The following is a 56,915-nucleotide window of genomic DNA, read 5'->3' on the forward strand; positions in this document are numbered from 1 at the left end:
AGTGATGTCGGCGTCGAGCGCGCTCCGAGTCTATCGCGAACGTCACCGCTCCGGAATGATGAGCGAGGCGTCCGACGCCTTCGCACTGATAACGCGCGGCCAGTACACAGGCTTGACGACCCAGCCGGTAAAGGGCGGCGAGGTGCTCATTGCCACGCAGCGGGATGGCCAATCGAAGGTCGCAGACGCTTTGTCGAAAGGCGCGCGATTCCAGCTCTACCTGGCTCTGCGCCTCGCCGGATATTATGAGTTTGCCAAGCTCAGGCCGGCAGTTCCGTTCATCGCCGACGACATCATGGAGACCTTCGACCATCTCCGGTCGGAAGAAGTTTTTCGGTTGTTCGGCGAGATGGCCAGTGTAGGTCAGGTGATTTACCTCACGCATCATCAACACCTGTGCGAGATTGCGAAGTCGGTTGTCCCTAACGTCGCCATCCACGAGCTCGGGTAATTCAAACGGCATGTTGCTGGCGCGTTCTCGAGATAAGTGGCATCGCCAATGACCGCTCCGCGCCCTATCTCGGTCATTAAAGGTAGCGGTGCCACTGTGCCTTAAAGCGGACACCACCGGGCGCCCGCGCTGGAGGTCGCAGATGCGCACGGAGCGGTCGACCGAACTATGCGCAAGACAGGCATATCGTTCTCAGCTAATGTTCCGGCGCTGCAGGGAGACACCGGCCGATGAAGAGCCAAGAAATACTGGCCAACACCGCCCGTCTCGGCCCGGTTCATCTTCGCGTCGTTGACATTCCAGCCGCCTTACCGGTCTGGCGTGAGGTGGTCGGCCTCTCAACCTTGACCCGAGAGGGCGGCATCGCCGAACTCGGCGTCGACGGCAAGACTCTTATTGTGCTGCACTCAGGGGCAACAACCGTCCTGCCGTCAAAGTCCCGCGATCTTTTTCACATCGCCATCCATGTCACGACACGTAAGGAGTTGGCCCGGGTCGCCGCCCGGCTGCGGGTCTCCGGCCTGAGGCACATGCACACGTGCCCTCGCTGCAAACGGACGGGGTGCTGGACCTCTTCGATCCCGAGGGGAACCGCCTGCGGGTGGTGCTCGCAAGCGACTGATGTGACGGCTGTGGGCCTGAACCAGGGGGGACAATGGCAATAAAAGTAATCGGAACGGGATTTGGCCGAACAGGATCGGATTCGATGCGCGAGGCGCTGACGATCCTTGGCTTCGGTCCCTGTCACCACATGTTCGAAGTCATGGCCAATGACGATCAGAAGCGGCTTTGGCGTTCGCTGGCGAAGGGCGCGGCACCAGACTGGAACCAGCTGTTTGCGGGCTACGCTTCCTGCGTCGACTGGCCCTCGTCACACTATTGGCGTGACCTGATTGAGTTCTATCCCGACGCCCGGGTCATCCTGACATACCGATCGCCGGAAAGCTGGTGGAAAAGCTTCGAGAAAACGATTCTAGCAGGCATCAGCCAGAGCACGGATCAGGAGTCGCTGGGTCTTGCCTTGATCTCCAGGCAGGTCTTCGGCGGCCGGCCGCACGATCGCGCCAATGCCATCGCCGTCTACGCAGCCAATGTAAGGGCGGTCATTGCGACAGTGCCGTCGAGTCGGCTGCTGGTCCACAATCTGGGCGACGGATGGGAGCCGCTCTGCCTGCATCTTGGCGTGTCAGTACCGAACCAGTCCTATCCCAATCGTAACAATACCAAGGACTTTCAGTCGGCTCTTGCACAGAACTAGTCTGACCGTCTGCAATGGGTCAGGTCACGACAAAGTTCGCTACGACGGTCAGAACCGGACTTGGGGTAGCGTCGACTTTTTGACTCACAGGCGACCGTCGTCCCATCAATTTTCAACGACGGCTTTGCGCCTGATGTCGGTCGCGCAGACCGCGTTTGCGGCTTCTTGAAAGCAGACGCCGCAGAATCCGCCGCTGGAGCCGTGCTCGCGTCAAAATCAGCTTCGGCGGCGTGACGCGGCAATCTACCCGAGTCTCATAAGGCCCGCACGCTCGCGTCGCGGGCCACTGGACTTATGGCCGACTGGTAGCTCCGCGACAGTATGGAGCTATTGCTTTTGACAGGGCATCTCACACGTTTTCCGGCGTCACGATTTCAAAGGCGATCGTGCGCTGGATGGTGCTGCCCAGTGCCCCTTGAGTGATCGTCTCGATCATCGTCTGCACCAGAACGGCCGAAGTCTGTTCCAACGGATGACAGAGAGCCGCGGTGATCATCCCTTCTGACAGACCTTTTCGCGTCTCCGGACCGATATCCCGGCAAACGAGACGGATACTTCTGCGTCGTTCTGGAGGAACTTCTCTCAGCGCTCGTAAGACCCCGGAAATGCCACCACCTACGATCAGGATGCCGGTGAGGTCATCCGTTGTCGCCAGCAGCTCCTTGACCATCCGATAGGCCTGGTTCGGCTCCTCGTGAGTGGGGCGGCTGTCCTCAATGGTCAGGTGCGGCGCATGCTCGCGCATGTAGGAGCGGAAGCTTGCATCGGAGACGTCCTGACACTGATAGCGGTGGTTCCCAATGAAGACGGCGATGCGTCCGGGCCCGTGGGTCATGTGCGCGATAAGCCATGCTGCCGTTCGCCCCATTTTCCAGTTATCGGCCCCAACGTAAGCGGCCCGTTCTCGAGCGGATTGGTCGGTGATATAGGCGATGACCGGCTTGCCCTTCTCGTGCAACTCGCGAATGGCCTGGGCAACAACAGGGTGATCTGCGGCGACCACGGCGACAGCATCACAGTTCGCGCCCAGGGCTTTGAGCCGACCGGCGATGTTCTCCGGCGTCAACAAATCCACGAAGTCGATCACAGGATCGACGACATCATCGCGCCTCGCGTGGCACGCCTCGGTGATTTTCTTTCCGAAGAGCTGATAGAGCTCACGGCTGGATTGCTGCAGCAGAAAGCCAAGCCGGTATTTTGGGACGGATTTGCGCAGCCGATCCTCGATTGCGCCGACCCCGTAAAATCCAATGCGCTCGGCGGCGGCCTGGACCTGCTGCACTGTGGTGCCTTTGACCGAGGCGGTACCGCTCAGAATCCTATTGACCGTCGATGTGGAGACGCCCGCCTCTTTGGCAAGGTCGGCAATGGTAGGGCGACGCATGGTGTTCCCTCGTCGTGACGATCTGTGTCATCGTGAATGACACTGAATGACACTTTATGTATTTTCAGTATTATTTGGTGTTTCTCAAATTTCAAGCTCCCGATATGAATCCGCTCGCTGAATGGTCGCGCCAGGGGGCGGACCAAGGGAGGAAATCGAGATGACTAAATTTCGCCGTTTCGCGGCTACCGTGTCGACTGCCGCCATCGTCGCGTGCACAGCAACGGCCGTCATGGCTGCCAACATCTTTGTCGTGGGCGGCAAGCCGGACGACCCCTTCTGGTCGATCGTAAAGCGCGGCGCCGAGGATGCCGGCAAGGTCGCGGAGGCCCAGGGCGGCAAGGTGACCTGGCTCGGACCGCAGAACTACGACAACCTCGGGGTTGATGCGGCGGAGCTGATCCGTCAGGCCATCGACCAGGGCGCCGATGCGATCGTCGGCCCGGACTGGGTGCCGGAGGCCATGGACCCCGCCTTCAAGGCGGTCGTCGACAAGAAGATTCCGCTGGTCATCTACAATGCCGGCGGCATCCAGGCCGCCGATCGCCTCGGCGCGATGAACTATGTCGGCTCCAATGACTACCTGTCCGGCAAGGCCGCTGGCACGTTCTTCGCCAAGCACGACCTCAAGAAGGCGGTCTGCCTCAACACGCTGCCTGGCGCGGCAAACATCGAGGCTTTCTGCAAAGGCATGATCGATGGCGTCACTGAGGGCGGCGGCTCGGGCTCGGCTCTGCCGTTGCCCGCAACCTCATTCGGTTCGGCGACAGCTGTGGCGCAGGCCCTGAAGGCACACCTGCTGCAGAACCCGGACATCAAGGCCGTGTTCGCCATCGGCAATGTCGACACAAACTCGGCAGTCAACGGCGTGGCGCAGGCGGGAAAGCAGGGTCAGGTGCAGGTCTGCGGCATGAACATGGACGAAACCGTCCTGAACAATATCAAAAGCGGCACCCAGCTTTGCGCGATCGATCAGCAGGGCTACCTGCAAGGCTATCTGGCCGTCTCGATCCTGAACGGCAATGTCAATTACGGCCTCACCGTTCCGACCCGGGAAATCCTGACGGGCCCTGGCGTGATCGACGCGTCGAACGTCGACGCCACGTTGAAGGGTGTCAAGGCAGGCGCGCGGTGAACTTCCGCTAACGTCGCGAAGCCACTTGCCGCAGCGGCAGGTGGCTTCCACTCCTCCAACGGTGCCGACCGTTACGACTGGTCCGGCCGCTTGTGGTGGTCTTAGATGAGCACGTCAAATCGTATTGAAGCGTCCCCGGCGCCGTCAGGCGGCCAAAGCATCAAAGCGACTATCGGTCAGCTTTTGCGCCGCCCTGAAGCGGGGTCATTGCTGGGCTTGATAGCGGTGTTCGCTTTCTTTGCCATACTGGGCGGAAAAGTCTTCCTGGCGTCCGCGGGCTACGCGAGCTGGCTCAATGTCGCCGCCGAGATCGGCATCGTGGCACTTCCGATCGGGCTCCTGATGATCGCAGGGGAAATGGATATCTCGATCGGCGCGGTCATTCCGGCGGCATCTTTGACCGTGGCCATTGTTTCCGGCCACTACGGGCTCCCTGAACCCGTGGGGATCCTCGCCGGCCTGGCCGTCGGGCTCATCGTCGGATCTTTCAATGGCTACATCGTCAATCGTACGGCCGTTCCCTCGTTGATTGTCACCATCGGCTCCATGTTCGGCGTTATGGGCTTGACCTTGGGCTTCACCGTGCTCATCGCCGGCAGCACGGGCGTGTCCCTCGTGCCAAGTGCCGCCGGCAAGGCGATCCTCGGCCAGTTTATCGGCGGCATGTTTGAGGTGACGATCGTCTGGTGGCTCCTGTTCGTCGCCGCCTTCTTCTATCTGCTGCACATCTCGCCCAAGGGTAACTGGATTCTCGCTTTGGGCGGGGACAAGGTTTCGGCCCGCAACGCCGGTATACCGACAGCCAGACTCACGGTCGCGCTTTACATGCTTTCGGGTTTCTCCGCCGCTTTCGTCGGGGTCAGCCAAGTGTTCGTCTATCAAAGTGCTCAGGTGCTGGCGGGCCAGTCGTTCATCTTCAATTCGATCATGTGCGTCGTCATTGGCGGTGTGGTTCTGACTGGCGGCGCCGGGTCGGTGGTGGGCATCGTATTTGGCACGCTCACGTTCGCGATCGTCAATCAGGGCATCTATTTCACGGGGATCGACCCGAACCTGGGCAGCATCATCATCGGCGCTCTGCTTTTGCTTGCCGTGATGACGAACGACAAGTTCCGTCAGATGGCGGTGTCCTTCGCAACGAAAAAGAAGAAGTGAGGGTCGGGAGATGAGCGGTCTGTTCGGACAATTCATACGGCGCCCGGAATTTGGGGCGATGCTGAGCTTCGTCGCGGTGATTGCCTTCTACGTCGCTTTTGGCGGAGTGAGCCTCAGTTCGCTCTTTGGCGCTGCAAGCTGGATCAACTTCGCGGCCAATCTTGGTATCGTCGCCTTGCCCGTCGGCCTCCTGATGATCGCGGGCGAGCTTGACATCTCAATCGGGGCCATGATCCCGGCGGGCTCGATGTCGATCGCTATACTGTCGGGCTACTACGACCTGCCGATCGTCGTCGGCATCTTGGGTGCGCTCGCCTTCGGCGTCCTGGTAGGTCTGGCCAACGGCTTCCTGGCAGTACGCACGAGCGTGCCCTCGCTGATCATCACGTTAGGCACGCTGGTCGCAGTGCAGGGTCTTGTCCTCGCAGGATCCGTCATGCTCACCGGGGCAGCATCGGTTCCGCTCAATGCCCCGGCCTGGGCCAAGTTGGTTTTTGGCCAGCTCATCTTCGGCAAATTCCAGGTCATTATCCTGTGGTGGTTTGCGCTGACGGTGATCTTCGGCTTCGTGCTTCACGCGATGCGCTATGGCAACTGGATCTTTGCAATGGGCGGAGACGAGGTCAGCGCACGCAACGCCGGCATTCCGACCAATCGGCTCAAAATCGCGCTCTTCGTTCTGTCGAGCACGGCCGCCTCCTTCGTCGGAATGTGCGGTGCCATCCAGTTTAACTCCGCGCAGGTCTCTGGCGGCATGAACTACATCTTCAACACCATCGTCTCGATCGTGGTGGGCGGCGTGCTGTTGACCGGCGGCTTCGGCTCGGTCGCCGGCATCTTCCTCGGCGCGCTAACCTTCGCCGTCGTCAGCCAGGGTATCTATTTCACCGACATCGACCGCAACTGGTCCAACCTCATCATCGGCGTGATGCTCCTGGCAGCCGTTCTGATGAACAACACCTTCCGGGAGATCGCCATGCGCTACGTGCCCAAGAAGAGCAAGTGAGGATTAGTGCCATGTCCGACAAAGTTCCGATTCTAGAACTTCAAAAAGTCGATAAGAGCTTCGGTCCGATCGACGTGCTCTTCGACATTTCCCTCAAAGTCCGGGCCGGCGAGGTACTCTGCCTCCTTGGCGACAATGGCGCTGGCAAGTCGACGCTCATCAAGACGCTTGCCGGGGTGCACAAGCCGACCCGTGGCACCATCCTGCTTGACGGCAAGCCGGTCGAATTCAGCGGACCGCGCAATGCGCAGGAAATGGGTATTTCCACGGTGCATCAATTCGGCGGCACCTTTCCGCTGATGTCGATCGGCCGCTCCTTCTTCGTCGGGGTCGAACCGACCAAGGGGTGGGGCCCCTTCAAGGTCTATGACCGCAAGAAGGCCAACGAGATTGCCGTCAAGGCCGTGCAGGACTTCGGCATCACCCGGATCGACGATGGCGATCGCCTCGTCGGCGGGCTTTCAGGGGGTGAACGCCAGTCGCTTGCGATTGCCCGTGCCGTGCATTTCGGGGCCCGTGTGCTGATCCTCGACGAACCCACTGCCGCGCTTGGCGTGAAACAGGCAGCGCATGTGCTGCGGATCGTGAACGAGGCGAAGCGGCGGGGCCTGGCGGTGATCTTCATCACGCATCAGGTCATGCATGCCATGACGGTGGGGGATCATTTCGCGGTGCTCATCCGCGGGGCAATCGCCGCTGACTTCCGCAGGGGCGAAAAAACCCGCGAGGAGATCACCGACCTGATGGCGGGCGGGGAAACCATGGCGGACCTCGAGGCTCAAGTCGAAAGCTACATGGCAAGCCACGAGGGGCATCCGCCGCCGCCAGCCCAGTAATCGCTGACGGCGTCACAAACGAAACTGCGCGCTGCGCTCGGCTTCGACAGCGGCTCGAAAGGCCGCCGTCGAAGAAGGGAGAGTTGCGTCCGGAATCTGGAGGTCAAAATGAAGATTGCACTCGACCCGTTCATGCATAGGCATCTGTCGCTGGAGGCGTTGCCGGCAAAGGTCAAGGAGCTCGGTTACGACTGGATCGAGCTTTCGCCGCGCGGCGACTTCCTCGAATGGTTCAAGGCGCCGCGTGTCTTTCCCGATCGGATCAGAAGCTTCAAGAAAGCTCTGAAAGAGAGCGGTGTCGGCATCGCCTCGCTTTTGCCCATGTACCGCTGGGCCTCCAACGACGAGACCGAGCGCCAGGCCGCGGTGAAGCACTGGAAGCGGGCGATCGCGATCGCTGTCGAAATGGAAGTCGACACGATGAATTCCGAGTTCGGCCGCGGTCCGCATCCCGACAGGGGCTCCTGCTACTGCTGCCACACCGGATCGATGATCGAGGCCTGCGAGGACGCCTGGTGGCGCTCGATGGACGAACTGGTGCCGATCTTCGAGAAGGAAGGCATCAACCTGCATGTCGAGCCGCATCCGGAAGACTGGTGCGAGACGCTGCAGCCGGCGCTCGACATCATCCGGACGGTCAACTCGAAGAACGTCAAATTCCTCTACTGCGCGCCGCATACCTTCTACTTTGGCGACGACACCAAGGCGATGCTGCGCGAAGCCAAGGACGTGCTGGCGCATGTTCACGTCGGCGACACGTTCAACCACAAGGCCTCGTCCGGCCTGCGCTATATCCTCAATCCGCCGGGCACGCAGGCCCGCGTGCACCAGCACTTGAACATCGGCCAGGGCGAGGTGCCCTGGGACGATTTCTTCTCGACGCTCGCCGAAATCGGCTTCGATGGCATCATGACCGCCTGCGTCTTTGCGTGGGAGGACAAGGCCGACCATTCCGGCAAATTCATGCGCGCCGAAATGCAGCGCTATATCGACAAGTACCGGGGGACAAAATGACCCTCCAGGTCGGCGTCATCGGCACGGGCATGATCGGCCAGGATCACATCCGCCGCCTTACTAAAGTCCTTTCCGGCGCGGAGATCGTCGGTGTCACCGATATCGACCAGGCTCGAGCCGCCGCGGCCGCCCCCAGCGGCGCGGAAGTGTTCACCAGCCCATCGGCTCTGATCTCTTCGGAAAAGGTGCAGGCAGTGATCATCTGCTCCTGGGGACCGGCGCATGAGGAGCAGCTGCTCGCCTGCATCGCCGCCGGCAAGCCGGTGTTCTGCGAAAAGCCCCTGGTGACGTCCGCCGCGGCCGCGCTCCGCGTGATGGAGGCCGAGGTGGCCTTCGGCCGGCGTCTCGTGCAGGTGGGGTTCATGCGCCGTTTCGATGCTGATTATCGCCGCCTCAAAGCAGTGATCGACGCGAGGAAACTTGGCGCGCCGCTGATGTTCCATTCCGTGCATCGCAATGCCTCGGTGCCCGAGGGACTCTACACGTCGGAGATGCCGCTGAACGACACGCTGGTGCATGACGCGGATATCTCCCGCTGGCTGCTGTCGGACGAGGTCACTGGGGTCGAGGTGCGGGTGCCGCGCCGGTCCTCCCGTGGTGGTGAGTTACGCGATCCGGTTTTCGTGCTCTTGCACATGGCCTCGGGCGCGCTGGTCGACGTCGAGATCTCGGTAAACGTCTCCTACGGCTATGACATCCGCGGCGAGGTCAGCTGCGAGAGGGGCGTAGCCGCGCTGCCGAACCGACCGGCGACCGTGATCTCGGATGTGAACGGCATCCGTCAGGCGATCCCCGAGGATTGGCGCGAGCGCTTCATCGAAGCTTACGACCAGGAATTCCGGGAATGGATCGTGGCCGCATCGCAGGGCACCGCAACCGGTCCGTCGACCTGGGATGGATACGCGGCCACGCTCGTGGCCGATGCCGCTCTGCGTGCCGTGGGCAGCGGCGGCTTTGAAGCGATCAACTTGATAGCGAAACCCGAGCTTTACGGCACTCCGACCGCCTTGGCGGCGGAATGAACCGGAAGCTCGTCTCAGGAAAGATGGACAAATGATCAACGGAGAACGAACGATTTCCCGGCCCCTGCGCTGGGGGATGGTCGGTGGCGGGCGCACAGGCCAGGTGGGCTACAAGCACAGAACCGGCGCCCAGCGTGACGGCACCTACCGGCTCGTCTGCGGCGCCTTCGACCTCGACGCCGAGCGCGGCCGCGATTTCGGGACCAGGCTCGGCGTGGCGGCAGATCGTTGCTACGCCACCTATCAGGACCTCATCGTCGGAGAGACCGCCCGCGAAGACGGCGTCGAGGTCGTCTCGATCGCGACGCCCAACTTCACCCACTACGAGATCACCAAGGCCTGCTTGCAAGCGGGGCTGCATGTGATCTGTGAAAAGCCGCTCTTCTTCACCGTGGCCGAATGCGTGGAGATCGAGAAGCTGGCCGCACAGAAGGGTCTGATTGTCGGCGTCACCTATGGCTTCACAGGTCATCCGCTGGTTCATCAGATGGCCGCCATGGTCAAGAAAGGCATGCTCGGCGATATCCGTATCGTCGACATGCAATATACCCATGGCTTCAACTCGGGCGACGATGTGGGCGCTGGCGAAGCCGTGAAATGGCGCACGAACCCGAAGACCGCCGGCTCCACATTTGTCTTGGGCGATATCGGCACGCATCTTTACTACCTGTCCGAGATCGTGCTGCCGCATCTGAGGATCGAGAAGCTGCTTTGCGACCGCAAAGCGTTTATTCCGACCCGTGCGCCGCTGGAGGACCATGCAACGGTGCTCATGCACTATGGCAACGGGGCGCGGGGTCGTCTCTGGGTTTCGTCAGTGGACGCCGGGAACATGGGCAGCCAGCGCTATCGTTTCGTTGGTTCCAAGGCCTCCGTCGAATGGTCCGACAGCCGTCCCGATCAGTTGATCTACGAAGTCCAGGGCGAGCCGAACCGTACCCTGCATCACGGCATGCCGTATCTCGAAGAAGAGAGCCTTGCCGTTGACCGCATGGGCGCGCTGCATACCGAAGGTCTCGGCGACAGCTGGTCGAACATCTACCTGTGGATCGCGCAAGCAATCGACGCCAAGAACCGCGGCGACGAAGCCTTCCTGAAAACGCACCACTACCCGGGCATCAAGGCCGGCACGGAAGGTGTCCGCTGGCTGGAGAACTGCGTCCGCTCGGCCGACATGGGCGCCGTCTGGGTCGATTTCAAATAGTTCCTCCCACCTGGGGGCGCACTTGAGGTGCGCCCCCCTTTTTTTGGACAGAGACAAGATGAGACTTTCCATTTGCACCGACGTCATGGGCAATCTCTCCTTCACGGAGATGCTCGACAAATGCGTGAAACTCGGCGTCGAAGGCATCGAGATGACCGGCGGCGGCTGGTCGCGCGCACCGCATTTCCGCGCCGATGAGCTCTTGGCCGACAAAGCGCTCCTGAGGACGAAGCTCAAGGAGATCGAGGCTCGTGGGCTTCAAATCGCGGCGCTCAACTGCTCGGCCAACCCGCTCGATCCCGGTGCCATGGGCAAGCGTCACCGCAAGGAGATGGAGGATACCATCCGCCTCGCCGGCGAGATCGGCGTCAAGACAATAGTGACGATGTCCGGTTTACCCGAAGCGGCGCCCGGCGACACGGTTCCCAACTGGCTCGTCTACACCAAGAGCTGGCCTGACGAGATGCCTGAGCGCGACCGCTACCAGTGGGAGGATCGCGCTTTCCCGCTCTGGCATGACCTTGTGAAGCACGGCAAGGAAGCGGGCATCGAGAAATACGCGCTCGAAAACTTCTCGGCCATGCTCGTGTGGAACCCCGAGACGCTGTTCCGCCTGCGCAACGAGGTTGGTCCGACCGTCGGCATGAACCTCGACCCGTCGCACCTGATGTGGATGGGTGCTGATCCGATCGCCTCGGCAAGGGCGCTCGGTTCGGCCATCCACCATTGCCACGGCAAGGACACGCGCATCGAACGCGGCCTGGCCGACATCAATGGGCTGCTGGAACTGAAGGACGTCACCGACGTCGCCAACCGGACCTGGAACTATGTCGCGGTGGGTGCCGGCCATGACCTGCAATGGTGGAAGGAGTTCTTCTCCGTTGTCCGGATGGTCGGCTACAACGGCTGGGTCAGCCTCGAGATGGAAGATTTCACCATGTCCACCGAGGCGGGCATCCAGTCCTCCATCGATGCCTTGCAGGCCACGATCAGCCGCTGATTTGGCTCGGGCCGCCTGCGCGGCCCGGCCATCGCGCGCGAGGAAGAGATGCGCAACCCGATCATCATTGCCACCGCCCCCTGCTGCTGGGGTGTCGACGACGTGAAGAACCCCCACTTGCCGCACTGGGAAAAGGTGCTGGACGAGGCGAGGGCGGCCGGCTTCGGTGGTTTGGAGCTCGGGCCTTACGGTTACCTGCCGCTGGATATGGGGCTTGTTTCCGAAGCACTGAACAAGCGCGGGGTCAAGATCGTCGCGGGAACGATCTTCGACGATCTCGTTTCGCTCGCGAACCGCGAGAGCCTTCTTCGCCAGACCGACGAAATCTGCGCGCTGATCACCAACTTGCCCAAACCCGAAACGCTTCCCGGTCAGCGTTTCGAGGCGCCTTACCTGACGGTGATGGACTGGGGCCATGACGAGCGCGACTATGCCGCCGGCCACTCGGACCGCGCTCTCCGTCTCGATGCCGAGGCCTGGGCCGGGATGATCGACAATATCCGGGCGATTGCCCAACTGGCCCGCGACAAATATGGCGTGCGCGCCGCCATCCATCCCCATGCCGGCGGCTATATCGAATTCGCCGACGAGCTTGCCCGCATCGTCGAGGATATCCCCGCTGACCTGGCGGGCCTGTGCCTCGATACCGGCCATATGGACTATTCCGGCATGGACCCGGTGGCGACCCTGCGCCGCTACTGGGATCGCGTCGATTACATCCACTTCAAGGACATCGACGACGCGGTTTACGGCCAAGTCATGCGCGAGCGCATCCGGTTCTTCGATGCCTGCGCCAAGGGCGTCATGTGCCCGATCGGACGCGGCCGCATCGACTATCCCGCCATCCGCGCGCTTCTCACCGAGCTTGGCTATGGCGGCTACATCACCATCGAACAGGAACGCGATCCGCGCAACACCAGCAGCATCCTCGAGGATCTGGCGGCCAGCCGATCTTTCCTGGCCCGCGCCGGTTTCTGATGCGCAAGGAGATTTGAAAGTGAAGACACTCGACGTGATTACCATTGGCCGGTCCTCGGTCGATCTCTATGGCGCGCAGGTTGGCGGACGCCTCGAGGACATGGGATCCTTCAACAAATATATCGGTGGCTCGCCGACCAACATCGCCTGCGGCGCGGCCCGGCTTGGCCTGAAGTCAGGACTCATCACGCGGGTTGGCGACGAGCATATGGGGCGTTTCATCCGGGAGCAGCTTGTCCGTGAGGGCGTCGATGTGGGCGGGGTGGCGATCGATCCGGAGCGGCTGACGGCTCTGGTGCTGCTTGGCATTCGCGACCAGGAACAATTCCCGCTGATCTTTTATCGCGAAAACTGCGCCGATATGGCGCTAAGCGAGAACGACATCGACGAGAGCTACATCTCATCGGCCCGGGCGGTCGTCGTGACCGGCACGCATCTTTCGCATCCGCGCACCGAAGCTGCGGTTCTGAAGGCGCTGGATCTTGCCCGCAGGCACGGGGTTCGCACGGCGCTCGACATCGACTATCGCCCGAATCTGTGGGGCGTCGCCGGCCATGGCGAGGGCGAAAGCCGCTTTGTGGAAAGCGTCAAGGTGACGGCGAAGCTGCAGTCGAGCCTGCATCTGTTTGACCTTATCGTCGGTACCGAAGAAGAATTCCATATCGCCGGCGGCTCGACCGATACGCTCGAAGCCTTGCGCGCCGTGCGCGGCGTTTCTGGCGCAACGCTGATCTGCAAGCGCGGCGCGGCGGGAGCCGCGGCTTTCGAGGGAGCCATTCCGGCCTGCCTGGACAAGGGGCAGACAGGACCAGGTTTCCCGATCGAGGTTTTCAATGTGCTCGGCGCTGGCGACGGCTTCTTCGCCGGGCTGCTGAAGGGCTGGCTCGAGAATGCGGACTGGCCGACGGCCCTCAAATATGCGAACGCCTGCGGCGCCTTTGCTGTGTCCCGTCATGGTTGCACGCCGGCCTATCCGTCGCAGGAGGAACTGGAGTTCTTCCTCGATCGCGGGATCAACCGGCCCGATCTGCGAAACGACAGACAGCTGGAACAAGTCCACTGGTCGACCAACCGCCGACGCAATCACGGCGGTGACTGGTCCGAATACCGTGTCTTCGCTTTCGACCACCGCCTGCAGCTTGAGGAGATGGTCGGCTATACGCCCGAAAAGGGCGGGGCTTTCAAGGAACTCTGCCTTCAGGCAGCCTTGCGGGTTCAGGATGGGCAGCCGGGTTATGGCATCCTGTGCGATAGCCGCATTGGCCGCAAGGCGCTCCATGCCGCGTCGGGGACTGGCCTGTGGATCGGCCGCCCATGCGAATGGCCGGGCTCGCGTCCGCTGACGCTCGAACCGGAACTGGGCAGTGACTACGGCGGCCTTTCGGAATGGGCGCGGGAGAACGTCGTAAAGGTCTTGTGCTTCTGCCACCCGAGCGACGACCCCGAAACACGCGCCGATCAGGAAGCGACGGTCAAGCGGCTGTTCGAGGCATCAAGGCGCAATCAGCTCGAATTCCTGCTGGAGATCATTCCCTCCAAGGTGGGCGGCGTCGACGACGAGACGACCGCCACGCTGATCCGCCAATTCTACGATGCGGGCATTTATCCCGACTGGTGGAAGCTGGAACCGCTGAAGACGCGTAACGCCTGGGCCAATGCCATCGAAGCGATCGAGGAGAACGATCCTCGTACGCGCGGCGTCGTTGTCTTGGGACTCGACGCCCCCGAGGCCGATCTTGCGGCCAGTTTCGAGGTCGCGGCCGGCTTCGGTCTGGTCAGGGGCTTTGCCGTGGGACGCACGATCTTCGGCGATGCGGCACGGGCCTGGCTGAAGGGTGACATTTCTGATGCCGAGGCGGTGACACAAATGGCAGAACGTTACAGACGGCTGTGCGACATCTGGGACAAAGCGCGCAAGGCCGCCCGGAGGAATGCGCAATGATCAAGACGATTAGACTGACTACGGCACAGGCGATGGTTCGCTGGCTCTCGGTGCAGATGACCGAAGAGAGCGAACGCTTCATCGAGGGCGTTTGGGCGATTTTCGGGCACGGCAACGTGGCCGGACTTGGTGAGGCGCTGCATCGCATCGGCGACAAGCTGCCGACCTGGCGCGGCCAGAACGAGCAGACTATGGCGCACGCCGCGATTGCCTATGCCAAAACCAAGAGGCGCAGGCGTGCCCATGCTGTTACCTCCTCCATCGGCCCGGGCGCGACGAACATGCTGACGGCGGCGGCGTTGGCGCACGTCAACCGCCTGCCGGTCCTGTTCATCCCCGGAGACGTGTTCGCCAACCGGCGGCCGGATCCTGTGCTGCAGCAGATCGAGGACTTCGACGACGGCACCGTTTCGGCCAACGACGCCTTCCGCCCCTTGGTGCGCTATTTCGACCGGATCACGCGGCCTGAGCATCTTTTGACCGCGCTGCCGCGTGCGTTATCGGTGATGACCGATCCGGCCAATTGCGGCCCCGTCTGCCTCGCCTTCAGCCAGGATGTTCAGTCGGAAGCCCATGACTATCCGGAGAGCTTCTTTGAGCCCAAAGTGTGGCGTATCCGCCGCCCCGAGCCCGACCCGCGCGAGGTCGACGACATAGCGGCGTTGATCCGGCAGGCCAAAGCGCCAGTGATCGTCTCGGGCGGTGGGGTGCTCTATTCGGGGGCTGAAGATGAATTGGCCGCCTTTGCGCAGAAGCACAACATACCCTTTGTCGAGACCCAGGCCGGCAAGGGAGCCAACTCTTGGGAGGATGCATTCAATTTCGGCTCGCCCGGTGTGACCGGTTCCGAATGCGCCAACCGCCAGTGTGAACAAGCGGACCTGGTCATTGGCGTCGGCACGCGTTTCCAGGATTTCACCACCGGCTCCTGGGCCTTGTTCAAGAACGCCAGCCGCAAACTCGTCTCGATCAACCTGCATGGCTATGATGCCGCCAAGCATGGCGCTGTTCCGTGTGTAGGCGACGCGCGCGTGACCCTTGAGAAGCTCTCAGCACTGCTCGGCGGCCACAAGGCCCCCGCATTCGCCGCGAAGTCGCGGCTTGACTGGCACGAGACGGTGAAACGTGTCACCGCCGCGCCGGAGGGCGCGCCGGGTAATGCCTTGCCCACCGACGCACAGGTGATCGGCGCGGTCCAACGAGTGGCGACCGAGAAGACGGTGGTCATGTGCGCTGCAGGAACGATGCCGGGCGCGCTGCAGGTGCTCTGGCAGTCGGCAAAAGGTGGCTACCATATGGAATACGGCTATTCCTGCATGGGGTACGAGGTAGCAGGTGCCATGGGCATCAAGCTCGCAGCGCCGGACAAGGAAGTCATCTGCTTTGTCGGCGACGGCTCTTACATGATGGCCAATTCCGAGCTCGCCACCGCCGTCATGCGCCGCGTGCCCTTCACCGTGGTGCTCACCGACAACCGCGGTTACGGCTGCATCAACCGCCTCCAGATCGAATGTGGCGGGGCGGAGTTCAACAACATGTACAAGGACTCCAACATCGAGGCGCAGCCGGAGATCGATTTCGTTGCGCATGCCCGGTCGATGGGCGCTCGCGCGGAGAAAGCCGGCAGCATTGCCGAGCTTGAAGCCAAGATCGTCGAAGCGCGCGGTCGCAAGATACCAAGCGTCATCCTGATCGATACCGACGCCGTCCCAGGTACCGGCGCCGGTGGCCACTGGTGGGATGTCGCCGTGCCGCAGGCAGGCGGCCCGGAACGCCTGGAACGGGCGCGTGAGCGCTATAATCAGAATGCTGCAAATCAGCGTGCCTTCGACTAATCCGTGTTGGGCAATTCGGAGGACATGGAATGACCGACCTGCTGCGCAAGCCATTTGGTGCTCATGGAAAGGTTCATGAGATCACCCCAACCAATGTGGGATGGCGCTACGTTGGTTTTTCGCTCTATCGGCTGCGCGCGGGCGAACGTGCGGCCGAAGCGACCGGGGACCGCGAGGCCATTCTCGTGGTCGTCGAGGGAAAAGCCTCGATTACCGCCGCCGGCAAGGATTGGGGTGTGCTGGGCGAGCGGATGAACGTCTTCGAGAGAACCCCGCCGCATTGCCTTTATGTGCCCAACGGCGAGGCGTGGGAAGCTGTGGCACAGACCGATTGCACGATTGCCGTTTGCTCAGCGCCCGGCAAAAGCGGCCATCAGGCACGGAGGATCGGTCCTGAAGGCATCACGCTTACGGAGCGCGGCAAGGGCACGAACACGCGCTACATCAACAACATTGCCATGGAGAACGAGGATTATTGTGACAGCCTTTTGGTGACCGAAGTCTTCACTCCCGCGGGGCACTGGTCGAGCTATCCCAGCCATCGGCATGATGAGGACGATTACCCTCGCATCACCTATCTCGAGGAGACCTACTATCATCGGCTGAATCCCGCCTCCGGCTTTGGCATCCAGCGCGTCTATACCGACGACGGGGTCCTCGACGAAACCATGTCGGTAAAGGATCACGACGTTGTCCTCGTGCCGCGCGGAAACCACCCTTGTGGCGCGCCCCATGGCTTCGAGATGTACTATCTCAACGTCATGGCCGGGCCGCTTCGCAAATGGCGCTTCGTACCTGCGCCGGAGGTGGAATGGATCATGGAGCGCAATGCGAAATGATCAAAAGGGCACTCAATTGATGCCTTGATCGACGGCCTCGCCTCTAACGGAGCAGCTATTCATGCCGATCTTGAAATTTCATCTTTACCAAGGCCGCTCTCCCAATGAGATCGACCAGCTTCTCGATGCCGTCCATGATGTTGTGGTCCAGACATTCGATGTGCCCGCCGCAGATCGCTACCAGATTGTCAACGAACATAGCCCCCTGCATATGAGAGCTCTGGATACGGGGCTTGGCTTTTCTCGAACCGACAAGTTCGTTCTGCTAGAAGTGGTATCGCGCCCGAGAGGGAAAGCCGCAAAAGTCGCATTCTATGAGAACGTGTGTACCGCTCTCCAACAGAAATGCAGTATCGCGGCATCAGACGTGATGGTCTCGTTCACCGAAAATTCCGACGAAGACTGGTCTTTCGGGCATGGTCGGGCACAATTTCTCACGGGCGAACTTTGAGCCTCCTTTGAACTTATTTGTGACAAGACGATGATCTTGATCACGGGGCGAGACCACCGGTTCGACAGCCTCGGGTTGATCGGCTTCAATCACTCCGGCGGGTGTTCGGGCAGATTTTGGGGACTGTAGAGCACGATCGGTACGGTCGATATATAGGGCCGTACAACATGGGTCGCCTCATCAAAACCGAAATGGTTCATCAGAACGTCGAGGGTGAACTATGCCTGCAATTCCGGGCTTTGGTCGATCGTCAGCAACTGCGCGTCGACTAGACGGCGGGCTTCGATATCGAAATGAAGTTCAGGTCGACCTCCTGGCTCCCGAGCCATTCGGCCGCGGTCATTTCCTCCACGGTCATTAGCGTGAACGGCGGGTCCTCTGGCTGGAAACCTTCCGGCCAGTCGATTCCTGCCAGAAGCTTGCCAAGCACGCCGCTCATCACCGCGCGATCTTCCTTCCTGCGGAATTCGGGCGCCAGGACGAACCGGAACCCTACCCGGATGTCTCGGCTATCCCACGACGGGGCTGCGACTACACGGATGAAGTCGATGGACGCGTAGGTCCTGCCCTGCTCGGAATCCTTCCCGTGCGACTTGTGCAGTTTTGTGCGGAGAGCGCGGAGGACGTTGTCTGCGAAAGGATCCGGGAAGGCGAACCTGCTGTACTTGCGCCCGATGGCGTCCGCGAACCTGCTTCTGGCGGCGTCCGTTTCGAATCCTGCAACGCGCGTCAGGCTGGCAAGCAGGGATTTGTGCAAGGTCATAGCTTGGTTCAGGTCCACCACCACCTCGGGCGAAGGCGGGCGCTCCAGCGGCGCGAACGCCGGCGTCGTGCCGCGCCGGACGTTATCGATCAGCCGCTCGCTGGCTTCGACGAGCGGGGCCACAACAACCCACTCCTTGGCAGGTCCCCAGTTCACGATATCGCAGGTTTGGGTGATGACCGCGAAACCCAACGCGTCGCCCGCAGCCGGAAGCAGGTCGCCGTTCTCGATCCCGTCGACCACGACTACCTGCCTCACGTCCAGGCAGTAATCTCCCTGCTGCCACGAACGCAGACGTTCAGCCCATTCGGGAGCCGCGGCTTCTGCGTCCGGGATCATGCGTGGGGGTCACCCTTTCCTCAGTTGAAGACGCTTGAAGGTCTGCGGCTTGGCGCGAACGCTCCCAGTGTCATCGGCGCCGCCGGAACGTGCAAGGCGGGCGAACCAGTGGTCCTCCGGATTCGGCGCGGCCACCTCTGCCTTGCCCCAGTTCGCGTCCGGCCGTCCGGCGCCCCGTCCGGCGTAGGCTCTGACTTCGTCGAAACGCTCCTGCGAAAGGAGCTCGGCGACAGTCGTCCCGTCGCAGGCCATGTCCATCACCGCTCGGTTCTCTTCCGAGTTTCCGCGGTCGACAAACCGGAGGGTCGCATGAAGGCGGGCCAGCCGCTCCCGGTTGCCGTCGGCGATCGCCTCGCCGTTCATCCAGCGGTGGAGAGCTTGGCGGGTGCAGCCGAGCAGCCCGGCCAGCTGTTCCCATCCGCAGCCCGTTAGCCGCTTGATCTCGGCAAGCTGTCCCGGAACATCGAGCTGCTGCCCTTGTTCATTTTCGACCGGGGCCACTTCAAGCGTGCGGTCGATCGCGCTCGCCGAGGTACGGATGCGCCATGGCGACGCGATCGATCCTGCCGAACGCATCGTGCGGGTGGGGACATTGGTCGTGCCGCCGCGGCCGGCGGTGTAATCCGCGTCCGCTCGGGCGAAATGGAAGAAGGCCACGGCCAGATCGTAAGGATCGGACCCCATTTGCCGCTCTTCTCGCGTCACCGGATAAAACATCGGCGGCAGGTCGGGCGCTACAACGATCATCCTGTCACTCCTCCAAACGTTTCGAGGAACTTCCTGGTCACCGCCCACCGGAAGAACGCGTAGGATCGTGCAGCCAGCCCGAAGGCGGCGTCACGAATCAAGTCCGCTTCGAACCGGACAGGCGATGATTGATGGTCGGCAAACGTATCCAGGTCAAGGAACCAGGAAGCCTCCTTGATCGGCGGCATCACGTCAGGGTCATGTGAGCCACGCGCCGGCAGCATCCCCCACCTTGCCAGCATCTGCCCCTCTTGCACGCTGCACAGGATCTCGGAAACCGAATGGACCATGCTGTTGCCGATCGCCGTGCCCGAGACGGCCATCATTTCCGTTCTGAGCATGCCGTCGAACACGAACCCCTCCGTCAGCGGGACGCGGTCCACATAGCGCATCCCCATGCGCGTGACGTGCGTAGGTTTCAGGCTCCTGTGCAAGGCGGTCACAACCTTGCCGAGTCGTTCGATGAAGTCGGCCCGAGACACGTACTTTCTGGTTTCCAGGGTCAGGAAAGTCGATGTCAGGGTGACGCGCCAGGTGGCCGTTTCGTCGATGAAACGCCAGATGACCTCGTCAGCTGCAGCGACGGTGCCGACGTGCTGGTCGAACGCAACGGTTTTCAGCCGTTCGTCGGCCAGCAGGGGGTAGTCCTCCCTTACCAGTTCCTGGAAACCGGCGATGAAGGGCTTCTGCTGGATAGACACTATTTCCGGGAACCGCACTTGGTACATCACCGTGACCAACGGGGCGGCGGGAAGCGGAATCTCCTCAGGGCCCGCTCCGAAGAGCGGATTGAAATCACGGTCTGTCATTGCGGCTGCTCCTGTCCCCTGTGGGAACCATATACCAATGTAAAATAGAGCGTAAAGCAGAAAGTTCCAAACTCGCTTGCTCAATCGCGGCGTGAAGGCGGCGCTCCATACGGAAGCCCACTCGTTTCTCTCGACCGGGCGCGACGTCGACCTGTTCATGCTGCTCACCGATCCGGTCTTTGTCGGCCTCTGCCCGGATGCGGCGCACCTGGTCGTTGCTGGATGCGAGCCGGTGTCGTTGATGCAGCGCCACATCGAGCGGGTGGCGATCGCCCACTGGAAGAACGCCACCGGCCCGATGCCGGTCGACACGAAGATCGATGCGACGATCCATCAGCGCCACAAGCCCTATTTTTGCCGATTGGGCGCCGGCAGAGTCGACTGGCAGGCGTGGGCACGTGTTTATCGCGACAATCCGTTGGAGCGCTGGGCTCTGCTTGAATTGGACGATATCAAAGCCGTCGAAGTGACGCTCGACGCCATCGATGAAGACACGGCGGGTGACCCTCTGGTCTCAGCGCAGGCCCGCGACGTCGCCGCGGCGGTTGCCGAGCCAAAGCGCCAAACCATAGCAAGTGTGCGCTGGGGTGCCGAGCGGCCAACGGTCTTCGAATTGCGCCATCGCTTCGGGCGGCCAGGCCTTCCAGCCGGCATAGGCGGGTCGCCACTCGACCGCTGGTGTTGGGTCGATTTCGATCCAGTCTTGCCGCGGTGCGACAAGCTTGCGTATGCCCACTAACAGATGCTTGGCCTTGTGGGGCGTGGCGATGAAGCGGCCAAGAAGCTCTTCAACGTGGATGCGCCTAAGATTCTTAACTGGTACGTCGCGCCAGACGAGCGGGTGATCAGCGGCCACCCGCAGTTCTAAAAATTCTTCGATCAGCCGGGAGCCTTGGGGACTTTCCGGCCCTCGACAGCTGCTTGGTACGCGTCCTCCGGGTTGATTAGGCGCTGGCAGACAAACAACACGCTCCTTCGTCCGATAGCGCCAGCGAAGTCTTCCATGGCGATCGGTATAAGAGGAGAGGGAGTGGGCATCTTTCGATTTCACACCTACAGTGCCGAAAACATTGGTCTTTCGCGGCGCTCGTTGCGCAGTTTGTTACACAACACCTTATAGGGCGGCGAGAACCGCTTGTTCTGGCCCCCGGCAACCCATCGCCCCCCGATCTTCACCAGTTTAGGGGGGTGATTCACAAAACCGCCGTTCTGAGAAGAGGCGCGGAGACCAAATCACCCACGGGCATCAGAACGGTCTACGTCTCGCGCCCGTTTCTCCGGCGACCGACCCCATGTTGATCTGTCTAATGCTGCGAACGGAATCAGCAAGCCGGGCGCCGAATTCAGGTGTCTAAAACGACGACATCGCTGGCTTGCCAGTTAAGCGAAACCCGTTGGCCGATCTGTGGAAGCGAATGATGCCGCGGCTGTACCTTGGCCACGATCTCATGCCCCGCCACGTCGACGATGAAACGGGTCGTTTCACCGAGATACACTGTCTCGCGAACGATGCCCGAAATGTCCCCCTCGACGGGATCGACGGACATCTCCACGTGCTCGGGCCTTATCATGATCAAGCAGGGTCCATCCGGCGTCGACCTATTGGCTGCCGCGATGCGCAAGCCATGATACTTGACGGTGCCGTTTTCGGACAGGCATTCAAGCATGTTCGATTCGCCGACAAAGCTCGCCACGAACCGATTTCTCGGCCTTTGATACAGTTCATGCGGCGGGGAAATCTGTTCTATTCCGCCGTCCCTCATCACGACCACACGATCCGATAAGACAAGCGCCTCGTCTTGGTCGTGCGTGACGAACAGCACCGTCATCTTGAACTGCTGCTGGATGCGTTTGATCTCAAGCTTGAGCTGTTCGCGCAGGCTGCGATCGAGCGCGCCGAGCGGCTCGTCCATAAGGAGCACCTGCGGGTCGAAGACGATTGCGCGGGCCAGTGCGACGCGTTGCTGCTGTCCGCCCGAAAGCTCACGCGGATAGCGCGCCGCCAGATTTTCGAGACGCGTCACCGCGAGGACGTCGGCGACCCGCCGCCGTACCTCGTCGTCCGCCATCTCCCGCACGCGCAACGGAAAAGCGACATTCTCCGCAACGCTCATGTGAGGAAAGAGCGCATAGTTTTGGAAGACCATCCCGATGCCACGGCGGTGGGGTGGTTGGGCAATCGCAGACGTCCCGCCGATCAGGATGTCGCCGGATGTCGGCTTGTCGAAGCCTGCAAGCAATTTGAGCATCGTCGATTTGCCTGAACCCGACGGACCCAGCAGTGTCGTGAACTCGCCGGGGGCAATCGTCAGGCTCACCGAGCGCAATGCGTGAACATTGGCTCCATAGCGCCGCGACACGTTGCGGAATTCGACGGAAGTGCTCATGCTTCTTGTCCTTCCCGTTCGGATTGGACTTTGCGTGTGCCGGCAAGGAACGCTCTGATCTGAGAGCCCCCGACGACGAGGATGACAACGGTGACGATGATGCTCGATGCGGCGCTCATCGTCGGATCCAGCTGGATGCGAATGTCGCTCCACATCTTGATGGGTAGCGTCGGCGCCTGTCGACCAAGAAGGAACAGGGTGATCAGCAGTTCGTCAAAGGACTGCAGAAATGACATCAGCCACGCGGCCAGGAGAGCCGGTGACAGTATTGGTACGACGATTTTCCAAAACACCCGTGCTGGGCCGGCGCCGAGCGTCGCGGCCGCAGATTCTATGTTGCGGTCGAGCCCCCGCACGGCTGCGACCAGAATGATCACCGCATAAGGCGCACAGTAGAGCAAATGTCCGATCACAAGACCGGCAAAGGACCCGATCAGCCCCAGCTTGCCGAGCGAAACGTATAGGCCGAGCGCCAGGATGATGACCGGCAGCAGCAGCGGCGCCAGAATGAACAGGAAGATTTCACGTTTCGCCCCCATTCGCCCTCGCACGAGGGCAAATGCGGCCGTTCCACCGATGATCACGGACAGGCAAGCAACCACCGTTGCCAGTTTCAGACTCTGGAAGAGGGCTATTCGCCATTCCGGGTCCATCATGAAGTTCCGGTACCAACGGAGCGAAAAACCTGGCGGCGGGTAAACGAGAAACGGCGAGGAGCTGAATGACAGCAGATAGGCGATCAAAAGCGGAGCGAGAAGAAAAGCGATGACGAGCAGAAGATAGGCCCACAACAATATGCGAGCGAAACAGGACGATCGTCCGAATGCGGCGTAGAGGGCATCCTCCAGGCGCAGAAGGAGCCAGCGGAAAGGTCTCGTCACTTTGCCGGATCGGGCGCGGATGAGCAGCTTGTCCGAAAATCCCGGACGCCGGTGGCTTTCCTGAAGGGCCCACATCTGCTCGATGGGCACGAACAGGTTCGACAATGCGAGCATCGCTATCGTGACTGTGAGAAGGCAAATGGCAACAGCGTAACCGGTCTGAAAATCGAGCAGCGTCGTCAGTTGCGTGACGACAAGCTGGGAAATCATGGTGTCCGACGGCCCGCCGAGAAGCACCGGCGTGATGTAGAAGCCGATCGAAATGATGAAGATCAGCACCGCGGCGGAGATGATAGCGGGCAGGCTCATCGGCAGGTAGACCCGCATGAACGCGCGGACGGGATGCGCGCCGAGTACTTGCGATGCCTTTTGCAAGGAACGGTCGAGTTGCGACATGCTGGCATAGAGAATGAACACAGCGGTTGGCATCAGGACATGGACCAGGCCAATGTAAACGGCCGCGCTCGTCCCCAGAATTTGCAGCGGCCTGTCAATCAAGCCGAAGTCCATAAGCAGCGTGTTGAGCACACCGCGCCGCCCGAGGATCACCATCCATCCATACGTACGGATCAAGAAGGCGGTGAAAAGCGGCACGAGAAGAGCGATACTGAACAATGCTGCCTTGCGCCGTTCGAGCGTCGTCATGAAATATGCGACGGGATAGCCGAGCAAGACGCATACAGTGGTGGTGACCACGCCGATTCGCAGGCTACGAAGCAAGACGTCAGCATAAAGGGGGTCGGTCAGAATTGCCCGGTAGCGGCTGAAGTCGAGTGCTGCGCCATTGATGCTTCCCCATAGTGCCCCCAGGAGTGGCAGCAGAAGGAACGCGCCGATCAGAACCAGAATGGGCGCGAGTTGGGCAAACGGCACCAGCAGTCGTGGATCATGTCGGGAACCGGTGCCCTCACGTGTCACGGGCCCGCTCATCTCTTCGCGGAGTTCCTGCACTGCAGCCATCGGCCTCCCTCTCGACACGAGCACATCTTCGCCAAGCGACCCGGTGTTCCTTTCCATCCATTGTGTCAGGCATTTTCTTATGCACAAATATCAATTTTTCGCCCGTAACATTCACCTGCGATATGGAAACGCCGGATGCAGATATCGCTGCGCCACATCGAAGTCTTTCATGCCGTCATGAATGCCGGCAGCCTGACCAAGGCGGCTGAGGTCATGCACACGTCGCAACCGACACTCAGCCGCGAACTGGCCACGCTTGAGCGTCTGCTCGGGTTTACGCTTTTCGAAAGGCGTTCGAGGCGTCTCTTCGCAACGGAAAAGGCGTTGCTCTTCCACGACGAGGTCCAGCGATCCTATGTCGGCCTCCAGCAACTGGTCGAATCGGCCCGCGCCATTCGCGACGACACGAACTCGCATGTGCAAATCGCCTGTCTGCCGCTTTTTGCGCAGACACTTCTGCCGCGCATGTCCAAGCGCTTTCTTCAGGCTGAGCCGTCCTGTCGGCTTGGTTGTTGCTCGCTCGACCATTCGCTGCTTATGCGCGAGCTGCTCGATCTGCGCCACGAACTCGGGGTGATCGAAGTCGGTGTCTCCATCGATGGGGTGGAAGTGGAGGAGGTGACGGTGGGCGAGGAGGTCTGCGTTCTTCCAGCCGGCCACCCCTTGGCGGCACGCGAGGTCATAGCCCCTGGCGATCTGGATGGGGAAGATCTGATAAGCTATGCTTCAAGCGATCCCTATCGCAAGCGCTTCCATGGCCTTTTCATGGATCCACGCTTCTCTCAGCATGTCCGCCTGGAGGTCACCACCGCAGAGGCCATTTGCGCGTTCGTGCTGCAAGGAATCGGTGTCGCCCTCGTCAACCCGATCAGCGCGCGGGCTTATCGCGATCGGGGTCTCGTGGTCCGCCCGCTGTCGATCTCAATCCCGTTTGTCGTTGGAATTTGCCGTCCGCAAGGGCGGCCGATGACGCCGCTCGCAGCGGTCGCGGCACGCCTTCTGGTCGAGGAATGCCGGGAAATGGCGGACGAACTCTCGGTGCCCGGAGTCTGGACGAGCGACAGGTAGCAGGCCGACAGACAGGCTCGGGCATTCATATCAGAAACGAATAGTGCGTCGAAAAAATACGCATTTTTATTGCAATTTGCGATCTGGAATAATGCTTCCAACCCGGAACTCGGAAACGATGGAAGCTGCCGGCAATGACGATCGCCAATTTCGACGGTATCGACGCACCGAAAAGACTTCAGACCCCTGAAGAAAAAAACTTGGCGGAGAAAGGAGGCTTCCTACAGGTTGAGGACGTCGATCTCCGCGAACTCTGCGAACTTGTCGGGACGCCAGCCTATGTCTATTCGTCGACAGCCATCGTCGACGCGTACCGATCCTTCGAGGACGCATTCGGCCGCAACCGAATTGCCATCTGTTTCGCGGTGAAGGCAAACAGCAATCTCTCGATCCTTTCGCTGCTGCGAAGCCTCGGCAGCGGCATGGACATCGTCTCCGGTGGCGAACTGGCCAGGGCATTGTCCGCTGGCGTCCCGGGCGAACGAATCGTCTTTTCGGGTGTCGGAAAGACGGCCGCCGAAATCCGGCAGGCCCTCGACGCCCGTATCCACCAGTTCAACGTCGAATCGGCTGCGGAGCTCCAATTGATCGCGGCCTTGGCGGCTGAACGGAAGGTGCGCGCGCCGGTAAGCCTTCGCGTCAATCCTGACGTGGACGCCCTGACTCATGCCAAGATCTCCACCGGCCGGAAGGGCGACAAGTTCGGCATAGCGATGGAAGACGTGGCGAGGCTCTATGCCGATGCGGCGGCCGACGCCCGGCTGGACCCGGTAGGGCTCGCTGTTCATATCGGTTCGCAGATCACCGAGCTGTCGCCTTACCAGTCCGCCTACAGCCGGCTCAGAGGCTTGGTTGGAGAGCTGCGCGCCGCTGGCCTGCCCATCCGTCGGCTGGATCTGGGCGGCGGGCTCGGCATCAGCTATGGCGGGAATACCAGCGCGCCGAGTCTTGCGGCATATGCCGATATCGTGTGTCGCACGGTGGGAGACCTGGGCCTTGAACTGACGATCGAACCCGGCAGGCGGATCGTGGGCGAGGCTGGTGTTCTGGTCACCGAGGTCCTCACCGTCAAACACGGCGAAGATGCCGATATCGTCATCATCGACGCCGGCATGAACGACCTCGCTCGTCCGGCGCTATATGGGGCCGTCCACCCCGTCTCCTTGCTCGTCGGGCGCCCGGGCCTGAAGCGGCCGTGTCGCATTTTCGGGCCGGTTTGCGAGAGCGCGGATTTCTTCGGATGCTACGCTGATCTCCCCCCGTTGATGCAGGGAGACCGGCTCGTTTTGCATGCAGCCGGAGCGTATGGCGCGTCGATGGCGTCGAACTACAACACCCGCCCGCTCGCTCCCGAAGTGCTCGTCAAAGGAGACAGCTATGCCGTGGTTCGCCGCCGGCAGAGCATCGCCGACATGCTGGTCCTCGAGAAGGATGCGGGATGGTTTGCTGCTTCCGGCCGGCGGAAAGGCGACGCTCTGTCCGGGATTGTCTCCAGATGAGCCATGCAGCCTTCCTGTCAGCAACGCCAGACGGCATCGGCGCTGCAAGCCATCCCTTCATCAAGATGCACGGTTTGCAGAATTGCTTCGCCGTCCTCGATTTCCGCAAACGCGCCAGCACGCCGCAGCCGGAGGACATCGTGCGGCTATGCGACCCGCGAGTGGGAATCGGCGCCGATCAGCTGATTGTCATTCAGCATCCGTCGGATAAAGGCCGGGCCGCCGGTGCGGCGGCATTCATGCGGATCTACAACATTGATGGACGCGAAGTTTCCGCTTGCGGAAACGCAACACGTTGCGTGGCCTACCTGCTGATGGAGGAGGCGGGCGTGCGATGGGTGCGGATCGAGACTTCTGCCGGTATCCTCCGCTGCCGCCTGGCGGGGGCGATGCAGGTGAGTGTCGAACTGGGGCCAGTCAGCCTCGACTGGCGCAAGATACCGCTCGCCCGTGAAGCGGACACACTCGATCTGCCGGTCGAAAGCGGCCCGCTCAAGCACGGAGTCGGCATCAATATCGGCAATCCGCATGCGGTTTTCTTCGTTCGCGGTTTGGATCGCGCGGAGTTTGCCCGGCACGCAGCGGTTGTCCAGAATGATCACCTCTTTCCGCAAGGCGCGAACGTCGAAGCAGTTGAAGTTCTGGACGACCGAACGATACGCCTCAGCATCTGGGAGCGTCCCGGCCTTCTGACCGAAGCCTGCGGCACGGGCGCATGCGCCGCTGCCTTCGCGGCCAGGCGACGCGGGCTGATCCACAGCGATGATGTCCAGGTACAGATGCCAGGCGGTACCCTGACCGTAAGGTTGGATGGGGACACGACAACGATGACCGGACCGGTCGCGTTCTGTTGTCATGGATTTGTCGACCTTAACGCCGATCCGCCCGCCAATGCGCCGAACGGCCAACGTATTCCTAACCACTGAAAAGAAAAGGGGAACAACATGAAGTACCGAATATTGTGCGCAGGTCTGCTTCTGGCGTCGACCATTGCGGCCAGCGCCGACGACGTCCTCCCGGCCAATCTGAAAGGCGCCGGAGAGGTCGTGATCACGTCCGGCGGCGGGACCTGGGAACAAGCCCAGAAAAATGCCTTCTTCGATCCTTTCACGCGAGACACCGGGATCAAGGTTGTGCTGGTTCCCGAGGACCACGCCAAGCTGCTCGCATCGGTGAAGATGGGACAACCGGAAGCCGACATCACGTCCCTGCCGGGCGGCATGTTAGGGGGCTTCGTCAACAAGCAGGCCGTGGAGAAGATGGATTATGGCTTCTTCACCCCGGCAACGCTGGAAAATATCCCCGAGAAACTGCGCGGCGAATACGGCGTCGGCGCTCTCCTCTATTCGGTTGGCGTCGCCTACACGACCACGAAATATCCGGACGCGGGCGCGGCGCCGAAGAACTGGAAGGACTTCTATGACCTCACCGGCTTTCCGGGTACGCGCTCGCTTCCCAAATGCGAGAAAATGATTGATGGCGGGCTGCTCGAAGGCGCGCTGATGGGCGATGGCGTGGCGCCCGACAAGGTCTATCCCATCGACATGGACCGCGCATTCGCCAAGATCGCCAAGATCAAGGACGATGTCGGCCGCTGGTGGATCGCCGGCGCCGATGCCCCGCAAAGCCTCATAGACGGTGAGGTCGACATCGCCGACGCCTATAACGGCCGGATCTACGCGGCGAAGGCTCAGGGCGCTCCGCTCGCATTTTCATGGGACCAGTCGCTGCTTCAATACGACTATTGGGTCATCATGAAAGGCTCGCCTAACAAGGAGAATGCGGCAAAGTTCCTCGCCTATATCTCGCGTGCCGAACCGCAGGCGGCCTTTGCCAAGGCGATTGGCTACGGACCGATCAACAAGAAGTCCTTCGACCTTCTGCCGGAAACGCTGACGAGCGTGCTTCCGGGATCACCGAAACTGGCGAAACAGCAATTGTTCCAGGATTACGCCTGGTGGAACCAGACCGGAGCGAATGGACGGACAAACTGGGATGTCGCCCTGGAACGCTGCGTCAAGCTGCTGTCGCAATAAATAACCCGAAACAAGCAGGTCATCCGCCTTTTTTGCGGTGGGGCATGGCATGCCCCACCGTGATTGGCAAGCCGTGCATGGAGCCTGGCAAATGGTATACGAGCCAAACCTCTGGGAAAGCGGCGTCGTGAAGGACCTGATGCGCTTCTCTCACCCCAAACTCGCCGATTTCGCTTGGCCGCATTGCGAAATAAGAGGGGCCCGGCCCGGCCCGCGGCTTTGCATATCGGCGGGTGTTCACGTCAATGAGGTCTCAGCGATCGAGGCGGCCGTTCGCCTACAAAAGCTGTTCCGGCCGCAGGCGCTCGCCGGATCCGTGTCGATTATTCCGCTCCTCAACCAGCCTGCACGTTTCCACTACAGCGAATATGTCTGTCCGCTTGACGGCAAGAATATCAACTTCACCTTCCCGGGTCGGCCCGATGGAACGTTTTCGGATCTCCTTTGCCAAGCTGTGATGAACGAATGGACGGCCGGCGCGGACTGCTATGTGGACCTCCATGGCGGAGATCTTCGCGAGAATGTCTGCAGGTACTCGATCTATCAACGGACCGGCGATGAAGCCTTCGATGCCCACGCGCGTGCGCTGGCACGGTGCTTCGACGCGCAGGTGATCTTGGGATTGCCGCCTGCCAGCATGCTGCATCCGGGCAGGCCTCCAACCGGCTTCGCCCGCGACGGGCGGTATGCCGTAATGTCGGAGGCCGGATCGCACGGTCTCGTTGAGGAGAGCTGTGTCGAATTTCACGTGAACGGCGTTCTCAATATAGCCCGGTATCTCGGCATGATCGACGAGCCGAGCGAGCCTTTCAGGAACACTCGGAATGCCTGCAACGACAATATTTGGGTGGAAGCGCCAGCCGATGGCGAATTCTTCGCCAACATCGAGCCCGGAGACCGTGTAGCGCGGAACCAGCTTTTGGGCGGCGTCCGCGATCTCTTCGGTGAACCGGTGGCCGAGCTGCGGTCGCCGGCCGACGGAATTGTGTTGTGGCGTATGACCCATCCAACCCTCCGCAAGGGGATGTGGGCGTTGGCGATCGCCACGGAGGAGCCCGCGGTCTGATCCTTCGACGGAGTCACCGGCGGAGGTATGCTGAATGGTCGGAGCGGGCGGAGGGATTGATTGCGCAGCTCGCAGTCACTGCCATCGTCAGGAACCCTGGCCATGCGGCTTGAACAGGCGCTTCAGGCATCCAGCGTCGCTCCATCGCAAAATCTAAACACTCGCTTGCGCTATCCGGGAAGGTGATACCTGTTCGATAAGCCAGCTCTGAAATGCTGAAGCCGTGGGGTTGTCGCTTTTTCCCTCAGGCAGCACGACATAGTAGTTGTTATTCGTGGTGATGGGCCGCGGAACGACGATGGCGAGCTTTCCGGATCGCAGCTCTTCCTCGATCAGATAGCGTGGCAGGAGCGCGAAACCCATTCCCGCGATCGCGGCCTCGATGATCATGTTGAATTGGTCGAAACGGCTTCCGTGGAAAGCGTTCGCCCCTTCAAGACCGTCCAATTCGAACCATTCGCTCCACTGCTTCGGCCGTGTCGCCAGATGAAGAAGTGGTGCGCCCGCCGGATCGGAACTCTCCAGTATCGGCCAGCTAGACATGAGGTCGGGGCTTCCCACAGGCAGGACCACCTCGCTGCACAGGTAGGTGCAGATCCCGTGGGCCCAGATAGGCTGCCCGTAATGGATGGCCACGTCAAAACGGTCGACCGAGAAATCGAACGGCTCTGACCGAGAGGCGACGTTGACGACGGTTCCCGGATGTCTCTCGAGGAAGTCCGGCAGCCTGCGCGTCAGCCATCGTGCGCCGAAGGTCGGAAGCGTGGCGACAGACAGGACCCTCTTGCCGTCGGCGGCAGCCATCGCGCGGAGAACCATTTCCTCGGTCTGTCCCATCAGACGGATGACTTCCGGCAGGAGGGACTGGCCGACGGCGGACAAAACCACCCGCTGGCGTATCCTCTCGAAGAGCGGCACGCCAAGCTGATCTTCCAACGCGCGGATCTGCCTGCTCACAGCGCTCTGCGTGAGATTCAGCTCGGCCGCCGCCAAAGTGAAGTTTCCGTGCCGGGCCGCGCATTCGAAAGCCTGCAGCACCGACAGGTCGGGGATCATTGTCCGGTTAAGTTTCATTCCAAATTCGCATCAAGTTATCATGAAAGATCGCGATACAGCGTCTCAGCGTCAAGTTACGATGAAAATTGAGAATGATCTATATGCACTGAGCTGCGAGCCGCAAAAGCGATGACGCAATCCGACTTCATTACCTCCGACTCTATCCGATCAGACTTCTCCGCGGCCATGTCTGCGATGTACCGCGACGAGGTGCCTGCATACGGCACGCTCATGAGGCTGGTCGCTCGGGTGAACGAGGAGGTGTTGGCGGCCGATCCCGAAATGAGGGAACGGCTCGCGGTCACGGACTCCCTCGAGCGCATTTCCGAGGAACGGCACGGCGCGATCCGATTGGGTACCGCCCAGGAACTTTCGACGATGCGTCGTGTCTTCGCCGTGATGGGCATGCATCCGGTCGGCTATTACGACCTCTCCACCGCGGGCGTCCCCGTGCATTCGACGGCGTTCCGGCCCGTTGGCGACGCCAGACTTAAGATCAACCCTTTCCGCGTGTTCACCTCGCTGCTCCGCCTCGACCTCATCAAGGACGAGGTTCTGCGCAACGAGGCCGCCGACGTCCTGTCGAAGCGGAAAATATTCACCGATGGCGCGCTTGCTCTGGTCGAGAAGGCGGAACGACAGGGAGGCCTGGACCGACAGGACGCCGAGCGTTTTGTCGAAGAGGTGCTCCAGACTTTCAGGTGGCACGACAAGGCGATCGTCAGCGCCGACATGTACGAGCGGCTTCACAACGCCCATCGGCTGATCGCCGACGTCGTCTCGTTCAAGGGCCCCCACATCAATCATCTGACGCCGCGCACGCTGGACATAGACCAGGTTCAGGAGCGCATGCCGGGCGAAGGCATCGCGCCGAAAGCCATCGTTGAAGGGCCGCCGGCCCGCCGATGCCCGATCCTGCTGCGCCAGACATCGTTCAAGGCCCTCGAGGAAGCGGTGTCGTTCCGTGACGCTGGCGGCAGCTGGCGGTCCGGCTCGCATACGGCCCGGTTCGGCGAGATCGAACAGCGCGGCATCGCTCTGACGCCCAAAGGCCGCGCCCTCTACGACCGTCTGCTCAACGAAGCACGCCAGCGCTGCAGGCCCGCGGCAGACGGCTCGAACACTTCCGAATACGAGGCGGCTTTGGCGGAGGCATTCAGAGCGTTCCCGGATGATTGGAACGCGATCCGCAGGCACGGCCTGGGCTACTTCACCTATTCGTTGACGGCAGAGGGCCAGCGCCGCAAGAGGATCGACATGGACCTCGAAGCCGCCATCGATGCGGGCCTCGTGCGGTTCGACCCGATCGTCTACGAGGATTTCCTCCCGGTCAGTGCCGCCGGCATCTTCCAGTCCAATCTCGGAGACGACGCCACGCAGGAGTTCGTCGCGAGTCCGAACCAGAAGATGTTCGAACGCGAACTCGGTGCAACCGTGCTGGACGAGTTCACGCATTACGCGGGTATCATGCGCGCCTCGCTGGACCGCTGTCTTCGCCATGGAGGCTTCGCTGCGGCGGCGGCCGAGTAATGAGCCGTATGCTTGACACGAACCACATCGCTGCTCTGCGCGAGCTCATCGGCGACCATGCGGTTTTGACCGAAGCGGCCGACATGGCCGCTTACGAAACCGGAGCACGCTACGACAAGGGACGCGCAGCATTCGTCGCGCGCCCCGCGTCGACCGAACAGGTATCGGCGGTTGTCGCCTACTGCGTACGCCACGGCATCCGTCTCGTTCCCCAGTCCGGCAACACGGGCCTGGTGTCCGGGTCGACGCCCGATGTCAGCGGGACCCAGGGCGTGCTGAGCCTCGATCGTCTCACCGGGATCTTCGATCTGGACGTGGCTAACCGGTCCGTGAGGGTGGCTGCGGGACAGAGGCTTTCGGAGCTCAACGCGCGTTTGGAAAACTCAGGGCTTTGCTTTCCAATCGACCTCGGCGCGGATCCTCGCATCGGCGGCATGATCGCCACCAACACTGGTGGCTCCCGGTTCCTTCGGTACGGCGATGTCCGGCGCAACACGCTCGGCCTCAAGGTCGTCCTCGCGGATGCCGAGGGGACCATTCTCGACCTTGCGTCGGACCTGAGGAAGAACAACACCGGGGTCGATCTCAAGCAGCTCTTCATCGGGACATCCGGTTCCTTCGGGGTGATCACCGAATGCGTGCTGAATCTGGAGGCCGTGCCGCGGCAGACCGCGACGGCGCTTCTCGTGCCTTCGTCGCCCGACCAGGTTTCCGATCTGTTGATAGCCATGGAGGCTTCGCTCGGGACTTATCTGTCGGCTTTCGAAGGCATGTCCGGTAATGCGGTCCGCGCGGCCCTCGATCACGTGCCCTCGCTCCGCAACCCCTTCCAGGACGCAGCGGTACCCGACTTCATGATCCTCGTGGAGATCTCGCGGTCGAATGCTCTCCGCACGGGCGAGCAGAGTCTGGACGAGGTCCTTGAGGCCGTTCTCGCGGAGATCTGGGAGGGCCAACTGATCGCCGACGCGTTCGTCGGTCCGCCGCATGAAATCTGGGCAATGCGCCACGCGCTCTCCGATGGCGTGAAGCATCGTGGCCGACTGATCGCGTTCGACCTTTCCTTCCGCCGCGGCGACGTCATGCAGTTCCTCGAGCGGATGAAGGCCGAGCTGCCCGCGAAGTTCGCGGATGTGACGATCTGCGACTTCGGCCACATCGGCGACGGCGGCGTCCATTTCAATCTCGTAGTGCCAAAGCATGACGTCCGGATGTCGGACGGCATATTCGAGAACAGCCTCAGGACGTGGGTCTTCGACATCGCGGTCCAAGAATTCGGCGGCAGCTACAGCGCCGAACACGCGGTAGGCCCGAAGAACCAAGCCTTCTATGACCGGTACACACCACCGGAAATCCGCAAACTGGCCGCAGGGCTGAGGGTGGTCACGTCGGCGGGCGCGCTGGGGTCGGTGAAGTTTTGAGAATGACGCGGCACTGCCGCGGCGAACACACGGAAAGGTGCGGAAGCAATCATGACAAAGACCGTCGACGTGAAACAGGAAACTGCGCGCCTCTTGGACAAGCTGGGCGTCTCCCGCGAGGTCTGGTCCGGGGGCGACATGCCGACCTATAGCCCGGTTTCGGGTGAGCAGGTCGGCGCGCTGAAGACCGTGTCGGCCGCCGACGCCGCGCAGGCCATCGAAGCCGCGCACGAAGCCTTCAAGAGCTGGCGGCTCGTTCCCGCGCCGAAGCGCGGCGAACTTGTCCGCCTGCTCGGAGACGAGCTCCGGGCTGCCAAGGAGGACCTCGGCCGCCTCGTTTCGATCGAGGCGGGCAAGATCACGTCGGAAGGGCTCGGCGAGGTCCAGGAAATGATCGACATCTGCGATTTCGCCGTCGGCCTGTCGCGACAGCTCTACGGCCTGACCATCGCCACCGAGCGGCCTGGCCACCGGATGATGGAGACTTGGCATCCGCTGGGCGTGGTGGGTGTGATCTCGGCGTTCAATTTTCCGGTTGCCGTATGGTCATGGAATGCGGCCCTTGCGCTGGTCTGCGGCAACCCTGTGGTCTGGAAACCTTCGGAGAAAACGTCGCTGACTGCCCTTGCATCGCAGGCGATCCTCGAACGCGCGATCGCGCGCTTCGGCGAAGCTCCGGCGAACCTCTCCCAGGTTCTTGTCGGCGACCGCCCCATAGGCGAGATCCTCGTTGATCACCCGAATGTGGCGCTGGTTTCCGCAACCGGGTCGACCCGCATGGGCAGAGAGGTTGGGCCCCGCCTGGCGCAGCGCTTCGCACGCTCTATCCTTGAGCTCGGCGGCAACAACGCTGGCATCGTATGCCCGTCAGCCGATCTCGACATGGCGCTCCGCGCGATAACGTTCGGGGCCATGGGTACGGCCGGACAGCGCTGCACGACGCTGCGCCGCCTGTTCGTGCATGAGAGTGTCTACGATAAGCTGGTTCCGCGGCTGACGAAGGCCTACCAGAGCGTCTCGGTGGGCAACCCCTTGGAAACGTCTGCCCTCGTCGGTCCTCTGATCGATAAGCAAGCGTTCGAAAACATGCAGAAGGCGCTCGCTTCGGCGAAGGCCGAAGGCGGTTCGGTGACCGGGGGCAACCGTGTCTGCGATGCCGGCAGGGATAGCGCCTATTACGTGCGGCCCGCGATCGTCGAGATGCCGAAGCAGTCCGGACCGGTGCTCGATGAAACGTTCGCGCCGATCCTGTACGTTATGAAGTATTTCGATTTTGACCGGGTCATCGCGGAACACAATGCGGTAACCGCCGGCCTCTCATCCTCGATCTTCAAGCTCAACATGCAGGAAGCCGAACGCTTCCTCTCCGCCGACGGCTCGGACTGCGGGATCGCCAATGTCAATATCGGCACCTCGGGAGCCGAAATAGGCGGCGCGTTCGGCGGCGAAAAGGAGACGGGCGGCGGCCGCGAGTCCGGCTCCGACGCCTGGAAGGCGTACATGCGGCGCGCGACCAACACCGTGAACTACTCCAGGACGCTGCCGCTCGCCCAGGGCGTCTCCTTCGACATCGAGTGACGCCATGACGATCGATGCTGGAATAGAAGAGCCTCCGTTCCGATCCGCGTCCCGCATCGCCACCATCGGCGTGTCCAAAATCCTCGCCATCGGCGCACGTGCAGCCGCCCTGAAGCGGGAAGGCCGACCGGTGATCATCCTCGGCGCGGGCGAGCCCGATTTCGACACGCCCGACAATGTGAAGAAGGCTGCGAAGGCAGCCATTGACCGAGGGGAGACCAAGTACACGGCGCTCGACGGCTCCCCGGCACTCAAGAAGGCCGTGGCGGACAAGTTCCGCCGCGAAAACCGCGTCGATTACGCGCTCGACGAAATCACCGTCGCCGCGGGGGCCAAGCAGATACTGTTCAATGCGTTCATGGCCAGCGTCGATCCGGGCGATGAGGTGATCATCCCGACGCCCTATTGGACCTCCTATTCCGACATCGTCGAAATCTGCGGTGGCGTCCCCGTTCTCGTGCCTTGTGAGGTGGAGGCGGGGTTCAGGCTCAAGGCGGATCAGTTGGAGAAGTCCATCACGCCAAAGACCCGTTGGTTGCTTTTGAATTCGCCTTCCAATCCCTCCGGCGCGGCCTACAGCGCGTCGGACTATCGGCCGCTGACGGAGGTGCTGCTTCGCCGTCCGCATGTCTGCCTGATGGTGGACGACATGTACGAGCACATCGTCTATGACGGCTTCGAGTTCGTCACACCCGTCGCGCTGGAGCCCGGGCTGAAACCGAGGACGCTCACGGTCAACGGCGTCTCCAAGGCATATGCCATGACAGGTTGGCGCATCGGCTACGCAGGCGGGCCGAGGACATTGATCAAGGCGATGGCAGTCATCCAGAGCCAGGCGACTTCCTGCCCATCCTCGGTCAGTCAAGCAGCGTCGGTCGAGGCGCTCAACGGGCCGCAGGTATTCCTGAAGGAGCGGCAGGAGAGTTTCAAACGCCGCCGAGACCTCGTGGTGCCCGCGCTTTCTATGCCTTCGCCGGGTGCGGCGGCTTGATCGGCAAAAGCATGCCGGACGGCAGAAGGATCGAAACCGATGAGGATTTCACCCACTATCTCCTTGAGAAGGCGGACGTCGCCGTCGTCCCTGGCTCCGCCTTCGGTCTTTCTCCCTACTTCCGGATTTCCTATGCGACGTCGGAAGATGAACTCAGCGAAGCTCTGAGCCGGATAGCGAGGGCTTGCGTCGCCTTGAAATGAATAGGGGGCTCGACTGTTCCCCTTTGAAAGATAAGCCATGAACCCGGAACAAAACTCGATACTGTGGCGTGCCAACTGCCGCGAGCAGAGCGACGCGAGCCCTCTTGACCGCGATCTCACGGTGGACCTCGTCGTCATCGGAGGCGGGTTCACAGGCTCGTCCGCCGCGCTAGCCGCTGCCGAAAGAGGCGCGTCTGTCTGCGTGCTCGAGGCGGAGATCGTGGGACACGGAGGCTCGGGTCGGAACGTGGGACTGGTCAACGCCGGACTCTGGCTGCGGCCCGATACTGTCATCGAGCAGATGGGCGAGCAGGCGGGCCGTCGCCTGATCGATGTCCTCGCCGACGCTCCGAGACGAGTTTTCGAGATCATCGAGCGCGAAGGGATCGATTGCGAGGCGACGCGGCACGGCACGCTGCATCTTGCGCATTCCCAGTCCGGATTTCGCGACCTCGAAGAGAGGCACCGCCAGGGAGTGAAGTTCGGAGCGCCGCTCGAACTCCTCGATGCCGCGGAGACGGCCCGGCGTACTGGGACGAACGCCTACCATGGTTCGCTCTTCGATCCGCGAGCCGGAACCATCCAGCCGTTCGCGTACTGCAGGGGACTAGCCCGGGCAGCCAAGGCGAAGGGGGCCAGGGTGCATGCCAGATCACCCGTCACGTCCATCAGCCGAAAGGCAGGCAGCTGGATCGTCGAGGCCAACGGCCGCACCGTGACGGCGAGAGCTTTGCTTCTCGCGACAAACGCCTACCAGACGGCCATTGAGACCCCGTTCGCACCGCAATACACGCCGGTCAGCTATTGCCAATTCGCGACGGTTCCGATGCCGGAGGCCGCGCGCCGCGAAATCCTGCCTGGCGGGGAGGGCTGTTGGGATACGGCATTGGTCATGTCCTCTTTCCGTATCGACAGGGCCGGAAGGATGATCCTAGGCGGCATCGGCAACGCGCAGGGACCGGGCGGGGCAATCCATCACTCATGGGCCAGGCGCAAGCTTCGCGCGCTCTTCCCCTCGATTGGCGACTTGGCGTTCGACTTTGAATGGCGCGGCAGGATCGCAATGACCGACGACCATATTCCGAAAATCGTCGCCTTTGGGCCCAACGCCTACACCTGCTTCGGTTATTCAGGACGCGGCATTGGCCCCGGAACCGTCTTCGGGACGCAGGCAGCGATCGCGCTCCTCGAGGGAAATCCCGACCCCCTCCCGATCCTGCCCATCGAGCGTTATTCCGAGCGATTCAGCGCGGCGAAGGCCATGTACTATGAATTTGGGGCGATGGTTAATCATCTAGTTTAGTTTAGCCATGGCGCGCGGTAACGGGCGGCAATGGCGGCGATTAGGCGGGTTTGACCTAGAGTGCGACCCCACATAGCAGTCGGTCCCCTCTCGGCCCCTTCCACCCATTCACAATGCCCGCCGGAGCCGCGGAACGCAGCCAGGGCTATTGACGTCGAAAACACACAGCGCGCCTTTCCAAGTTTGTCCCGCCCGAGCCGCCGCAAAGGCGAGCAAGGCGCACCGTACAGGCCCCGCCCTGTTACCCGGGCGGGGTTTAACGTCGTCAAGCAAGCGTGGCCAGTTCTTGCCCGATGATGTTCCTTGTCTCGCGCGTTTCAGCTCGAAAACGCTCGAGCTCGTGAACGTCCCGCCAATCTGCAGCCGCGAGACCCGTCTAGGGTAGGGGCACAGCTACCCGCTATTCGGGGATCAACCGCACGACTTGACAAAATCCGCATGGCATAGGATTAGTAAAGCGATTTACTAAAGCGCTTTACAAGACGCTGCTGAAAAGGGGAACGGCATGAGCGACAAGACTGCCAGCCTGAAGGATGTCGCCGGGGCAGCCGGCGTTTCGGTGGCGACCGTCTCGCGCCTGCTCAACGGCTCGCTCACTCTTCCCGAAGAGACCCGCAAGCGCATCGAGGACGCAATCCGCGACCTCAACTACAGGCCCAACCCGCATGCGCGTCGCCTCAGCCGCGGCCGCTCGGACACAATTGGCCTGGTCGTGCCCGACATCGCCAATCCGTTCTTCGCCACCTTCGTTGCCGCGGTCGAGGCGGAAGCCGACAGCCGCAACCTCGCAGTCTCGCTCTTCGCTACGCTCAATCGAACCGGCCGCGAGGTCGCGTATCTGGAACTGATCGAGCGCAAGCATGTGGACGGGCTGATCTTCGTCACCAACCATGCCGACGACGGTCAACTCGCTACCCACATCAACCAGGTCGGCAAGGTCGTCATCGCCGACGAAGACGTGCCGGGTGCGGATGTGCCGAAACTGTTCTGTGACAACGAACAGGGCGGCTACCTCGCCGGGCGCCACCTCGCGGCACACGGACATCGCGAAGTGCTATTCGTCGGCAGCCCGCAGGAGATGATCAGCGGGCTCCGCCGCTTCGACGGCCTGCGCCGTGCGCTCCGCGAGCATTGGGGCGAGGACATCGTGCCGGCGAGCTATCGCGGGAACTACACGGTCGAGTTCGGCCGTGAGGCCGCCCGCCGCTTCATCGCCGAGGGAATGCCGAGCACCGCGATCTTCGCCACGTCGGACGAGATCACCATCGGCATCATCGAGGTCTTCCGGGAAGAGGGCATCTCGGTTCCCGGCAAGGTCTCCATTGTCGGGTTCGACGACGTCGCGCCCTTCCATCTCTTCGCGCCGTCGGTGACGGCCGTGCGCCAGCCCGTTCGGGACATCGGCAGACGGTCGCTGGCGCTCCTTCTCGAAACGAACTGGCAGGATCTCGCGTCGCCGGCGCCGCAGGAACTGATGCCAGTCGAGATCGTGGTGCGGGAATCTGTTGCCCCGCCTGCGAAACGTTAAGCCGGCAATGGAAGAAAACTTCACAGAGGAGAATCGAATATGACCTTGACCACAACTCGCAGAACCTTCGCTGCGGCCCTTGGCTTCACCGCGCTCGGCATCTTTGCCGGCACGGTTTCGCCCGCCGTCGCGCAAGACCAGAAGACCTACGCTCTGGTCCAGATCAACCAGCAAGCCCTGTTCTTCAACCAGATCAACCAAGGCGCACAGAAGGCCGCGGACGCCGCCGGCGCCAAGCTGGTCATCTTCAACGCCAACAACGACGCCGCCGCCCAAAACAGTGCCATAGAGACCTACATTCAGCAGAAGGTGAACGGCCTCATCGTCGTGGCCATCGACGTCAACGGCATCATGGCGGCGGTCAACCAGGCTGCGGACGCCAAGATCCCGGTGGTGGCGATCGACGCCATCCTGCCTAAGGGTCCGCAGAAGGCGCAGATCGGTGTCGACAACGCCAAGGCCGGTGCCGACATGGGTGCGCATTTCCTCGACTATGTTAAGGCCAATATGGGCGGCAAGGCCAAGATCGGCATCGTCGGCGCCCTCAACTCCTACATCCAGAACGTGCGCCAGAAAGGCTTCCAGGATGCGATCAAGGGCAAGGACGGCATCGAAACGATAGCTGTGGTCGACGGCCAGAACGTGCAAGACACCGCGCTTGCCGCCGCCGAGAATCTGATCACCGGCAATCCCGACATGAACGCCATCTACGCCACCGGCGAACCGGCGCTGCTCGGTGCTATCGCCGCCGTGGAGAGCCAGGGCAAGCAGGACCAGATCAAGATCTTCGGCTGGGATCTGACCGCCCAGGCGATCTCGGGCATCGACAAGGGCTACGTCACGGCCGTCGTGCAGCAGGATCCTGCCGGCATGGGCGAGGCCGCCGTCAAAGCGCTCGACACCATCACCAAGGGCGGCAGTGTGGACAAGAACGTCGCAGTGCCGGTGACAATCGTCACCAAGGACAATGTCGAGCCATACCGGGCCGTCTTCAAATGAGCGAACACCAGGCCGTAATGTCTGCCGCCGCCGGGGGGACTTCCCCCCGGCCTGCAGGCGAGCCCGCCGACGGCGCGGCGCCACGCGTTTCACTGCGCGGCATCGTCAAGACCTTCGGCTCGCACCAGGCACTCCGCGGTGTCGATCTCGACCTCTATCCGGGTGAGTGTCTCGGTCTCGTCGGCGACAACGCCGCAGGCAAGTCGACGCTGACCAAGATCATATCCGGCACCTATATTCCCGATGGCGGCACTATCGCGATCGAAGGTCGGCCGGTGGTGCTGTCCGGTCCGGCAGACGCGCGTGCCCGCAACATCGAGATGGTGTTTCAGGACCTTTCCCTGTGCGACCATATCGACGTGATAGGCAACCTCTTCCTTGGGCGAGAGCGCACCAAGGGGCCATTCCTCGACCACCAGGCCATGCTCGAAGGCGCACGCCACATGCTGGAGGCCCTGGAGATCCGCATTCCCCGCCTCACGGCCAAGGTGGAGAAGCTGTCTGGCGGCCAGCGGCAGGCCATTGCCATCGCCCGCGCCGCGGCCTTCAACCCGAAGGTGCTGATCATGGACGAGCCCACCTCGGCGCTCGCCGTGGCGGAAGTCGAAGCAGTGCTGGCGCTGATCAACCGCGTCAAGGCACGCGGCGTTTCGGTTATCCTGATCACCCATCGTCTCCAGGACCTGTTTCGCGTCTGTGACCGCATCGCCGTCATGTATGAAGGCACCAAGGTTGCCGAGCGTCGCATCGGTGAAACGGACCTCGAAGACATCGTCAAGCTCATCGTCGGAGAAGGCGCACACCAATGACCGTCTACACCGAAAGGGCGAAAGGCTCGCCATGGGCCGACTTCCTGGCTGAGAACGCTCAGATCCTCTCCATCGCGATCTTCTTCTTCGCGTGCATCGCCTTCTTTACCGTCGGCACGAACACCTTCCTCACCATTGGCAACATTCTCAACATTCTGCGGCAGGCAGCCCCTATCTTGATCGTCGCCGTAGCGATGACCTTCGTCATCATCACAGCTGGCATCGACCTGTCGGTCGGCTCGCAGGTGGCATTGGTCAATGCGCTGGCTGCCATCCTGATGGCCGCCGGCCTGCCCTGGCCCGTTGTACTGCTGGCCATGCTGGTGCTCGGCGTGCTGACGGGGCTCGGCCAAGGCTGGTTCGTGGCCTATCAAGACGTGCCAGCCTTCATCGTCACGCTCGCCGGCCTTTCCATCCTGCGCGGGCTGGCACTTTACCTCACCCAGGGCTATTCAATCCCGATTGAGAACGCTCCGGGCTTCCTCATGCTGGGCCGCGGCGAAATCGCCGGCATCCCGGTTCCCGCGCTCATCGCCGTGGTTGTCGCCATCGTTGGCTATGTCACGATCCGCTCGACCCGCTACGGCCGGCAGGTGGTGGCGGTCGGCTCCAATATGGAGGCGGCGCGTCGCGTCGGCATGCCGGCGCGCTGGGTCATCGCCTCGGTCTACATGATCTCGGGCATTTCCTGCGCCGTCGCCGGCCTTCTCATCGCCGCTCGTCTCGGCTCGGGCTCGTCCAACGCGGCCGTGGGGTTCGAGCTGCAGGTGATTGCAGCCGTCGTTCTCGGCGGCACCTCGCTGATGGGCGGGCGCGGCACCATTCTGGGTACCCTGCTCGGCACGCTCACCATCGCCGTGATCGGCAATGGCCTCATCCTGATGCACATTTCGCCCTTCTTCACCCAGATCGTCACCGGCGCCATCATCCTGATCGCCATCTGGCTGAACACCCGCATCTTCAATGCCAAGTTCCGGCTGCCAGGTAAAGCGGGAGGCAATGCGAAATGACGGCGGCCCCGCTCTCCGAGGCACATGTCCGCTCAGGTAAGGTGATGACGGTGGCCGGGCCGGTCGCCGCCGCCGACCTCGGCTTGACGCTCATGCACGAGCACGTGCTGAACGATTGTCTGTGCTGGTGGCACAGGCCGAAGGAGCCCGAGCGGCAATATCTGGCCGGCGGCTTCGTGTGCATGGAGATCCTTTCGGAGCTGCGGCAGGACCCCTTCGTCAACCGCCACAATATCACGCTGGACGACGAGGCGCTGGCGGTGAAGGAACTGAAGCAGTTCGCCGCCGTCGGCGGGCGCACCCTGGTCGAGCCCACCTGCCAGGGCATCGGCCGCGATCCGCTGGCCTTGCGCCGAGTCTCGGCGGCGAGCGGGCTCAACATCGTTATGGGCGCCGGCTACTACCTTGCATCCTCCCACCCGGCCAAGATGGCGTCGATGTCAGCCGACGACATCGCCGCCGAGATCGTACGCGAGGCGGTGGACGGCGTTGAGGGTACCGGCGTGAGGATCGGATTGATCGGCGAGATCGGCGTTTCCGCCGACTTCACAAAAAGCGAAGAGAAATCGCTGCGCGGTGCCGCCCGCGCCCAGCGGCTGACCGGGTTGCCGCTGATGGTCCATCTGCCCGGCTGGTTCCGTTTTGGCCACAAGGTGCTCGATATCGTTGAGGGGGAGGGGGCGGAGCTGCGCCACACGGTGCTGTGCCACATGAACCCGTCGCACGACGATTTCGCCTATCAGTCGTCGTTGGCCGCGCGCGGTGCCTTCATCGAATATGACATGATCGGCATGGACTTCTTCTACGCCGACCAGCAGGTGCAGTGCCCGAGCGACGACGAGGCGGCGCGCGGCATCGTGCGCTTGATCGATGCCGGTTATCTGGATCGCATCCTCGTCTCGCATGACGTGTTCCTGAAGATGATGCTCACCCATTACGGCGGCAACGGCTATGCCTACGTGCCGAAGCACTTCCTGCCGCGCCTGAGGCGACACGGCGTGGCGGAGGCCGCGCTCAAGCGGCTCATGCATGACAATCCGCGCTCGGTCTTCGACGCGACGGGCTGACGCTGGAAGGCCCCAATTTCTCAGAGACAGAAAGCGAAAGACGACATGACAAAGAAGGTTCTCCTCGTCGGCGAAAGCTGGGTAAGTTCGGCCACCCACTACAAGGGTTTCGATCAGTTCGGTTCCGTCACTTTCCATCTCGGCGCCGAGCCGCTGGTGAAGGCGCTCGAGGGCTCAGAATATGAACTGACCTACATGCCGGCCCACGAAGCGGTGGAGAAGCTACCCTTCGACATCGCGGGACTCGACGTTTACGACGCCATCATCCTGTCTGACATCGGGGCGAACTCACTGCTTCTGCCTCCGGAGGTGTGGCTGCACTCGCGCACCGTGCCGAATCGGCTGAAACTGCTCAAGGCCTGGGTGGAAAAGGGTGGCGGCCTGCTCATGGTCGGCGGCTACTTCTCTTTCCAAGGCATCGACGGCAAGGCCCGCTGGCGCCGCACGCCGGTGGAGGACACGTTGCCCGTCACCTGCCTGCCCTATGACGATCGTGTCGAGATACCCGAAGGCACGGTGGCGGAAATTGTCGCGAAGGATCATCCGGTGATGGCGGGACTGACCGGCCAGGCTTGGCCGCCGCTGCTTGGCGTCAACGAGGTTGAACTTCGCCCAGGTAACAACGCTGAGCTGGTCGCGCGCCTGCCGCAGGACCAGGGTGGCTTCCCACTGCTTGTGGTTGGCAGCCACGGCAAGGGCCGTACCGCGGCCTGGACGTCCGACATCGGCCCGCATTGGCTGTCGCCGGCCTTCTGTGCCTGGGAAGGCTATGGCAGGCTTTGGAAGAATATCCTCGCCTGGCTGACCGCCCGAGCGCTAACCTAAAGTTGCGCCAGGATCGCGCTCATCTCCTCGATGCTCGGAAAGGCGTTCAGCGTGCCTTTCCGCGACACGGTGAGCGCGCTCGCTCGAGCCGCATGGATGAGTGCCAGTTCGTCAAGGCGGGCGCCACGCAGGAACGCGGAGGCCAGTGCCACGCCCATGAATGTGTCGCCCGCTCCGGTGGTGTCCACGACGTTGGCAGGTGCCGCTGCCACCCGCAACGGAGCACTGCCGCCGCTGAGCAGGGCGCCGTCCGCGCCGAGCGTCAGCACCACGTCGCGCACGCCACGCGCATGCAACACGGCGGCAGCCGCCTCGCCCGAGGCGCCGGTCAGCGCCAGCGCTTCGCCGGCATTGAGGAAGGCAATGTCCACCAGCGGCCACAAATCCTGGAAGGAAGGCCTGAGCGGCGATGGATTGAAGGCCGTGACCATGCCGCGCCGGCGCGCTTCGGTGAGCAGCGCCTCGGTGGTCGCCCCGCTCAGATTGCCCTGGAAGACCGCGAGGTCGCCCGGTTGTGCCTCGCGGATAGCAGGCAGCGCATCCTCGGGCCGAAGGTTCTCGGCCGCGTCCGTCGTGGTGACGATGGCGTTCTCGCCGTCAGGAGTTGTGAATATGATGGAGAAGTCGCTGCTCCGGCCCTCCTGTCGCAGGAGCCGGCATTCGACTGGCTCGGTGGCGAGCCGTTCGGCGATGCTCTGGGCGCGGAACTCCGCTCCCACTGGGGCGACGAGGCTGGTCGTCAGGCCGCAGCGGGCCATGACCACAGCCTGGTTTGCGCCCTTGCCGCCGAGGTCGCTGGACCCATGGCTGCCGAAAATCGAGGCGCCGGCCAATGGCCACTGTTCGACCCGGATGGTCTCGTCAACCGCCACATTGCCTATGACATAAGCGTGCATGAACACTCTTCCGAAGGACTCTAAAATGCAGCAAATCTCGGACAATCCCGCCAGCGCCATAAGGGAAATATTCGGGCGCGACAAGGCGCTGATCGGCATGATCCATTGCCCCGCGTTCCCCGGCGCCCCCCGTTATCGCGGCGCCGACATGAACACCATCTACGATGCCTGCATGCGCGACGCCGAGGCGCTCATCCAGGGCGGGATGCATGGCCTGATGATAGAAAACCACGGCGACGTGCCCTTCTCCAAGCCCGAGGACATAGGCTATGAGACGGCTGCCTTCATGTCAGTCGTCACCGACCGCATCGCGCGCGCCATCGGCGTGCCGCTTGGCATCAATGTGCTGGCCAACGCGCCGATACCGGCCTTTGCCATCGCCCTGGCCGGCGGCGCGAAGTTCATCCGCGTCAACCAGTGGGCGAACGCCTATATCGCCAATGAGGGGTTCATTGAGGGCCGCGCGGCGGAGGCTATGCGTTATCGTTCGGCTCTCAGGGCCGAGCACATCAAGGTCTTTGCCGACAGCCACGTCAAGCACGGCAGCCATGCCATCGTCGCCGATCGCTCCATCGCCGAGCTGACGCGTGACCTCGCGTTCTTCGATGCCGACGGCGTCATCGCCACCGGCCAGCGCACCGGCGCCGCCGCCACCATCGAGGAGATCGAGGAGATCGCGGCCGCCACGCATCTGCCGTTGCTGGTCGGCTCCGGCGTGGACAAGACCAATGTCGTGGAGATCCTCGAGCGTACCAGCGGCGTCATCGTCGCCTCATCGCTGAAGGCGGGCGGCGTGTGGTGGAACCCAGTCGACATCGAGCGCGTGCGCGCCTTCCGCGCCGCTGCCGAGCCCGCTCTGGGAGCTTGATGGATGGCGGGCGTGACGCTGTCGGAGCGCATTCTGCGCGAGAATGAGGCCATCTTCGAAGCCATGGTTCGCCATCGCTTCACGACCGACATCGAGGCTGGCCATCTGCCGGGCGAGGTGTTCGACCGCTACCTTGTCTACGAGAGCGCCTTCGTGGATACGGCCATCTCCATCTTCGCGCTCGCAACCGCCAAGGCCGGCAGGATCGAAGAGAAGCGCTGGCTGATCGGTGTGCTGGACGATCTGGCCAACCAGCAGATCGCCTATTTCGAACGGACATTGGCGGCCCGCGCCATCGATCCCGCCAGCTTCAACCTGGCCGACCCACGCATTGAGGCGTTCTGCGCCGGGATGCTGGACATAGCCGAAAAGGGGGCGTTCCTCGACATCATCGTTGCGATGTTCGCGGCGGAATGGATGTACTGGACTTGGTCGAAGCGCGTTGCGACTGCGGCCATCGCCGATCCTCAGCTCGTCGAATGGGTGGCCATGCACGCCGACGACACCTTCGCCAAGCAGGCTGAATGGCTGAGGCGGCAGATCGACGAGGCGAATGCCAGGCTCGACGAAGCCGCGCGGGCCCGGCTCAGCGCCGTCTTCGGCCGTGTGCAGGTGCTGGAGATCGCCTTTCACGATGCCGCCTATGGAGACGACGCATGAGCGAGCCTCGGATAGACGCCGAGCGTTTCCTAGGCCGGCTTGATGCCTTCGCCCGGATCGGCGCCACGCCCAAGGGCGGTGTCAACCGGCAGGCGCTTTCGCCGGAGGACCGGCGCGCGCGACGCCTTCTAGCGGAGCTGGGTCAGGCACGAGGCTTCGGCCCAGGTCAGGACGCTATCGCCAATCTGTTCATTCGGCGCGAAGGCAAGGATAATTCCAGGCCGCGCGTCCTGATCGGCAGCCATCTCGACAGCCAGCTAACCGGCGGCCGCTTCGACGGCGCGCTGGGCACGCTCGCTGCCTTCGAGGTGCTCGAGGCGTTGGAGGATGCAGGCGCCGAGACGCCGTTCCCGGTTGAGGCGGTGGCCTGGACAAATGAGGAAGGCAGCCATTACCAACCAGGCTGCATGGGCTCCATGGCGTTCGCCTCCGGCTCGATCCCGGAGCAGTGGACTAGCTTGCGCGGTCATGACGGCTCCTTGTTCGCCGACGAGCTGCAGGCCACGCTCGAGGCGTTGCCGGAGGCAGCAACGCGCCCGCTCGGCTTTCCGATCGCCGCTTATCTGGAATTGCATATCGAGCAGGGCCCCTCGCTGGAGAGCGAGAACATCCCTATCGGCATCGTGGAAGGCATCCAGGGTACACGCTGGCTGGAGGTCGAGATCACCGGCCAGTCAGCTCATGCCGGCACCACCGCGCTCGGCTTGCGACGCGACGCCATGGCAGCCGCGGTGCGCGGGCTGGACAGGCTATATGCCGAGATCATGCCGCGTGACGCGCGCGCTCGCTTTACCGTTGGCAGGCTTGCCGTGGAGCGGGGCGCGGTCAACGCCATTCCCGAAAAAATCTGCTTCACCATCGATCTGCGCCACCCCGAAAGCGCAGTGCTCGACAGGCTTGAAACTTTCATCAGAAGCACCCTTGCCGAGGCTGCGGCCGGTTGCGGCTGTGCGTCGACGCTGCGCCGCACCTTCGATATGCCGCCGACGGTTTTCTCTTCGCTCCTGCTTGAGCGATTGAACGAAGCCGCAGACAGTCTGGGGCTTGCGTCGAAATCGATGCTTTCCGGGGCCTTCCACGACGCTCTGTTTGTCAATCGGGTGGCGCCCACAGCCATGATCTTCGTGCCTTGCCGAGACGGGCTCAGCCACAACGAGGCTGAATATGTCGAGCCGGACCAGGCCGTCGCGGGAGCGCAAATGCTGCTTGCGTCAACGCTCACGGTTCTTGATAACTGGGGGCAAATCCTCCTGTAGATGCCATTTAGGCCGGGTGCGTCGCTCTCCTGATAACGTCCCATGACAACGGGGGTTGAGTCGCTGGAAGGCTACCGCCAATACAGTGCAGTTACGCAAATCGTTTTGCTAAACCGAGATAGCTTCGACATTGGCAGGTGCCTTTTGTTTGCCAGTCGGATCGCGACCGGCAACATGCGAACGTTCGACGCCAAACATGGCAATGCGTGGGCAGGATAGGTCTGTAAACGCACGCACTGTGCTTGCATCCCACCCATGCCATCCATCTCCACCGGCGAAAAAAAGCGCCGGCCGACCGGCAGGCGCTTGTCGCAGTGGGCAACTTATATCCGCTATCGTCACTCTTCAGTCTTGCCTTCGAAATCGAGCAATTTGCCAACTGGAACATATTTCTGGCCGTCGAACTGATAGAGCTGCAGCGCCTCTATGGGGAAAATGTCGGAGCCGGCTTTGGTGTTGAGCTTGATCCCATCGAGCAGCAGCGGATTGTCCCACTTCTGGAAGTTGAAGACGGTCTCGAGCAGCGCAGCTCGGGTCGGCTTCTTCATCTCCTCGAGCGCCTTCACGAGGGCATCGCCGGTCGCATAACCGACCTGTCCGATCGTGTTGGCGAAGACGAAGTTGACCTTGGCCGCGGCGATGTCGTCCAGATATTGGTCAATACCAGCGTCACCGCTTTTTTGCGGGCTCACAATGGGTTTCAGGAAATTCGAGGTGATGATGCCTTTGGCGTGGTCCAGCCCCACCGCCTGCAGGATCGGGTAGGCAGAGGAAAGGTTGGTGACGAGGGTCAAGGGCTTCCACCCGCTTTCGGCCTGGAAGCGGATCGCTTCGCCACCCTGCTGCGGCGCGGCGATGATCACCAGCGTATCGGCGCCCGAAGCTTTGAGAGCCGTGAGCTGCGTCTCCACGGTTGGGTCCTGCGAGGTCACAGGTTGCCGATCGACAACTTTGACGCCGGAGCCGTCGATGGCTTTGTCGAAGGCCTTCATGAAGGTCTCGCCGGTCTCGGTGTTGAGGTAGAGGATCGCGACCTTCGCCGCGGGCTTGTTGTCCTTCAGATAAGTGGCGAACGACGTCGCTTCGGTCGAGAAGGCCGGGACGAAACCTATTTCCTCGTGCGGGGCGTTCAGCTTGTGAACGCCCGAATACATGAAGACATTCGGAACTTTCCGTTGCTCGATATAGCGCCCGATCGCGACGTTGTTCGGAGTGGCAGCCGTGCCGACTAGGGCGAAGACTTTGTCCTGCTCAACCATCTCGCGGACATTCGCGAGCGTTCGCTGCGGATCGAGCATGTCGTCCTTGATCACCAGCTCGATCTTGCGGGTTTTGCCGTCGGACATCTTGACGCCGCCCTTGGCGTTGGCCGCCTCGACCCTGGCGCGGATGCCTTCTGCAACGGCGCCGACGACCGCAACGGGCCCGGTGAGCGGACCGGTTATACCGATCTTGACTGTGCTGTCGGTGATGCCTGGCGTCTCGTCGGCTCTTGCCGAAGTGGCACCGACGGCGAGTGCAAGCACTGCTGCCGCCATGAGCATTTTTGGCGTGCGCATTCCTGGTCTCATAACTTCCTCCCTAGTTTGCTGATTGTCCGGCTTTGCCGTTGGGGTTCGACCGCGTCGTCAACGCGGCGGTGAATCTATCCAGCAACCCGGCAACCCCACCGCGCGCCAAAAGCATGATGCCGATCAGTGCGAGCGCGTAGATGACATTGCCGAGTGCGAGATTGATGTTGGACGTCCAGGTCGGGACGAAGGTGATGAACAGGCCGCCGACGAATGCTCCGACAATGCTTGTTGAGCCGCCGACGATGCTCCCGATCACGATTGTGATGGAAAGCGGAGCGAGGAAGGACTGCGGGCTGATGAAGCCATTGAGGATCGCGAAGACGCCCCCGCCGAGTCCGGCGAGCGCAGAGCTGATGGCGAACGCCCACAGCTTGGTCTTGACCAGGTTGACGCCGAAAGCCTCGGCGATCTGGGAACTGTCCCGCTGCGCGCGCAGCGCCCGGCCGACATCGCCCGCGAGCACAAGACTGACGATGATCGCGGCCACGCCAGCGCATGCCAGCGTCATCAGATAGAGCCAGAGCTCGGAGTTGTCGGCCAGGAACGCGGGCGGCTCGAGGAAGTCGATCGGCAAGCCGGAGACTCCCCCCGTCCAGGTGCCGAGTTTCAACAGAAGTTGTGGGAACGCGGCTGCGACACCAAAGGTGATGATCGCAAGCTGCAGTCCCTGCAAGCGCAAGGCCGGAAGGCCGACAATGAGGCCGGCAAGCGCCGTGACGGCGGCTGCTGCCGGCAGCGCCGCCAATGGATGGCTGCCGTAGGTCGCGTTCAAAATGGCGGTGACGTAGGCGCCGATGCCGAACAGCGTCCCCTGGGCGAGGCAGATCTGCCCGGCAAATCCCATGAGCAGGTTGAGGCCAAGGATGGCGATCGCGTACGAGATCGCCACGCTCACCTGCTGCAGCTGGAAGCCTGACAGCAAGGCCGGCAGGAGCGCGGCGACCAGCACAAAACCAATGATTGTCGCTGCCCTGCGCAAGACGCTGTTCCTCATAGCTTCGTGACCTTCTGCGTGCCGAACAGACCGACGGGCTTAACCAGCAGCACGAAAAGGGTAAGGACGATTGGAACCGCGATGCGCATGTCCGCCCCGAGAAAGCCGACGTAGTTGGCGCCAAGGCTCTCGCTGACGCCCACAAGCAGGCCTCCGGCCACCGCGCCGAGCGGACTGGTCCAGCCTCCCACCGTTGCCGCGGCGAGACCGTAGAACAGTATGGGAGTCATCATGGTCGGGCTCAGAAACAGCCGTGGCGCGACGAGCACGGCCGCGACCATTCCGATCACCGCGGCGAAGCCCCAGCCGAGCATCAGCATGCGTTCGACGTTGACGCCGACCAGAACGCTTCGCACGCGGTCGAAGGCGGCGGCCCGCATGGAGAGACCCAGCCTGGTGAAGGCGAAAAGGCAGCCGAGGGCCGCGGCCAGGACAATGAGCACCAGCAAGGTGCCGGCTGACGAAGCCAGGATCCGCACGTCACCAAGACTGAAGCCACCATCTGGGAAAAGGCTTGGGGACGGCTTCTGCTCAGCTCCCCACAGCCAGGTCACCATCGCCTGGAAGAGCACGAACATGCCGAGTGTGACGACTACCGTTGCCTCGACCGGCGCGGCCAGGAGCGGACGAATGAAGACCCGAAACGCCAAAACTCCCAGCACGAAGGAGCCGGCCAGGCCAATCGCAATGGCAAGCCACAGGGGCAGACCCCACAGGCAGAGCTGCCAGGTGCAGTATGCGGAGAAGGTCGCCATTTCGCCTTGGCCGAAATTGACGACGTTGGTGGCGCGAAAGATCAACACAAGCGCGAGGGCGAGGGCCGAGTAGATGGCGCCGGTGGCGAGGCCGCTGACGATAATTTGCACGAAAAGGGTCACGACCGGCTCCTCATCGGCATCGCCGGGCCCGCTGACTTCTGAGCCTTTGCATCGAGAGCTTTGGCCTGCGGAGCCCTGGCGGTTGATGACGGCTCAATGGCGGGCACGACGATCAGGAATGGCAGCCCGGCCGCGTCGTGAATGTCGATGAAGGACGCTGAGGCGAGGTGGCCGGCTGACGCGCGTCTTGCGGAGCGTGAGATCAGCGCCAGGGCAATGACCAGCACGGCATAGATGCCGCTCGGGGCAATCGCGCAAGCAACAAGTTGGTTCGACGCCGTCAAACTAGTCCCCAAGGTAAGATTTCTGGATATGTTCATCGGCGAGTATCGCGCTGGCTGAGCCGCCAGCCACGATATGCCCGGCCTCGATCACATAGGCGCGGTCGGCAAACTTGAGAGACAAGTCGGCATTTTGCTCGACGACAAGGAGCGTCATTCCATCGATGTCGCGGAGTTCCTTGAAGATCGCGAATATCTCGCGCGTGATAACAGGTGCCAGACCCAGTGACGGCTCGTCACACAGCAGCAGCTTCGGCCGGGACATGAGAGCTCGAGCCACCGCGAGCATCTGCTGTTCACCGCCGCTCAGTTTGCCGGCCAGTTGGGAGCGCCGCTCGCGCAGCCGTGGGAAGCGCTCATACCATCGTTCCTTGTCCAGTCGGACCTGGCGGCGGTCGGAGACAATCGTGGCGCCCAGCGTGAGGTTTTCGTCGACCGTGAATTCCGTGAACGTGCCTCTGCCCTGGGGGATCTGCGCTATGCCGCGCTGCAGACGCCGTTCCGGCGGCATCCCCTGTAGGTCGCTTCCCATATAGGCGATTTCGCCCGACGAGCGGATCGTCCCCGAAAGGGCGCGCAGCAAGGTGGTTTTTCCCGCTCCATTGACGCCGAGCAGGACGACGAACTCCTTGTCGTCGATCCCGAACGAGCAGTCAAAAAGCGCGCGGACCTTGCCGTATCCGGCCGAGAGATTGCGGACCTCGAGAAGCGTCACTCGCTCCTCCCAAGGTAAGCGGCGATGACGGCTTCGTTGGTCCTGATTTCCTCGGGGCGCCCGGATGCGAGGTTTCGACCGAGATGGAACACATGGATCCGGTCGCAAAGGCTCATCACCAGGCCCATGTGGTGCTCGATCAGGAGGATCGAGAGTTTGCGGTTGTGCCGGATCGCGTCGATGAGCCTGCCGAACTCGCTGACCTCGCCATGCGTCAGTCCGCCAGCCGGCTCGTCGAGCAGCAGGAGCCTGGGTTCGGCCGCCAGCGCTCGCGCTATCTCCATCCGCTTCTGCAAGGGATAGGGCAGGGAGTCCGCGCGGGCGGCCGACAAGGCAGCCATGCCCAGCTCGTCGAGAATTGCTTCAGCCTGCCGGCGCACTGTCTTCTCCTCGGCCCATGCGCCGACAGGGTTGAGAAGGGCGCGCACGACCTTTCCACCCATCTTGTGATGAGCGCCAAGCATCACGTTTTCCAGGACGCTCAGCGAGCCATACACGCCGACGTTTTGAAACGTCCGCGCGATCCCAAGGCCGATGATGTCGCGCACGGCCGCATTGGAGATCGTCCGGCCCGACAGCTGTATGGAGCCGCGCTGGGGACGGCTCAGGCAGGTGATTGCATTCAGGAAGGTGGTCTTGCCCGCGCCATTGGGGCCGATCAGCCCACAGATCTCGCCGTCACCGACGTCGAGAGAAACGTCGTCAAGCGCCTGCACGCCCCCGAAGCGGACCGATACGCCTTCTGCCGCAAGTACCGGCAGAGAGGCATTCATGTGTTTCTGCACAGCCACGCACTCCTCCCAGGCGCGTCGTGGATCCAGCCTTTTCCGAGGCGTCTCCACATTTGGATACCAAATAGTATTTGAAGTCTGGTTCGTATGTCAACCGACCGGAACGGCTCATTCCTGGATTGACAGAGCCAATCGAATACTATTTGGTATTTGAAATCTAGCCGGTATCCGAAGGGAGTCGGGGATTTCGAGAACTCAGGCCGGGGAGGACGGTGTGACTTCATCCTGCCGGAAGGGGCCGCAATGATCGACGGCACCCGGTATTTTGTCGACAGCACTGGTGGCCCAACGTGATCAGCCTCGCTCGATCGGCGCAGGAAGCGGTCATGCTGGCGACTGCGGTTTGCGGCCTTGCCCTCTTCGGCGTGACCGCCTTGATGCGCTGGTGGCGCGTCGATCGGCGCTGGTACGATCCGCTGATCCCGCTCGGCTTCTTCTTGTCTTACTGGCTGACCTACAATCGGCTTCCATCCTTCCCGCCGGTCGGCGCCGTCAACAAAGTATTCTACATCGCGATCGTCGGGTCCGTTTTGGGCTTGGCCGCGGAATGGGCGGGCAGCCGCGCACTTTCGCTTTTGCTGCTGGTGGCAATGCCGCTCGCATCGGCCGCCTATATCGGTGAGAAGATCGTCCTGGCGCAGCCTTTCGATCTGGTTGTCGCCGCTCTGGTGGGAGCGGCACTTCTATACGCGCTGTACCGGGAAGCGCAGTTTCCCGATGAGGGATCGAATGTGCGTTCGGCCGTGATGCTCGCGGTGGCCAGCGCTGGTTTTGCCCCAATCGCCTTCATGGGAGCTTCTTCTTCCAGCCTGCAATTGTCCCTCGGCCTGGCCGTGGGGATCGGCGGTGTCGTGTTTTGGCACCTGCTCGGGCCCAATTACCGTTTCGGATGGGGATCGTTGATCGGCGGTGCCGGAGGCATGATCGCGGTGGCGCAAACCGTCGCGCTGATCACCCGCAAGATCGACCTTTTCGCTCTTGCCGTGCTCTCACTGGTTTTCCTAGTCCCCTCGATCTGCCGCGGAGTTCTCGATCGTCTCGAGGAGAAAAACCGCCCCGTCGCCACGCTCGTCTTCGCAGGGCTCTGCCTGGTGCCGGCCATTGCAGCCGTCGCGGTCATGCTGGCGCGGAGCGGCTTCAGCCTCCCGCTGTGAATTCAACTCTTCTACCCGTGTATCAACAATGGAGGACGGAACATGAAGTACAAACTAAAGACAGCCCTGATCGCTGCGGCACTCCTATCGGCGCCGATCGGCCAGGAGGCGGCCAGGGCGCAGCCGATCACGTTCGACATCGATCCGGTTCACTCCGGCATCGTGTTCTTTATCAACCACCTCGGCTTTTCCAACGTCATCGGCGTCGCAAAAGAGTTCTCAGGGGAGTTCACCTTCGACAAGGATGCGCCTGATGCCAGCAAGCTGCAGGCCAAGGTCAAGGTGTCCAGCATTTCGACCAACAATGCCCAGCGCGATGGCGACATCCAGGGCGCTGACTGGTTCAATGCCGCCGAGTTTCCGGAGATCACCTTCGTCGGCACCAAATTCACCAAGTCGGGCGACAAGCAAGGCTCCATCACGGGCGACCTCACCATCGCGGGCGTGACCAAGCCGGTGACGCTCGACGTAACCTTCAACGGCCAGGGCAAGAACCCTTGGGACGGCAGTCTTGAAGCTGGCTTCAGCGCGACGACGAAGTTGAAGCGCAGCGACTTCGGGATGACAGCCAACATTCCCCTGATCGGGGATGAAGTCACGCTGCGCATTGAAACAGAGGGGCGCGGCCGCACCTGACGGTCTGTGCTCCCGGTTTGTCCTACAAGCCGCCCGCGGAGTCCGCATGGATGCCTACTGCAGCCGGAGCCGGGTCGGTGGCATCTTCTATCAGGCTCTCGCGCCACAACGCTCGCCCGCGTAGCGGCACGAGGAGACCATGGCGCGCCGGCTAGCCGGCGCGCCACTCAGCGGCGTGGTCTCGTGAGAATGGCAGTGAGAATCTAAGCTATCGATGAGCGGTCGTCGGCATCTGAGCTTTGCCACGAGCCGCGCTCGTATAGCCACCTGGCCGTATTCTTGATGCCGCCGAACGGGAAGATGTGAAGCTGCGCAATCGCTGATCCCGGCTTTGCCCGCAGATGGTCTTCGATCGGGCCGACGAAGCTCTCCGGCGAGTGACTGGTCGCGAGCGCAGCAAGCGACGCGCTGCGCTTCTTCAGGAAGTTCAGCGAGTTGCCGACGCCGCACAACGCCGCGTATCTCAGCAAGGTCATGATCTTGGCGGGACCGGCAACTCCAAGGTGGACGGGCAGGTCCAGTCCGTAAGCCGCGAGGCCGTCTGCCCAGGTGATGAATTTGTCAGCGTCGAAGCCAAATTGGGTCACGATGCGCATCCTCGCCCCGCTGCGCTCGGCCCAGGCGCTCTTCATGCGAAGTGCGGCAATCGCCGCCTCCTCGCCAAAGTCGCGACTCCCTTCCGGGTGCCCAGCTATGCCGACCTCGGTAATGCCGTGCTTGTCGATGAAGCCGGTCTCGAGCACCTCGATGGAGGAGGAAAACGAGCCAGCCGGAGCTGCCACGTCGCCGCCGATGATGAGCACGTCGCGAACGCCCGCTTCCTCAGCCAAGGCCTTCAGCCGCGTTTCCAGCGCCTCGCGCGTTGTCTGTCGGCGGGCGGCTATATGGGGAACGGCGGCATAACCAAGGTCGGTGACGCGGCGGGCGGCTTTGACCAGGGTCGGCGTGTCCGCCAGTCCGATATCGGTGATGTAGACCCGGACGTCCGGCGGCAACAGGCCAGGCAAATCAGGGGAGTCGAGCGCCTGGCTAGGCGCCATCTCAATCGAGGCGTCGATAGAATCGGGGCGGACGTTCTGGATACCTATGATCTTTTCCACGCGCGTGGCTCCGGTGTTAGGCGAAGACGACGGTCTTGCGTCCATTCAGCAAGACCCGGTCCTGAAGTGGAAGGTGACCGCGCGGGCCAATACGCGGCGTTCGATGTCCCGGCCCTTGCGAACAAGGTCGTCGGGCGTGTCGGCATGGGTCACATGCTCGACGTCCTGGGCGATGATCGGGCCCTCGTCCAAGTCTTCGGTGACGTAGTGCGCCGTTGCTCCAATCATCTTCACGCCGCGCTCGTGCGCCTGATGATAGGGCTTGGCGCCCTTGAACCCCGGCAGGAAGGAATGGTGGATGTTGATGCAGCGGCCGGACAGATAGGCCGAGAAGTCGTCAGACAGGATCTGCATGTAGCGGGCCAGCACGATGAGTTCGGCGCCGCTATCCTCGATCACGCGCTTGATCTTCGCTTCCTGGGCGGCCTTGGTCTCATGGCTGATCGGGAAGTGGTGGAAGGGAATGGCGTCGTCGGAAGCGAGGCTGAGAGCCTCTCGCGGATGGTTGGAGACGATGCCGACAACCTGCATGGGCAACTCGCCCAGCCGTTGGCGGTAAAGCAGGTCGACCAAGCAATGGTCGAACTTCGAGACAAGCAGCAGAACCTTGCGTGGCAGGCTCTGAGGTCGCAACGTCCATTGCAGTCCGAAGCGCTTGACCTCTTCGGAAAAGCGGCCGGCGAGATCGTCGAGGGGCGACGGCAAGTCGAACGCCACCCTCATGAAG

General features: G+C 62.1%; 50 protein-coding genes and 3 pseudogenes (2 of these 53 cut by a window edge). 38 read left to right on the plus strand and 15 right to left on the minus strand.

Translation table 11 applies throughout. The features are described from left to right. From RFN28_RS15315 to RFN28_RS15325, 3 genes are all read left to right on the plus strand, one after another. Window positions 1-451, plus strand: the end of a protein-coding gene (locus RFN28_RS15315) for an ATP-binding protein (RefSeq protein ID WP_320288159.1). 3,020 nt of this gene lie to the left of the window's left edge; only the last 451 of its 3,471 coding nucleotides appear in the window; its start codon lies beyond the left edge, outside the window; it ends in the stop codon at window positions 449-451. 230 nt (window positions 452-681) lie between these two features. Beyond that, entirely contained in the window at window positions 682-1,116 is a 435-nt protein-coding gene (locus RFN28_RS15320; RefSeq protein ID WP_320288160.1) for a VOC family protein, read from the plus strand. Continuing rightward, entirely contained in the window at window positions 1,107-1,709 is a 603-nt protein-coding gene (locus RFN28_RS15325) for a sulfotransferase family protein (RefSeq protein WP_320288161.1), read from the plus strand. Before RFN28_RS15320 ends, RFN28_RS15325 begins: the two co-directional genes overlap by 10 nt. A gap of 349 nt (window positions 1,710-2,058) precedes the next feature. On the opposite strand, the gene RFN28_RS15330 is transcribed toward RFN28_RS15325, so the two are convergent. Then, window positions 2,059-3,093: a LacI family DNA-binding transcriptional regulator gene (locus RFN28_RS15330; protein WP_320288162.1), complete on the minus strand. Its 1,035-nt coding sequence runs from the start codon at window positions 3,091-3,093 to the stop codon at window positions 2,059-2,061. A gap of 160 nt (window positions 3,094-3,253) precedes the next feature. Between RFN28_RS15330 and RFN28_RS15335 the strand changes: the two genes are divergently transcribed. From RFN28_RS15335 to RFN28_RS15395, 13 genes are all read left to right on the plus strand, one after another. Next, window positions 3,254-4,228, plus strand: coding sequence for a sugar ABC transporter substrate-binding protein (locus RFN28_RS15335; RefSeq protein WP_320288163.1), 975 nt, complete (start codon window positions 3,254-3,256; stop codon window positions 4,226-4,228). 105 nt (window positions 4,229-4,333) lie between these two features. Further along, window positions 4,334-5,383, plus strand: coding sequence for an ABC transporter permease (locus RFN28_RS15340; RefSeq protein WP_320288164.1), 1,050 nt, complete (start codon window positions 4,334-4,336; stop codon window positions 5,381-5,383). A 10-nt stretch (window positions 5,384-5,393) separates the two neighbouring features. Next, complete coding sequence (locus tag RFN28_RS15345) at window positions 5,394-6,389, plus strand: ABC transporter permease (protein WP_320288165.1); 996 nt, start codon at window positions 5,394-5,396, stop codon at window positions 6,387-6,389. 11 nt (window positions 6,390-6,400) lie between these two features. Further along, window positions 6,401-7,225: an ATP-binding cassette domain-containing protein gene (locus RFN28_RS15350; RefSeq protein ID WP_320288166.1), complete on the plus strand. Its 825-nt coding sequence runs from the start codon at window positions 6,401-6,403 to the stop codon at window positions 7,223-7,225. A 108-nt stretch (window positions 7,226-7,333) separates the two neighbouring features. Continuing rightward, window positions 7,334-8,239 carry a sugar phosphate isomerase/epimerase family protein gene (locus RFN28_RS15355; RefSeq protein ID WP_320288167.1) on the plus strand — a complete coding sequence of 302 codons (906 nt, stop codon included), beginning with the start codon at window positions 7,334-7,336 and terminating at the stop codon, window positions 8,237-8,239. Continuing rightward, window positions 8,236-9,261: a Gfo/Idh/MocA family oxidoreductase gene (locus tag RFN28_RS15360; protein ID WP_320288168.1), complete on the plus strand. Its 1,026-nt coding sequence runs from the start codon at window positions 8,236-8,238 to the stop codon at window positions 9,259-9,261. Before RFN28_RS15355 ends, RFN28_RS15360 begins: the two co-directional genes overlap by 4 nt. 31 nt (window positions 9,262-9,292) lie before the next feature. After that, window positions 9,293-10,465, plus strand: coding sequence for a Gfo/Idh/MocA family protein (locus tag RFN28_RS15365; RefSeq protein WP_320288169.1), 1,173 nt, complete (start codon window positions 9,293-9,295; stop codon window positions 10,463-10,465). 58 nt (window positions 10,466-10,523) lie between these two features. Further along, the gene (locus RFN28_RS15370) at window positions 10,524-11,465 is read left to right on the plus strand and encodes a sugar phosphate isomerase/epimerase family protein (RefSeq protein ID WP_320288170.1); all 942 of its coding nucleotides are present in this window, start codon (window positions 10,524-10,526) and stop codon (window positions 11,463-11,465) included. 48 nt (window positions 11,466-11,513) lie between these two features. Continuing rightward, complete coding sequence (locus tag RFN28_RS15375; RefSeq protein WP_320288171.1) at window positions 11,514-12,443, plus strand: TIM barrel protein; 930 nt, start codon at window positions 11,514-11,516, stop codon at window positions 12,441-12,443. Window positions 12,444-12,462: 19 nt separating this feature from the next. Next, a complete protein-coding gene (locus RFN28_RS15380; RefSeq protein ID WP_320288172.1) occupies window positions 12,463-14,385 on the plus strand; it encodes a bifunctional 5-dehydro-2-deoxygluconokinase/5-dehydro-2-deoxyphosphogluconate aldolase in 1,923 nt (640 codons plus the stop codon). After that, the gene (iolD, locus tag RFN28_RS15385; RefSeq protein WP_320288173.1) at window positions 14,382-16,220 is read left to right on the plus strand and encodes a 3D-(3,5/4)-trihydroxycyclohexane-1,2-dione acylhydrolase (decyclizing); all 1,839 of its coding nucleotides are present in this window, start codon (window positions 14,382-14,384) and stop codon (window positions 16,218-16,220) included. The genes RFN28_RS15380 and iolD overlap by 4 nt, the downstream gene beginning before the upstream one ends. A gap of 29 nt (window positions 16,221-16,249) precedes the next feature. Beyond that, window positions 16,250-17,059 carry a 5-deoxy-glucuronate isomerase gene (gene iolB, locus RFN28_RS15390; protein WP_320288174.1) on the plus strand — a complete coding sequence of 270 codons (810 nt, stop codon included), beginning with the start codon at window positions 16,250-16,252 and terminating at the stop codon, window positions 17,057-17,059. Window positions 17,060-17,120: 61 nt separating this feature from the next. Then, window positions 17,121-17,510, plus strand: a complete 390-nt coding sequence (locus tag RFN28_RS15395) for a tautomerase family protein (RefSeq protein WP_320288175.1) — start codon at window positions 17,121-17,123, stop codon at window positions 17,508-17,510. A 268-nt stretch (window positions 17,511-17,778) separates the two neighbouring features. Here RFN28_RS15395 and RFN28_RS15400 read toward each other — a convergent pair whose 3' ends face one another. Genes RFN28_RS15400 through RFN28_RS15410 form a run of 3 tightly spaced genes read right to left on the minus strand, consistent with a single transcriptional unit; the run spans window position 17,779 to window position 20,168 of the window. Continuing rightward, window positions 17,779-18,612, minus strand: a complete 834-nt coding sequence (locus RFN28_RS15400) for a hypothetical protein (RefSeq protein WP_320288176.1) — start codon at window positions 18,610-18,612, stop codon at window positions 17,779-17,781. A gap of 9 nt (window positions 18,613-18,621) precedes the next feature. Then, window positions 18,622-19,329 (minus strand): hypothetical protein, encoded by a 708-nt coding sequence (locus tag RFN28_RS15405; protein ID WP_320288177.1) that lies wholly within the window; start codon window positions 19,327-19,329, stop codon window positions 18,622-18,624. Window positions 19,330-19,355: 26 nt separating this feature from the next. Then, window positions 19,356-20,168 (minus strand): TIGR04255 family protein, encoded by an 813-nt coding sequence (locus RFN28_RS15410; protein ID WP_320288178.1) that lies wholly within the window; start codon window positions 20,166-20,168, stop codon window positions 19,356-19,358. Window positions 20,169-20,244: 76 nt separating this feature from the next. Between RFN28_RS15410 and RFN28_RS15415 the strand changes: the two are divergent. After that, window positions 20,245-20,616, plus strand: a pseudogene (locus RFN28_RS15415) (sugar phosphate isomerase/epimerase family protein); the annotation flags it as partial. Between the two features lie 895 nt (window positions 20,617-21,511). Here RFN28_RS15415 and RFN28_RS15420 read toward each other — a convergent pair. Next, window positions 21,512-22,555 (minus strand): ABC transporter ATP-binding protein, encoded by a 1,044-nt coding sequence (locus RFN28_RS15420; RefSeq protein ID WP_320288179.1) that lies wholly within the window; start codon window positions 22,553-22,555, stop codon window positions 21,512-21,514. Beyond that, window positions 22,552-24,396: an ABC transporter permease subunit gene (locus RFN28_RS15425; RefSeq protein WP_320288180.1), complete on the minus strand. Its 1,845-nt coding sequence runs from the start codon at window positions 24,394-24,396 to the stop codon at window positions 22,552-22,554. Before RFN28_RS15425 ends, RFN28_RS15420 begins: the two co-directional genes overlap by 4 nt. A gap of 135 nt (window positions 24,397-24,531) precedes the next feature. Here RFN28_RS15425 and RFN28_RS15430 point away from each other — a divergent pair, with 135 nt between their 5' ends. The 5 genes from RFN28_RS15430 (at window position 24,532) to RFN28_RS15450 (ending at window position 30,065) form a co-directional block, all read left to right on the plus strand. Then, window positions 24,532-25,464 (plus strand): LysR family transcriptional regulator, encoded by a 933-nt coding sequence (locus RFN28_RS15430; RefSeq protein ID WP_320288181.1) that lies wholly within the window; start codon window positions 24,532-24,534, stop codon window positions 25,462-25,464. 134 nt (window positions 25,465-25,598) lie between these two features. Then, window positions 25,599-26,963, plus strand: a complete 1,365-nt coding sequence (gene lysA / locus RFN28_RS15435) for a diaminopimelate decarboxylase (RefSeq protein WP_320288182.1) — start codon at window positions 25,599-25,601, stop codon at window positions 26,961-26,963. Beyond that, entirely contained in the window at window positions 26,960-27,889 is a 930-nt protein-coding gene (dapF, locus tag RFN28_RS15440) for a diaminopimelate epimerase (RefSeq protein WP_320288183.1), read from the plus strand. Before lysA ends, dapF begins: the two co-directional genes overlap by 4 nt. Before the next feature lie 18 nt (window positions 27,890-27,907). Beyond that, window positions 27,908-28,999 carry a polyamine ABC transporter substrate-binding protein gene (locus RFN28_RS15445; protein ID WP_320288184.1) on the plus strand — a complete coding sequence of 364 codons (1,092 nt, stop codon included), beginning with the start codon at window positions 27,908-27,910 and terminating at the stop codon, window positions 28,997-28,999. 127 nt (window positions 29,000-29,126) lie between these two features. Further along, a complete protein-coding gene (locus RFN28_RS15450) occupies window positions 29,127-30,065 on the plus strand; it encodes a M14 family metallopeptidase (RefSeq protein ID WP_320288185.1) in 939 nt (312 codons plus the stop codon). A gap of 153 nt (window positions 30,066-30,218) precedes the next feature. Here RFN28_RS15450 and RFN28_RS15455 read toward each other — a convergent pair whose 3' ends face one another. Further along, complete coding sequence (locus tag RFN28_RS15455; protein ID WP_320288186.1) at window positions 30,219-31,139, minus strand: LysR family transcriptional regulator; 921 nt, start codon at window positions 31,137-31,139, stop codon at window positions 30,219-30,221. Between the two features lie 111 nt (window positions 31,140-31,250). Here RFN28_RS15455 and hglS point away from each other — a divergent pair, with 111 nt between their 5' ends. The 11 genes and pseudogenes from hglS (at window position 31,251) to RFN28_RS15510 (ending at window position 44,385) form a co-directional block, all read left to right on the plus strand. Beyond that, window positions 31,251-32,651 (plus strand): 2-oxoadipate dioxygenase/decarboxylase HglS, encoded by a 1,401-nt coding sequence (hglS, locus tag RFN28_RS15460; protein WP_320288187.1) that lies wholly within the window; start codon window positions 31,251-31,253, stop codon window positions 32,649-32,651. An 8-nt stretch (window positions 32,652-32,659) separates the two neighbouring features. Continuing rightward, window positions 32,660-34,072 carry an FAD-binding oxidoreductase gene (locus RFN28_RS15465; protein WP_320288225.1) on the plus strand — a complete coding sequence of 471 codons (1,413 nt, stop codon included), beginning with the start codon at window positions 32,660-32,662 and terminating at the stop codon, window positions 34,070-34,072. Between the two features lie 51 nt (window positions 34,073-34,123). Next, window positions 34,124-35,650 carry an L-piperidine-6-carboxylate dehydrogenase gene (amaB, locus tag RFN28_RS15470; protein ID WP_320288188.1) on the plus strand — a complete coding sequence of 509 codons (1,527 nt, stop codon included), beginning with the start codon at window positions 34,124-34,126 and terminating at the stop codon, window positions 35,648-35,650. A 4-nt stretch (window positions 35,651-35,654) separates the two neighbouring features. Then, window positions 35,655-36,844 (plus strand): annotated as a pseudogene (locus RFN28_RS15475) (pyridoxal phosphate-dependent aminotransferase). A 37-nt stretch (window positions 36,845-36,881) separates the two neighbouring features. Beyond that, window positions 36,882-38,147 carry an NAD(P)/FAD-dependent oxidoreductase gene (locus RFN28_RS15480; RefSeq protein WP_320288189.1) on the plus strand — a complete coding sequence of 422 codons (1,266 nt, stop codon included), beginning with the start codon at window positions 36,882-36,884 and terminating at the stop codon, window positions 38,145-38,147. Window positions 38,148-38,652: 505 nt separating this feature from the next. Continuing rightward, window positions 38,653-39,675, plus strand: a complete 1,023-nt coding sequence (locus RFN28_RS15485) for a LacI family DNA-binding transcriptional regulator (protein WP_320288190.1) — start codon at window positions 38,653-38,655, stop codon at window positions 39,673-39,675. 39 nt (window positions 39,676-39,714) lie between these two features. Next, window positions 39,715-40,674, plus strand: coding sequence for a substrate-binding domain-containing protein (locus RFN28_RS15490; RefSeq protein ID WP_320288191.1), 960 nt, complete (start codon window positions 39,715-39,717; stop codon window positions 40,672-40,674). 17 nt (window positions 40,675-40,691) lie between these two features. Further along, window positions 40,692-41,483 (plus strand): ATP-binding cassette domain-containing protein, encoded by a 792-nt coding sequence (locus RFN28_RS15495; protein ID WP_320288226.1) that lies wholly within the window; start codon window positions 40,692-40,694, stop codon window positions 41,481-41,483. After that, window positions 41,480-42,493: an ABC transporter permease gene (locus tag RFN28_RS15500; protein WP_320288192.1), complete on the plus strand. Its 1,014-nt coding sequence runs from the start codon at window positions 41,480-41,482 to the stop codon at window positions 42,491-42,493. The genes RFN28_RS15495 and RFN28_RS15500 overlap by 4 nt, the downstream gene beginning before the upstream one ends. Then, on the plus strand, window positions 42,490-43,560 hold the full coding sequence (locus RFN28_RS15505) for a phosphotriesterase family protein (protein ID WP_320288193.1): 1,071 nt from the start codon (window positions 42,490-42,492) through the stop codon (window positions 43,558-43,560). Before RFN28_RS15500 ends, RFN28_RS15505 begins: the two co-directional genes overlap by 4 nt. A 45-nt stretch (window positions 43,561-43,605) precedes the next feature. Further along, complete coding sequence (locus RFN28_RS15510; RefSeq protein ID WP_320288194.1) at window positions 43,606-44,385, plus strand: glutamine amidotransferase; 780 nt, start codon at window positions 43,606-43,608, stop codon at window positions 44,383-44,385. Here RFN28_RS15510 and RFN28_RS15515 read toward each other — a convergent pair. Next, window positions 44,382-45,281: a ribokinase gene (locus RFN28_RS15515; RefSeq protein WP_320288195.1), complete on the minus strand. Its 900-nt coding sequence runs from the start codon at window positions 45,279-45,281 to the stop codon at window positions 44,382-44,384. The genes RFN28_RS15510 and RFN28_RS15515 overlap by 4 nt on opposite strands. Before the next feature lie 25 nt (window positions 45,282-45,306). Between RFN28_RS15515 and RFN28_RS15520 the strand changes: the two genes are divergently transcribed. From RFN28_RS15520 to RFN28_RS15530, 3 genes are read left to right on the plus strand one after another with little or no spacing between them, the layout of a single operon-like run. Continuing rightward, entirely contained in the window at window positions 45,307-46,149 is an 843-nt protein-coding gene (locus RFN28_RS15520) for a BtpA/SgcQ family protein (protein WP_320288196.1), read from the plus strand. 3 nt (window positions 46,150-46,152) lie between these two features. Beyond that, complete coding sequence (locus RFN28_RS15525; protein WP_320288197.1) at window positions 46,153-46,809, plus strand: TenA family protein; 657 nt, start codon at window positions 46,153-46,155, stop codon at window positions 46,807-46,809. Further along, a complete protein-coding gene (locus tag RFN28_RS15530; protein ID WP_320288198.1) occupies window positions 46,806-48,065 on the plus strand; it encodes a Zn-dependent hydrolase in 1,260 nt (419 codons plus the stop codon). The genes RFN28_RS15525 and RFN28_RS15530 overlap by 4 nt, the downstream gene beginning before the upstream one ends. A 338-nt stretch (window positions 48,066-48,403) precedes the next feature. Here the strand turns inward: RFN28_RS15530 and RFN28_RS15535 are convergent, their stop codons facing one another. The 5 genes from RFN28_RS15535 to RFN28_RS15555 form a co-directional block, all read right to left on the minus strand. Beyond that, entirely contained in the window at window positions 48,404-49,624 is a 1,221-nt protein-coding gene (locus RFN28_RS15535) for an ABC transporter substrate-binding protein (protein ID WP_320288199.1), read from the minus strand. A gap of 22 nt (window positions 49,625-49,646) precedes the next feature. Beyond that, complete coding sequence (locus tag RFN28_RS15540) at window positions 49,647-50,618, minus strand: branched-chain amino acid ABC transporter permease (protein ID WP_320288200.1); 972 nt, start codon at window positions 50,616-50,618, stop codon at window positions 49,647-49,649. Window positions 50,619-50,629: 11 nt separating this feature from the next. After that, the gene (locus tag RFN28_RS15545) at window positions 50,630-51,511 is read right to left on the minus strand and encodes a branched-chain amino acid ABC transporter permease (RefSeq protein ID WP_320288201.1); all 882 of its coding nucleotides are present in this window, start codon (window positions 51,509-51,511) and stop codon (window positions 50,630-50,632) included. Window positions 51,512-51,796: 285 nt separating this feature from the next. Next, the gene (locus RFN28_RS15550; protein ID WP_320288202.1) at window positions 51,797-52,507 is read right to left on the minus strand and encodes an ABC transporter ATP-binding protein; all 711 of its coding nucleotides are present in this window, start codon (window positions 52,505-52,507) and stop codon (window positions 51,797-51,799) included. Further along, entirely contained in the window at window positions 52,504-53,349 is an 846-nt protein-coding gene (locus RFN28_RS15555; protein WP_320288203.1) for an ABC transporter ATP-binding protein, read from the minus strand. Before RFN28_RS15555 ends, RFN28_RS15550 begins: the two co-directional genes overlap by 4 nt. A gap of 275 nt (window positions 53,350-53,624) precedes the next feature. On the opposite strand from RFN28_RS15555, the gene RFN28_RS15560 reads away from it, so the two are divergent. Beyond that, window positions 53,625-54,452, plus strand: a complete 828-nt coding sequence (locus RFN28_RS15560; RefSeq protein ID WP_320288204.1) for a hypothetical protein — start codon at window positions 53,625-53,627, stop codon at window positions 54,450-54,452. A gap of 42 nt (window positions 54,453-54,494) precedes the next feature. Then, the gene (locus tag RFN28_RS15565) at window positions 54,495-55,088 is read left to right on the plus strand and encodes a YceI family protein (protein ID WP_320288205.1); all 594 of its coding nucleotides are present in this window, start codon (window positions 54,495-54,497) and stop codon (window positions 55,086-55,088) included. Window positions 55,089-55,291: 203 nt separating this feature from the next. Here RFN28_RS15565 and RFN28_RS15570 read toward each other — a convergent pair whose 3' ends face one another. Both RFN28_RS15570 and purU read right to left on the minus strand, forming a co-directional pair. Beyond that, a complete protein-coding gene (locus RFN28_RS15570) occupies window positions 55,292-56,188 on the minus strand; it encodes a methylenetetrahydrofolate reductase (protein ID WP_320288206.1) in 897 nt (298 codons plus the stop codon). 16 nt (window positions 56,189-56,204) lie between these two features. Continuing rightward, window positions 56,205-56,915, minus strand: a pseudogene (purU, locus tag RFN28_RS15575) (formyltetrahydrofolate deformylase); it runs 137 nt beyond the window's last position.

Source organism: Mesorhizobium album (genome assembly GCF_033977205.1).
GTDB lineage: Bacteria > Pseudomonadota > Alphaproteobacteria > Rhizobiales > Rhizobiaceae > Mesorhizobium > Mesorhizobium album.

What these genes read in the sequence shown, in the direction of transcription:
- RFN28_RS15510 (WP_320288194.1), top strand. Translation starts at nt 43,606, where the DNA reads ATGACAAAGAAGGTTCTCCTCGTCGGCGAAAGCTGGGTAAGTTCGGCC.
- RFN28_RS15485 (WP_320288190.1), top strand. Translation starts at nt 38,653, where the DNA reads ATGAGCGACAAGACTGCCAGCCTGAAGGATGTCGCCGGGGCAGCCGGC.
- RFN28_RS15410 (WP_320288178.1), bottom strand. Translation starts at nt 20,168, where the DNA reads ATGACAGACCGTGATTTCAATCCGCTCTTCGGAGCGGGCCCTGAGGAG.
- dapF (WP_320288183.1), top strand. Translation starts at nt 26,960, where the DNA reads ATGAGCCATGCAGCCTTCCTGTCAGCAACGCCAGACGGCATCGGCGCT.
- RFN28_RS15370 (WP_320288170.1), top strand. Translation starts at nt 10,524, where the DNA reads ATGAGACTTTCCATTTGCACCGACGTCATGGGCAATCTCTCCTTCACG.
- RFN28_RS15495 (WP_320288226.1), top strand. Translation starts at nt 40,692, where the DNA reads ATGTCTGCCGCCGCCGGGGGGACTTCCCCCCGGCCTGCAGGCGAGCCC.
- RFN28_RS15420 (WP_320288179.1), bottom strand. Translation starts at nt 22,555, where the DNA reads ATGAGCACTTCCGTCGAATTCCGCAACGTGTCGCGGCGCTATGGAGCC.
- lysA (WP_320288182.1), top strand. Translation starts at nt 25,599, where the DNA reads ATGACGATCGCCAATTTCGACGGTATCGACGCACCGAAAAGACTTCAG.
- RFN28_RS15430 (WP_320288181.1), top strand. Translation starts at nt 24,532, where the DNA reads ATGCAGATATCGCTGCGCCACATCGAAGTCTTTCATGCCGTCATGAAT.
- RFN28_RS15445 (WP_320288184.1), top strand. Translation starts at nt 27,908, where the DNA reads ATGAAGTACCGAATATTGTGCGCAGGTCTGCTTCTGGCGTCGACCATT.
- RFN28_RS15465 (WP_320288225.1), top strand. Translation starts at nt 32,660, where the DNA reads ATGCTTGACACGAACCACATCGCTGCTCTGCGCGAGCTCATCGGCGAC.
- RFN28_RS15405 (WP_320288177.1), bottom strand. Translation starts at nt 19,329, where the DNA reads ATGTTTTATCCGGTGACGCGAGAAGAGCGGCAAATGGGGTCCGATCCT.
- RFN28_RS15525 (WP_320288197.1), top strand. Translation starts at nt 46,153, where the DNA reads ATGGCGGGCGTGACGCTGTCGGAGCGCATTCTGCGCGAGAATGAGGCC.
- RFN28_RS15340 (WP_320288164.1), top strand. Translation starts at nt 4,334, where the DNA reads ATGAGCACGTCAAATCGTATTGAAGCGTCCCCGGCGCCGTCAGGCGGC.
- RFN28_RS15365 (WP_320288169.1), top strand. Translation starts at nt 9,293, where the DNA reads ATGATCAACGGAGAACGAACGATTTCCCGGCCCCTGCGCTGGGGGATG.
- RFN28_RS15350 (WP_320288166.1), top strand. Translation starts at nt 6,401, where the DNA reads ATGTCCGACAAAGTTCCGATTCTAGAACTTCAAAAAGTCGATAAGAGC.
- RFN28_RS15480 (WP_320288189.1), top strand. Translation starts at nt 36,882, where the DNA reads ATGAACCCGGAACAAAACTCGATACTGTGGCGTGCCAACTGCCGCGAG.
- RFN28_RS15530 (WP_320288198.1), top strand. Translation starts at nt 46,806, where the DNA reads ATGAGCGAGCCTCGGATAGACGCCGAGCGTTTCCTAGGCCGGCTTGAT.
- hglS (WP_320288187.1), top strand. Translation starts at nt 31,251, where the DNA reads ATGACGCAATCCGACTTCATTACCTCCGACTCTATCCGATCAGACTTC.
- RFN28_RS15345 (WP_320288165.1), top strand. Translation starts at nt 5,394, where the DNA reads ATGAGCGGTCTGTTCGGACAATTCATACGGCGCCCGGAATTTGGGGCG.
- RFN28_RS15535 (WP_320288199.1), bottom strand. Translation starts at nt 49,624, where the DNA reads ATGCGCACGCCAAAAATGCTCATGGCGGCAGCAGTGCTTGCACTCGCC.
- RFN28_RS15505 (WP_320288193.1), top strand. Translation starts at nt 42,490, where the DNA reads ATGACGGCGGCCCCGCTCTCCGAGGCACATGTCCGCTCAGGTAAGGTG.
- RFN28_RS15375 (WP_320288171.1), top strand. Translation starts at nt 11,514, where the DNA reads ATGCGCAACCCGATCATCATTGCCACCGCCCCCTGCTGCTGGGGTGTC.
- iolD (WP_320288173.1), top strand. Translation starts at nt 14,382, where the DNA reads ATGATCAAGACGATTAGACTGACTACGGCACAGGCGATGGTTCGCTGG.
- RFN28_RS15330 (WP_320288162.1), bottom strand. Translation starts at nt 3,093, where the DNA reads ATGCGTCGCCCTACCATTGCCGACCTTGCCAAAGAGGCGGGCGTCTCC.
- RFN28_RS15360 (WP_320288168.1), top strand. Translation starts at nt 8,236, where the DNA reads ATGACCCTCCAGGTCGGCGTCATCGGCACGGGCATGATCGGCCAGGAT.
- RFN28_RS15400 (WP_320288176.1), bottom strand. Translation starts at nt 18,612, where the DNA reads ATGATCCCGGACGCAGAAGCCGCGGCTCCCGAATGGGCTGAACGTCTG.
- RFN28_RS15395 (WP_320288175.1), top strand. Translation starts at nt 17,121, where the DNA reads ATGCCGATCTTGAAATTTCATCTTTACCAAGGCCGCTCTCCCAATGAG.
- RFN28_RS15325 (WP_320288161.1), top strand. Translation starts at nt 1,107, where the DNA reads ATGGCAATAAAAGTAATCGGAACGGGATTTGGCCGAACAGGATCGGAT.
- RFN28_RS15520 (WP_320288196.1), top strand. Translation starts at nt 45,307, where the DNA reads ATGCAGCAAATCTCGGACAATCCCGCCAGCGCCATAAGGGAAATATTC.
- RFN28_RS15490 (WP_320288191.1), top strand. Translation starts at nt 39,715, where the DNA reads ATGACCTTGACCACAACTCGCAGAACCTTCGCTGCGGCCCTTGGCTTC.
- RFN28_RS15515 (WP_320288195.1), bottom strand. Translation starts at nt 45,281, where the DNA reads ATGCACGCTTATGTCATAGGCAATGTGGCGGTTGACGAGACCATCCGG.
- RFN28_RS15565 (WP_320288205.1), top strand. Translation starts at nt 54,495, where the DNA reads ATGAAGTACAAACTAAAGACAGCCCTGATCGCTGCGGCACTCCTATCG.
- RFN28_RS15335 (WP_320288163.1), top strand. Translation starts at nt 3,254, where the DNA reads ATGACTAAATTTCGCCGTTTCGCGGCTACCGTGTCGACTGCCGCCATC.
- RFN28_RS15560 (WP_320288204.1), top strand. Translation starts at nt 53,625, where the DNA reads ATGCTGGCGACTGCGGTTTGCGGCCTTGCCCTCTTCGGCGTGACCGCC.
- amaB (WP_320288188.1), top strand. Translation starts at nt 34,124, where the DNA reads ATGACAAAGACCGTCGACGTGAAACAGGAAACTGCGCGCCTCTTGGAC.
- RFN28_RS15500 (WP_320288192.1), top strand. Translation starts at nt 41,480, where the DNA reads ATGACCGTCTACACCGAAAGGGCGAAAGGCTCGCCATGGGCCGACTTC.
- iolB (WP_320288174.1), top strand. Translation starts at nt 16,250, where the DNA reads ATGACCGACCTGCTGCGCAAGCCATTTGGTGCTCATGGAAAGGTTCAT.
- RFN28_RS15320 (WP_320288160.1), top strand. Translation starts at nt 682, where the DNA reads ATGAAGAGCCAAGAAATACTGGCCAACACCGCCCGTCTCGGCCCGGTT.
- RFN28_RS15355 (WP_320288167.1), top strand. Translation starts at nt 7,334, where the DNA reads ATGAAGATTGCACTCGACCCGTTCATGCATAGGCATCTGTCGCTGGAG.
- RFN28_RS15455 (WP_320288186.1), bottom strand. Translation starts at nt 31,139, where the DNA reads ATGAAACTTAACCGGACAATGATCCCCGACCTGTCGGTGCTGCAGGCT.
- RFN28_RS15425 (WP_320288180.1), bottom strand. Translation starts at nt 24,396, where the DNA reads ATGGCTGCAGTGCAGGAACTCCGCGAAGAGATGAGCGGGCCCGTGACA.